The organism is Streptomyces mabaensis, assembly GCF_053763515.1.
In genome coordinates, this window is the sequence record NZ_JBSOPZ010000018.1 from 115,344 (window position 1) to 160,173 (window position 44,830).

The 44,830-nt window shown below is 70.4% G+C and carries 47 protein-coding genes, 1 tRNA gene, 2 pseudogenes and 2 riboswitches; of the genes and pseudogenes, 34 read left to right on the forward strand and 16 right to left on the reverse strand.

Features of this window, described 5'->3' with window-relative positions:
* Window positions 1–31: 31 nt before the first annotated feature.
* The 5 genes from ACWV17_RS18130 to ACWV17_RS18150 all read left to right on the forward strand — a co-directional run bounded on the left by ACWV17_RS18130 (window position 32) and on the right by ACWV17_RS18150 (window position 4,207).
* A complete protein-coding gene (locus ACWV17_RS18130; protein ID WP_455353494.1) occupies window positions 32–358 on the forward strand; it encodes a hypothetical protein in 327 nt (108 codons plus the stop codon).
* A gap of 113 nt (window positions 359–471) precedes the next feature.
* Window positions 472–1,140, forward strand: coding sequence for a hypothetical protein (locus tag ACWV17_RS18135; protein WP_455360557.1), 669 nt, complete (start codon window positions 472–474; stop codon window positions 1,138–1,140).
* Window positions 1,141–1,246: 106 nt separating this feature from the next.
* On the forward strand, window positions 1,247–1,495 hold the full coding sequence (locus ACWV17_RS18140) for a ferredoxin (RefSeq protein WP_455353496.1): 249 nt from the start codon (window positions 1,247–1,249) through the stop codon (window positions 1,493–1,495).
* Window positions 1,485–2,882, forward strand: a complete 1,398-nt coding sequence (locus tag ACWV17_RS18145) for an NAD(P)/FAD-dependent oxidoreductase (RefSeq protein ID WP_455353497.1) — start codon at window positions 1,485–1,487, stop codon at window positions 2,880–2,882. The genes ACWV17_RS18140 and ACWV17_RS18145 overlap by 11 nt, the downstream gene beginning before the upstream one ends.
* Window positions 2,883–2,923: 41 nt before the next feature.
* Window positions 2,924–4,207: a cytochrome P450 gene (locus tag ACWV17_RS18150; protein WP_455360558.1), complete on the forward strand. Its 1,284-nt coding sequence runs from the start codon at window positions 2,924–2,926 to the stop codon at window positions 4,205–4,207.
* Between the two features lie 3 nt (window positions 4,208–4,210).
* Here the strand turns inward: ACWV17_RS18150 and ACWV17_RS18155 are convergent, their stop codons facing one another.
* Window positions 4,211–4,804 (reverse strand): nicotinamidase, encoded by a 594-nt coding sequence (locus ACWV17_RS18155; protein ID WP_455353499.1) that lies wholly within the window; start codon window positions 4,802–4,804, stop codon window positions 4,211–4,213.
* 148 nt (window positions 4,805–4,952) lie between these two features.
* Entirely contained in the window at window positions 4,953–6,281 is a 1,329-nt protein-coding gene (locus tag ACWV17_RS18160) for a nicotinate phosphoribosyltransferase (protein ID WP_455353500.1), read from the reverse strand.
* An 80-nt stretch (window positions 6,282–6,361) separates the two neighbouring features.
* On the opposite strand from ACWV17_RS18160, the gene clpS reads away from it, so the two are divergent.
* The 10 genes from clpS (at window position 6,362) to ACWV17_RS18210 (ending at window position 15,457) form a co-directional block, all read left to right on the forward strand.
* The gene (gene clpS, locus ACWV17_RS18165; RefSeq protein ID WP_455353501.1) at window positions 6,362–6,676 is read left to right on the forward strand and encodes an ATP-dependent Clp protease adapter ClpS; all 315 of its coding nucleotides are present in this window, start codon (window positions 6,362–6,364) and stop codon (window positions 6,674–6,676) included.
* Window positions 6,676–7,329: a DUF2017 domain-containing protein gene (locus ACWV17_RS18170; RefSeq protein ID WP_455360559.1), complete on the forward strand. Its 654-nt coding sequence runs from the start codon at window positions 6,676–6,678 to the stop codon at window positions 7,327–7,329. The genes clpS and ACWV17_RS18170 overlap by 1 nt, the downstream gene beginning before the upstream one ends.
* Window positions 7,330–7,640: 311 nt before the next feature.
* Window positions 7,641–9,089 carry an amino acid permease gene (locus tag ACWV17_RS18175; RefSeq protein ID WP_455360560.1) on the forward strand — a complete coding sequence of 483 codons (1,449 nt, stop codon included), beginning with the start codon at window positions 7,641–7,643 and terminating at the stop codon, window positions 9,087–9,089.
* Between the two features lie 68 nt (window positions 9,090–9,157).
* Complete coding sequence (locus ACWV17_RS18180) at window positions 9,158–9,580, forward strand: Mov34/MPN/PAD-1 family protein (protein ID WP_455353504.1); 423 nt, start codon at window positions 9,158–9,160, stop codon at window positions 9,578–9,580.
* Between the two features lie 186 nt (window positions 9,581–9,766).
* A riboswitch (cobalamin riboswitch) is annotated at window positions 9,767–9,907 on the forward strand.
* Window positions 9,908–9,945: 38 nt separating this feature from the next.
* Complete coding sequence (locus tag ACWV17_RS18185; RefSeq protein WP_455360561.1) at window positions 9,946–10,935, forward strand: ABC transporter substrate-binding protein; 990 nt, start codon at window positions 9,946–9,948, stop codon at window positions 10,933–10,935.
* A 1,146-nt stretch (window positions 10,936–12,081) separates the two neighbouring features.
* A complete protein-coding gene (locus ACWV17_RS18190) occupies window positions 12,082–13,077 on the forward strand; it encodes a FecCD family ABC transporter permease (protein ID WP_455360562.1) in 996 nt (331 codons plus the stop codon).
* On the forward strand, window positions 13,074–13,850 hold the full coding sequence (locus tag ACWV17_RS18195; RefSeq protein ID WP_455353507.1) for an ABC transporter ATP-binding protein: 777 nt from the start codon (window positions 13,074–13,076) through the stop codon (window positions 13,848–13,850). The genes ACWV17_RS18190 and ACWV17_RS18195 overlap by 4 nt, the downstream gene beginning before the upstream one ends.
* A gap of 69 nt (window positions 13,851–13,919) precedes the next feature.
* Window positions 13,920–14,102 (forward strand): putative leader peptide, encoded by a 183-nt coding sequence (locus ACWV17_RS18200; RefSeq protein WP_455360563.1) that lies wholly within the window; start codon window positions 13,920–13,922, stop codon window positions 14,100–14,102.
* Window positions 14,103–14,228: 126 nt separating this feature from the next.
* Entirely contained in the window at window positions 14,229–14,507 is a 279-nt protein-coding gene (locus ACWV17_RS18205; protein WP_455353509.1) for a MoaD/ThiS family protein, read from the forward strand.
* Window positions 14,507–15,457, forward strand: coding sequence for a PLP-dependent cysteine synthase family protein (locus ACWV17_RS18210; protein WP_455360564.1), 951 nt, complete (start codon window positions 14,507–14,509; stop codon window positions 15,455–15,457). Before ACWV17_RS18205 ends, ACWV17_RS18210 begins: the two co-directional genes overlap by 1 nt.
* Window positions 15,458–15,543: 86 nt before the next feature.
* Here the strand turns inward: ACWV17_RS18210 and ACWV17_RS18215 are convergent, their stop codons facing one another.
* Window positions 15,544–15,990 (reverse strand): type II toxin-antitoxin system PemK/MazF family toxin, encoded by a 447-nt coding sequence (locus ACWV17_RS18215; protein ID WP_455360565.1) that lies wholly within the window; start codon window positions 15,988–15,990, stop codon window positions 15,544–15,546.
* 177 nt (window positions 15,991–16,167) lie between these two features.
* Here ACWV17_RS18215 and ACWV17_RS18220 point away from each other — a divergent pair, with 177 nt between their 5' ends.
* Complete coding sequence (locus ACWV17_RS18220) at window positions 16,168–16,920, forward strand: MBL fold metallo-hydrolase (RefSeq protein ID WP_455360566.1); 753 nt, start codon at window positions 16,168–16,170, stop codon at window positions 16,918–16,920.
* A 23-nt stretch (window positions 16,921–16,943) separates the two neighbouring features.
* Here ACWV17_RS18220 and ACWV17_RS18225 read toward each other — a convergent pair whose 3' ends face one another.
* A complete protein-coding gene (locus ACWV17_RS18225; RefSeq protein WP_455353513.1) occupies window positions 16,944–18,194 on the reverse strand; it encodes a PTS transporter subunit EIIC in 1,251 nt (416 codons plus the stop codon).
* A 147-nt stretch (window positions 18,195–18,341) separates the two neighbouring features.
* Window positions 18,342–19,607 carry a PTS transporter subunit EIIC gene (locus ACWV17_RS18230; protein WP_455360567.1) on the reverse strand — a complete coding sequence of 422 codons (1,266 nt, stop codon included), beginning with the start codon at window positions 19,605–19,607 and terminating at the stop codon, window positions 18,342–18,344.
* Window positions 19,608–19,790: 183 nt separating this feature from the next.
* On the opposite strand from ACWV17_RS18230, the gene ACWV17_RS18235 reads away from it, so the two are divergent.
* From ACWV17_RS18235 to rdgB, 4 genes are all read left to right on the forward strand, one after another.
* Window positions 19,791–20,066, forward strand: a complete 276-nt coding sequence (locus ACWV17_RS18235; RefSeq protein ID WP_455360589.1) for a glucose PTS transporter subunit EIIB — start codon at window positions 19,791–19,793, stop codon at window positions 20,064–20,066.
* Window positions 20,067–20,176: 110 nt separating this feature from the next.
* Entirely contained in the window at window positions 20,177–20,902 is a 726-nt protein-coding gene (gene rph / locus ACWV17_RS18240; RefSeq protein WP_455353516.1) for a ribonuclease PH, read from the forward strand.
* A gap of 142 nt (window positions 20,903–21,044) precedes the next feature.
* A complete protein-coding gene (locus tag ACWV17_RS18245; RefSeq protein ID WP_455360568.1) occupies window positions 21,045–21,434 on the forward strand; it encodes a hypothetical protein in 390 nt (129 codons plus the stop codon).
* Window positions 21,435–21,456: 22 nt separating this feature from the next.
* Entirely contained in the window at window positions 21,457–22,059 is a 603-nt protein-coding gene (gene rdgB / locus ACWV17_RS18250; protein ID WP_455353518.1) for an RdgB/HAM1 family non-canonical purine NTP pyrophosphatase, read from the forward strand.
* A 64-nt stretch (window positions 22,060–22,123) separates the two neighbouring features.
* On the opposite strand, the gene ACWV17_RS18255 is transcribed toward rdgB, so the two are convergent.
* From ACWV17_RS18255 to bcp, 3 genes are all read right to left on the reverse strand, one after another.
* Window positions 22,124–22,206, reverse strand: a tRNA-Leu gene (locus ACWV17_RS18255).
* A gap of 53 nt (window positions 22,207–22,259) precedes the next feature.
* Complete coding sequence (locus ACWV17_RS18260) at window positions 22,260–23,729, reverse strand: AAA family ATPase (RefSeq protein ID WP_455360569.1); 1,470 nt, start codon at window positions 23,727–23,729, stop codon at window positions 22,260–22,262.
* 67 nt (window positions 23,730–23,796) lie between these two features.
* Window positions 23,797–24,264 carry a thioredoxin-dependent thiol peroxidase gene (gene bcp, locus ACWV17_RS18265; RefSeq protein ID WP_455360570.1) on the reverse strand — a complete coding sequence of 156 codons (468 nt, stop codon included), beginning with the start codon at window positions 24,262–24,264 and terminating at the stop codon, window positions 23,797–23,799.
* 132 nt (window positions 24,265–24,396) lie between these two features.
* On the opposite strand from bcp, the gene ACWV17_RS18270 reads away from it, so the two are divergent.
* The 3 genes from ACWV17_RS18270 to ACWV17_RS18280 all read left to right on the forward strand — a co-directional run bounded on the left by ACWV17_RS18270 (window position 24,397) and on the right by ACWV17_RS18280 (window position 25,612).
* Window positions 24,397–24,717, forward strand: a complete 321-nt coding sequence (locus ACWV17_RS18270; RefSeq protein WP_455353521.1) for a DUF3618 domain-containing protein — start codon at window positions 24,397–24,399, stop codon at window positions 24,715–24,717.
* Between the two features lie 58 nt (window positions 24,718–24,775).
* Entirely contained in the window at window positions 24,776–25,117 is a 342-nt protein-coding gene (locus ACWV17_RS18275; protein WP_455360571.1) for a GroES family chaperonin, read from the forward strand.
* A 74-nt stretch (window positions 25,118–25,191) separates the two neighbouring features.
* Window positions 25,192–25,263, forward strand: a riboswitch (guanidine-III (ykkC-III) riboswitch).
* Between the two features lie 28 nt (window positions 25,264–25,291).
* Window positions 25,292–25,612, forward strand: a complete 321-nt coding sequence (locus tag ACWV17_RS18280) for a DMT family transporter (protein WP_455353524.1) — start codon at window positions 25,292–25,294, stop codon at window positions 25,610–25,612.
* Between the two features lie 18 nt (window positions 25,613–25,630).
* Here ACWV17_RS18280 and ACWV17_RS18285 read toward each other — a convergent pair whose 3' ends face one another.
* A complete protein-coding gene (locus ACWV17_RS18285) occupies window positions 25,631–28,135 on the reverse strand; it encodes a transglycosylase domain-containing protein (protein ID WP_455360572.1) in 2,505 nt (834 codons plus the stop codon).
* A 217-nt stretch (window positions 28,136–28,352) separates the two neighbouring features.
* Between ACWV17_RS18285 and ACWV17_RS18290 the strand changes: the two genes are divergently transcribed.
* The 4 genes and pseudogenes from ACWV17_RS18290 to ACWV17_RS18305 all read left to right on the forward strand — a co-directional run.
* A complete protein-coding gene (locus tag ACWV17_RS18290) occupies window positions 28,353–29,153 on the forward strand; it encodes an ABC transporter permease (RefSeq protein ID WP_455353526.1) in 801 nt (266 codons plus the stop codon).
* A gap of 100 nt (window positions 29,154–29,253) precedes the next feature.
* The gene (locus tag ACWV17_RS18295; protein WP_455360590.1) at window positions 29,254–30,018 is read left to right on the forward strand and encodes an ABC transporter permease; all 765 of its coding nucleotides are present in this window, start codon (window positions 29,254–29,256) and stop codon (window positions 30,016–30,018) included.
* Between the two features lie 12 nt (window positions 30,019–30,030).
* Window positions 30,031–30,999: an ABC transporter ATP-binding protein gene (locus ACWV17_RS18300; RefSeq protein ID WP_455360573.1), complete on the forward strand. Its 969-nt coding sequence runs from the start codon at window positions 30,031–30,033 to the stop codon at window positions 30,997–30,999.
* An 85-nt stretch (window positions 31,000–31,084) separates the two neighbouring features.
* Window positions 31,085–31,756, forward strand: a pseudogene (locus ACWV17_RS18305) (DUF1707 SHOCT-like domain-containing protein); the annotation flags it as partial.
* A 223-nt stretch (window positions 31,757–31,979) separates the two neighbouring features.
* On the opposite strand, the gene ACWV17_RS18310 reads toward ACWV17_RS18305, so the two are convergent.
* A complete protein-coding gene (locus tag ACWV17_RS18310) occupies window positions 31,980–33,278 on the reverse strand; it encodes an SGNH/GDSL hydrolase family protein (protein WP_455360574.1) in 1,299 nt (432 codons plus the stop codon).
* A 141-nt stretch (window positions 33,279–33,419) separates the two neighbouring features.
* Here ACWV17_RS18310 and ACWV17_RS18315 point away from each other — a divergent pair, with 141 nt between their 5' ends.
* Entirely contained in the window at window positions 33,420–34,727 is a 1,308-nt protein-coding gene (locus ACWV17_RS18315; protein WP_455353529.1) for a DUF445 domain-containing protein, read from the forward strand.
* Window positions 34,728–34,756: 29 nt separating this feature from the next.
* On the opposite strand, the gene ACWV17_RS18320 is transcribed toward ACWV17_RS18315, so the two are convergent.
* A complete protein-coding gene (locus tag ACWV17_RS18320) occupies window positions 34,757–35,452 on the reverse strand; it encodes a nucleotidyltransferase domain-containing protein (protein ID WP_455360575.1) in 696 nt (231 codons plus the stop codon).
* Between the two features lie 184 nt (window positions 35,453–35,636).
* Between ACWV17_RS18320 and ACWV17_RS18325 the strand changes: the two genes are divergently transcribed.
* Window positions 35,637–36,173, forward strand: a complete 537-nt coding sequence (locus ACWV17_RS18325) for a GNAT family N-acetyltransferase (RefSeq protein ID WP_455353531.1) — start codon at window positions 35,637–35,639, stop codon at window positions 36,171–36,173.
* Window positions 36,174–36,224: 51 nt separating this feature from the next.
* Here the strand turns inward: ACWV17_RS18325 and ACWV17_RS18330 are convergent, their stop codons facing one another.
* Window positions 36,225–36,959 carry an excalibur calcium-binding domain-containing protein gene (locus ACWV17_RS18330; RefSeq protein WP_455360576.1) on the reverse strand — a complete coding sequence of 245 codons (735 nt, stop codon included), beginning with the start codon at window positions 36,957–36,959 and terminating at the stop codon, window positions 36,225–36,227.
* Window positions 36,960–37,241: 282 nt separating this feature from the next.
* Between ACWV17_RS18330 and ACWV17_RS18335 the strand changes: the two genes are divergently transcribed.
* Together ACWV17_RS18335 and ACWV17_RS18340 are read left to right on the forward strand one after the other, a co-directional pair.
* The gene (locus ACWV17_RS18335) at window positions 37,242–38,216 is read left to right on the forward strand and encodes a hypothetical protein (protein WP_455360577.1); all 975 of its coding nucleotides are present in this window, start codon (window positions 37,242–37,244) and stop codon (window positions 38,214–38,216) included.
* Window positions 38,217–38,874: 658 nt separating this feature from the next.
* Window positions 38,875–39,258: a VOC family protein gene (locus ACWV17_RS18340; protein ID WP_455360578.1), complete on the forward strand. Its 384-nt coding sequence runs from the start codon at window positions 38,875–38,877 to the stop codon at window positions 39,256–39,258.
* Between the two features lie 289 nt (window positions 39,259–39,547).
* On the opposite strand, the gene ACWV17_RS18345 is transcribed toward ACWV17_RS18340, so the two are convergent.
* The 3 genes from ACWV17_RS18345 to ACWV17_RS18355 form a co-directional block, all read right to left on the reverse strand.
* A complete protein-coding gene (locus ACWV17_RS18345) occupies window positions 39,548–39,898 on the reverse strand; it encodes an IS5 family transposase (RefSeq protein ID WP_455360579.1) in 351 nt (116 codons plus the stop codon).
* A gap of 339 nt (window positions 39,899–40,237) precedes the next feature.
* Window positions 40,238–40,444, reverse strand: a complete 207-nt coding sequence (locus ACWV17_RS18350; protein WP_455360580.1) for a DUF397 domain-containing protein — start codon at window positions 40,442–40,444, stop codon at window positions 40,238–40,240.
* Entirely contained in the window at window positions 40,444–41,289 is an 846-nt protein-coding gene (locus tag ACWV17_RS18355; protein WP_455360591.1) for a helix-turn-helix domain-containing protein, read from the reverse strand. The genes ACWV17_RS18350 and ACWV17_RS18355 overlap by 1 nt, the downstream gene beginning before the upstream one ends.
* 221 nt (window positions 41,290–41,510) lie before the next feature.
* Here ACWV17_RS18355 and ACWV17_RS18360 point away from each other — a divergent pair, with 221 nt between their 5' ends.
* Window positions 41,511–42,146 carry an ATP-binding protein gene (locus ACWV17_RS18360; RefSeq protein WP_455360581.1) on the forward strand — a complete coding sequence of 212 codons (636 nt, stop codon included), beginning with the start codon at window positions 41,511–41,513 and terminating at the stop codon, window positions 42,144–42,146.
* A 23-nt stretch (window positions 42,147–42,169) separates the two neighbouring features.
* Here the strand turns inward: ACWV17_RS18360 and ACWV17_RS18365 are convergent, their stop codons facing one another.
* Window positions 42,170–42,814: a hypothetical protein gene (locus ACWV17_RS18365; RefSeq protein ID WP_455360582.1), complete on the reverse strand. Its 645-nt coding sequence runs from the start codon at window positions 42,812–42,814 to the stop codon at window positions 42,170–42,172.
* Between the two features lie 355 nt (window positions 42,815–43,169).
* Here ACWV17_RS18365 and ACWV17_RS18370 point away from each other — a divergent pair, with 355 nt between their 5' ends.
* Both ACWV17_RS18370 and ACWV17_RS18375 read left to right on the forward strand, forming a co-directional pair.
* Entirely contained in the window at window positions 43,170–43,853 is a 684-nt protein-coding gene (locus ACWV17_RS18370) for a hypothetical protein (protein ID WP_455360583.1), read from the forward strand.
* 85 nt (window positions 43,854–43,938) lie between these two features.
* Window positions 43,939–44,830, forward strand: a pseudogene (locus ACWV17_RS18375) (transcriptional regulator); the annotation flags it as partial.

Sequence of the window (44,830 nt, forward strand, 5' to 3'; positions counted from 1 at the left end):
CAGTGACGTCTCACGGGGGAGCTGGACGGGCATGGCCGGTGGAGGTTTCAGCAAGCTGCCGAACGGCAGTGTGGTGGTCGCGCTCACGCTTCCGCGGCCGAAGTACGAAGGAGGCGCGGCCGCCCCGGACGCCAACGGCCCGGTACGCGTCCTCGTCCACGCGGCCAACCGCGCCCGCGCCCTGACCCGGCTGCGGAACCTGGGCCTGCGCGCGGTCTACCTCCGCGGCAACGCGGAACCGCCCACTCCGGACGAGGTCACGGCCGTCCTGCACCACCCGGACGGCCTCCTCTGGCGGGGCGCCCCCCAGGACGCGGAAGAACTCTGGCACCCGATACGAGCGCTGCTCCGCAGCTGACGCGGCTCCCGCGTGGCTGACGCGGCTCCCGCGTGCTCACTCTCCCGGGTGGTCCCGGTGGCGCGTCCGCGGACGACACCGCTTGCTGGTACGGGGGAGAAAGCGAGCGGTCCATGGCGTCGCACGAGCAGCGGCTGCAGACCCCCCGGGCGGCAGGAGTGGCGGGGATCTTCTTCGCGCTGCTGATCGCGGCCGCGATCGTGCTGGTCCGGGTGGCACTGCCGGAAGGAGGGGAGGAGGCCGATGTGTCGGCCGACCCCGCGCAAAGGCAGGCGGTGCGTACGGCGCTCGCGCTCGTACCGTTCGCCGGGATCTTCTTCCTGTGGTTCATGGGCGCGCTGCGCTCGCAGGCCGGAGAGCGGGAGGACAGATTCGTCGCCACCGTCTTCCTGGGCAGCGGCCTGCTCTTCGTGGCCACCCTCTTCGGGGCCGCGGCGGCGGCCGGCGGCGTGCTGGACGCCGCCGGGCCGGACGCGGGCGGGCCGGACCCGGACGGGTCGGCCGGGAACTTCGGCAAGCACTTCGCGTACACCCTGATGACGACCTACGCGATGCGGATGGCCGCCGTGTTCACCTTCACGACCTCGGCCATCGGTCACCGCCTCGGCTTCTTCCCGCGCCCGCTCACCCTCCTGGGCTACCTCACCGGCCTGACCCTGCTGTTCCTGGGGCCGGGCATCCCTTGGTCCGAACTGATCTTCCCGTTCTGGTCCCTGATCGTGAGCGTCCACATCCTCCGGACCGGCCTGCGGTCCCGTCCGCGCCGCCCCGGCGCCGCCTGACCGCCACTCGTTCGGCTCACCACGACGGGCGGAACCGCGCCCGCCCTCTCATGCTGGCGATGCACGGCATCGAGGAGGGACCAGTCCACGGAAGGGACGGATCCGGGTGAGGCTTGTCGTCGATCTCAACCGCTGCCAGGGGTACGCGCAGTGCGCGTTCCTCGCCCCCGACGTCTTCGCCATGCGGGGTGACGAGGCACTGTCGTACAGCCCGCACGCCGACGAGGCACAGCGGGACAACGTGGCACAGGCCGTCGCCGCGTGCCCGGTCCAGGCCATCCTCGTCGAGGATCTCGACGGACATGGCGAGCCCGAAGCGGCCGGGCCGGCGGAGGGGGCGTCCCGTGCACAGTGACGGCGAGTACCTCGGCCGGCTCAAACGCGAAGGGCGCATCGTGATCGTGGGCGCCTCCCTCGCCGGCCTCAGGGCCGCGGAAACCCTGCGGGACGAGGGCTTCGCCGGCTCGCTCACCCTGATCGGCGACGAACCCTATGAGCCGTACGACCGGCCCCCGCTGTCCAAGCAGGTTCTCCTGGGCAAGGCGACCGCCGACCATACCGCCCTGCCCCGGCGCCGGAAGCTGGACGCGCGGTGGCGGCTCGGTGTCGCGGCCACCGGGCTGGACATGGCGGCCCGGCGGGTGCGGCTGGCCGACGGGGACGAGGTGGAGTACGACCGGCTGCTGATCGCGACGGGCGTCCGGGCGCGGCCCTGGCCGAACGAGAGCGAGGCGGAGCTCGACGGGGTCTTCGTGCTGCGCACTCGCGACGACGCGGCCGCCCTGCAGCGGCGGCTGGCGGACGGGCCCCGCCGGGTGCTGGTGATCGGCGCCGGCTTCACCGGCTCGGAGATCGCCTCCGCCTGCCGTGAGCGCGAGCTTCCGGTCACCGTCGCGGAACGGGCGGCCGCGCCGCTGGTCGGCGCGCTCGGCGGTGTCGTGGGCGAGGTGGCCGCCGAGCTGCAGCGCGAGAACGGAGTTGACCTGCGGTGCGGCGTCATGGTCACCGGGCTGGAGGGCGACTCGGCGCGGCGGGTCCGCGCGGCGCACCTGTCCGACGGGGCCACTATCGAGACGGACGTGGTGGTCGTTTCGCTCGGTGCCACCCGCAACACCGAATGGCTCGCGGGATCCGGCCTCGGCGCCGGCCCCCGGGGCATCGCCTGCGACGCCGGCTGCCGGGCCTTCGACATCCGGGGCATCGTCACCGACGACATCTTCGTGGCCGGCGACGTGGCACGTTCACCGCACGCGCTGTTCGGCTATCAGTTCCTGTCCCTGGAGCACTGGGGCAACGCCGTCGCACAGGCCGAGACCGCCGCGCACAACATGCTGAGCGAGAGCGTGGACCGCCGCCCGCACCTGTGGGTGCCGGCTTTCTGGTCCTCCCAGTTCGGGGTGAACATCAAGTCCGTGGGCGTCCCGTCCATGGGCGAGGAGCTCCTCGTCGCCCAGGGCTCGCTCGCCGAGCGGCGGTTCACCGGTGTGTACGGATACCAGGGACGCGTCATCGGCGCCGTCACCTTCGACCAGTCGCGGTGGCTGCAGTTCTACCAGCAGCTCATCGAGACGACGGCGCCGTTCCCGCCGCCGTTCCCCACCGTGGACCGCCGCCCCGAGGGCCGGCACCCGGTCCCGGCCGGCTTCCCGGACCCGTCGGTCCCCACCCACGGTCCGACCGTCACCCTCAGCGGCTATTCGCCGGCCGACCGGCGGATCACCTTCACCCCCGCCCGGCCCTGACCTCCACGCCCACGCCCACCCCACGCCCGCGAGGACCCCTCATGACGCACGCCACGCTCCTGCGGCAGATCCTGGACCACGCCAACCGCGCGGACCCGTACCCCCTGTACGCCGAGCTCCGCAAGACGCCGGTGGCCCATGAGGGAGACGGCCCGTACGTCGTCAGCACCTACTACGAGATCCAGAGCCTCCTGCACGACCCGCGGATCAGCTCCGACGCCCGCAATCTCACGGCGCGGGCAGGCGAGGAGCTGTCCCAGGGGGAGGAGGAGACGACGCTGCCGCCCAGCTTCCTGAAACTCGACCCGCCGGAGCACGACCGGCTGCGCCGGATGACGAACCGTCCCTTCGGCCCGCCCCACAGTCCCCGTCGTGTCGACGCCATGCGCGGTGAACTCACCACGATCGTCTCCGACCTCGTCGACGGCCTCATGGACGGCTCCACGGACGGCCCCACGGACGGAGCGGGGGGCGGGGGCGCGAGCGGGGGCCGGATCGATCTCGTCGACCAGTTCGCCTACCCCTTTCCGGTGACCGTGATCTGCCGGCTGCTCGGGGTGCCGCGCGAGGACGAGCCCCGCTTCCACGTCTGGGCCGACACCCTGGCCGCGGGCCTGGACCCGGACCCGGACGCGGATCCCGCCGAGCGGAACCGCGTCCTGAACCAGACGCGGACCGAGCTCGGCATGTACCTGGCCGGGCTGATCGAGGAGCGCCGCAAGGCGCCCGTCGACGACATGCTCTCCGAGTTGGCGACCAGTCATGGACCGGACGGGCCGATGACCACCATGGAGCTGCTCAGCACCGCGGCCCTCCTGCTGATCGCCGGCCACGAGACGACGGTCAACCTCATCACCAACGGCATGCTCACCCTGCTGCGCCACCCGGACGTGCTCCAGCGGCTGCGCGACGAACCGCGCCTGTCCGTCCCGCTCGTGGAGGAGCTGCTGCGCTACGAGCCCCCGGTGCAGCTGGTGCCGCAGCGCACCACGCTCGCGGACATCGAGATCGGCGGCGTCACGATCCCCAAAGGGGCGTCGGTCTGGCTCGTCCTGGCCTCCGGCAACCGGGACCCGAAGCGCTTCACCGACCCCGACCGGTTCGACCCGGACCGCAAGGACATCCAGCACCTCGGCTTCGGCAGCGGCATCCACAGCTGCTTCGGCGCGCCGCTCGCCCGGCTGGAGGCGCAGCTCGCCCTGACCGAGCTGGCACGAAGGCTCGACAACCCGCGTCTGGTCGAGGACCCGCCCCCGTACCGGCAGAACGCGGTGCTGCGCGGCCCCCGCCACCTGACCATCACCTGCGACGGCGTCCGCCCCTGAGGCCTACACCACCGGCTTTCCGGAGAGCTTTACTCCGGCCTCGCGCATCTCCTCCAGGGCGCGGTCCGTGGTGTGCTCCGCGACGCCCGCGGTCAGGTCCAGGAGTACGTGCGTGACGAAGCCCTCGCGGACCGCGTCCAGGGCGGTGGCGCGGACGCAGTGGTCGGTGGCGATGCCGACCACGTCCACCTCGGTGACCTCGCGGGCGCGCAGCCAGTCCGCGAGGGAGGTGCCGTTCTCGTCGAGGCCCTCGAAGCCGCTGTACGCCGCCGCGTACGCGCCCTTGTCGAAGACCGCGGCGATCGCGCCGGAGGCGACGGCCGGGGCGAAGTTCGGGTGGAACCCGACGCCCTCCGTGCCCGCCACGCAGTGCACCGGCCAGGAGCGCTCGTAGTCGGGTGCCGCCGGCGGTACGGCGAAGTGGTCGCCCGGGTCGATGTGGTGGTCGCGGGTGGCGACGACATGGCGGTAGCCGGCGGGCGCCTGGCCGATCAGGTCGGTGATGGCCGCGGCGACATCCGCACCCCCTGTGACCGCGAGGCTGCCGCCCTCGCAGAAGTCGTTCTGAACGTCGACGACGATCAAGGCGCGGTGCATGGCGTGCTTCCTTCGGCTGGAGAATGCGGCGGATGCGGATGCGGATGCGGTGCGGGCGGGGGGCGCGGGGAGCCGCTTACCGAGCGTAGAGGCTCCAGGCCCCCACCGGCAGAGGGCGCCCCCGCGCTGCCGGGGCACCGGCCGGGGCTCACGCGTACTCCGTGGGGATGACCGCCTCCCCCCGGGACAGCTGCATCGCCGACAGCGGCAGGTTCGCCCGGGCCGCCGTGTGGCGGGCGCGGGCCGTGTCCAGGGGCTCCCGGGCCACCACCTCGCCCCCCTTGACCAGCTCCACCAGCAGCTGCCGCTCGGCCAGTTCGGCCGGTACCGGGCCGGTGCCGAGCACCTCCGCCTCCGCGACCCCGTCCGCGTCCGTCCGCCGGGCGGCCCACTTCCGGCCGCCCACCGAGAGCTTCCCGCCCAGCGACTTCTTCGCCACCGGCACCAGCGGCGCCCTGGGGTCGGCCGATCCGGCGCGCGCGACCAGCTTGTAGACCATCGAGCAGGTGGGGTGACCGCTGCCGGTCACCAGTTGCGTTCCCACGCCGTACGCGTCCACCGGCGCCGCGGCCAGCGAGGCGATCGCATACTCGTCCAGGTCCGAGGTCACCACGATCCTCGTCCCGGTCGCGCCCAGCTCGTCGAGCTGGTGCCGCACCCGGTGCGCGACCAGCAGCAGGTCGCCCGAATCGATGCGTACCGCGCCGAGGTCCGTCCCGGCGACGTCCACGGCCGTACGGACCGCCTCGGCCACGTCGTACGTGTCCACCAGCAGCGTCGTACCGCCGCCGAGCGAGGCGACCTGCGCGGTGAAGGCGTCCCGCTCGGTGTCGTGCAGCAGGGTGAAGGCGTGCGCGCTGGTGCCGACGGTTGGAATCCCGTACCGGAAGCCCGCCGCGAGGTCCGAGGTGGAGCTGAACCCGCCGACGTACGCGGCGCGCGCGGCGGCGACGGCCGCCAGCTCGTGCGTGCGCCGGGCGCCCATCTCGATGAGCGGCCGGCCCCCCGCGGCCACCGCCATCCGGGAGGCCGCCGCCGCGATCGCCGAATCGTGGTTGAGGATGGACAGGATCACGGTCTCCAGCAGCACGCACTCGCCGAAGGTGCCCTCGACCCGCAGGACCGGCGAGCCGGGGAAGTACACCTCGCCCTCCGGATAGCCCCAGATGTCCCCGCTGAACCGGTAGTCCGCCAGCCAGTCCAGCGTGGGCGCGTCCACGACGGCGTGCTCCCGCAGGAACTCCAGGACCCCGTTGTCGAAGCGGAAGTTCTCCACGGCGTCCAGGACCCGGCCGATGCCTGCGACGACTCCGTAGCGACGCCCCTCGGGCAGCCGGCGGGTGAAGACCTCGAAGACGGAGCGGCGGTCGGCGGTGCCCGCCTTCAGTGCCGCCCGCAACATCGTGAGCTCGTACTGGTCGGTGAAGAGCGCGGTCGACGGAACGTCCACCGGCAGGCCCAGGTCCGCAGTGTTCATGACGAGAATGCTACTCCACATCTCGTCAGAGTGACGAGATGTGCGAGCCGTTTGTGCGATGGACCCCTCCCAGTGGCAGCATGGGACAAGTGAGTGTTGCTCCCGTAGAGATCGAACGCACCGAATCGGCCGAGGAAACCTTCGCGGTACCCGAGCCCGACGTCCCGTGGGTCACACTCGTCCACAACGACCCGGTCAACCTCATGAGCTACGTGACCTACGTCTTCCAGGCCTACTTCGGCTATCCCAAGGACAAGGCGCACAAGCTCATGCTGGACGTCCACCACAAGGGCCGGGCGGTCGTCTCGAGCGGCTCCCGCGAGGAGATGGAGCGCGACGTGCAGGCGATGCACGGGTACGGCCTCTGGGCGACCCTCTCGCAGGACCGCGGCTGATGGCGGCACACCCCGGCACCTTCGTGCCACTGAAGGGCGGCGGCGCGGCCGTGGCCCTCGACGAGGTCGAGATCTCGATCCTGCGCTCCCTGGCCGTCCAGCTGCTCGAACTGATCGGCCCCGGCGACGCGCCCGCGGAGGGCGAGGACCCGCTGGCCGCGCTCTTCGCCGAGGGCCCGAGCGAGCCGCCGTCCGACCCGGCGCTGGCCCGCCTCTTCCCCGACGCGTACGCGGGCCCGGACGCGTACGCCGGCCCCGACGCGGCCGGATCGGCCGACTCGCCAGGCTCGCCCGGCTCGTGGGCCGACGAGGAGCTGCGCGCCCGCTCCGCCGAGTTCCGCCGCTTCACGGAGAACGACCTGCGCGCCCGCAAGCGCGACGACGCCCTCGCGATGGTCCGCACCCTGGACGCGCTCAGCGCGGGCGGCGACGGCGGGGCGGTACTGGAACTGACCGAGGGTGAATCGCGGCAGTGGCTCGGCGCCCTGAACGACCTGCGGCTGGCCATCGGCGCCCGGCTGGAGGTCACCGACGAGGACGAGAGCGGCGAGCTGTACCGGCTGCCGGACGACGATCCGCGCAAGCCGATGGTGATGGCGTACCTCTGGCTCGGCGGCCTCCAGGAAACCCTCGTCGAAACCCTGATGTCCTGATTTCGCAGGCTTCTGTTCGCTCAACGGACGCTCAAATCCGGATAACGATCACGTTACCGTGATCACTTCTTTTGCTGCGCCTGAGGACTTTTGTCCGCTTCTTCCTGTGGTGTGCATCACATCCGACCCTGTGGATCACCGAGGCGAGCGTGATAGATCTTCACGACCGCTGACGGGACGCCACCCATGTCCCGCAGGGGTGCTTGGCCGGCTGATCGCCGGCGTGCAACTCCATCCACATCCGGGGGGATCGAGGACCCGATCCGTAGCCAACAACGGCACGGACCGGCATGGAGAAAGGGCGCACCACCATGACCTCAGTGCAGGTCGACAAGCATCACGACGGCAATGAGGCCGCGGGCGGCACTCCCGAAGAGGGATACGAGCGCGGACTCGGCAGCCGCCAGGTCCAGATGATCGCGATCGGCGGCGCCATCGGCGTCGGCCTGTTCATGGGCGCAGGCGCCAACATCGCCAAGGCCGGGCCCAGCATCATCCTCATGTACGCCCTCGCGGGCGTCGTGATCTTCTTCATCATGCGGGCACTCGGCGAGCTGCTCCTCTACCGGCCGGTCTCGGGCTCTTTCGCGGAGTACGCCCGCGAGTTCCTCGGCCCGTTCTTCGGCTACGTCACCGGCTGGACCTACTGGCTCATGTGGGTCGTCACCGGCATGGCCGAGCTGACCGCAGCGGCCATCTACATGCACTTCTGGTTCCCCGAAATCCCGCAATGGGTCAGCGCCCTGGTCTTCCTGGTGGTGCTCTTCGGCGTCAACCTGATCTCGGTCAAGATCTTCGGCGAGGTCGAGTTCTGGTTCTCGATGGTCAAGGTCACCGCGATCATCGGCATGATCGTGATCGGTCTCGGCGTCCTCACGCTCGGCTTCTCCGACGCGGGTGACACCGCCGCCGCCTCCAACCTCTGGGCGCACGGCGGCATCTTCCCGAACGGCATCGGCTCCAGCCTGATGACCCTCCAGGGCGTCATGTTCGCCTACCTCGCCGTCGAGCTCGTCGGTGTCACGGCGGGCGAGTCCGAGAACCCGGAGAAGACGCTCCCCAAGGCCATCAACACGCTGCCCTGGCGGATCATCGTCTTCTACGTCGGCGCGCTGCTCGTCATCCTCGCCGTGGTCAAGTGGACCGAGTTCTCGGCGGGCCAGAGCCCGTTCGTCCACGCCTTCGAGAAGATCGGCATCCCGCTCGCCGCCGGCATCGTCAACTTCGTGGTGCTGACCGCGGCGCTGTCGTCCTGCAACTCGGGCATGTACTCCACCGGCCGCATGCTGCGCGACCTCGCCGCCAACAGCGAGGCGCCCAAGGCCTTCGGCAAGCTCAACGCGCGCCGGACCCCGGCCGTCGGCATCGCCGTCTCCGTCGCCCTCATGGGCATCGGCGTCATCCTCAACTACGTCGTCCCGGAGAAGGCCTTCGTGTACGTCGTCTCGGTGGCCACCGCCGCCGGCATCTGGACCTGGATGATGATCCTGGTCAGCCACATCCGCTACCGCCGCGCGGTGGACGCCGGCCGGCTCCCGGCCTCCTCGTTCCCGGCGCCGGGCGGCGCGAAGTTCAGCTGGGTCGCGCTGGTCTTCCTGGTCTTCGTGACCGGCATGATCGCGTACGACAAGGACGCGCGCGTCTCCCTGATCGTGGCGGCCGTCTGGGCGGTCGGCCTGGCCATCGGCTGGGCGGTCCTGAAGAGCCGCAACCCGCAGATCGCGAAGCGCACGCCGGAATACGAGAGCGTCTCGAAGTAACGCCTCTGCGTCTCACCAGATGGCCTCCGGATCTCAGATCCGGGGGCCGTCTGCTTATCCTCGTGCTCATGCTCACCATCACCCAGGCCCTGTACGACGCCATCGTCGCCCACGCCCGTGAGGACCACCCCGACGAGGCGTGCGGCGTCGTCGCCGGCCCGGCGGGCACCGGGCGGCCCGAGCGGTTCATCCCGATGCTGAACGCCGCGCGCTCGCCCACGTTCTACGAGTTCGACTCGGCCGACCTGCTGAAGCTCTACCGGGAGATGGACGACCGGGACGAGGAGCCGGTGGTCGTCTACCACTCGCACACCGCGACGGAGGCGTACCCGTCCCGCACGGACATCTCGTACGCCAACGAGCCGGGCGCCCACTATGTGCTGGTGTCCACCGCCGACACGGACGAGGCCGGGCCCTTCCAGTTCCGCTCGTTCCGCATCGTGGACGGCGTGATCACGGAGGAAGACGTCAAGGTGGTGGAGACGTACTGAGGGGGTGTCCGGCCGATCAGGCCGGATCAGCGAGCGGCGCCTGGTGCGTGCAGCTGCAAGGCGGCCGGATTCGGCCATAGCGGAGCTATGGCCGGAGTCGGCCAACGCCGCAGATGTGCGTGCCAGGCGACGGGAGCCCGGCATGATCGGCTGGACACCCCCTAAGGGCCGTCTGCCACACTGAGCGCCGACAACAAGGCGGCAGGACCCAGGAAGCCGGTGTGAATCCGGCACGGTCCCGCCACTGTGACCAGGCCGCCCGCCACCTCGACCCGTTCGAACCGGCCGGCCCGGAAGCCAGGAACTGACCTGCCGCCTTCAGCACCGACCAGGGGACGCGGAAATCCCCCGGAGGAGGCACAGCCATGTCCTGGCACCGGCGCACCGCTCTCACAGCGGCCCTGCTGCTCCCGCTCCCGCTCCTGCTCACCGCCTGCGGTACGAGCCCCGGCCCCGGCGGGCAGCCCGCCGCGAAGGCCGCCGGCTTCCCGTACACGGTCACCAACTGCGGTACGACCACGACGTTCAAGGCCCCGCCGAAGCGGGCCGTCACCATGAACCAGCACGTCACCGAGGTGATGCTGGAACTGGGCCTCGCCAAGTCCCTGGCCGGGACCGCGTACCTCGACGACAAGGTGCTCCCGGAGTACGAGCGGGAGTACCGGGCCACCCCGGTGCTGGCCAAGGAGTACCCGTCGTACGAGAAGCTCCTCGCGGCCAACCCCGACTTCGTCTACGGCGGTTACGCGAGCGCCTTCGCGGCGAACGAGGGCCGCAGCCGCGAGGCCCTGGGCAAGAGCGGCATCGCCACCCGCCTGAACGTGGAGAACTGCACCCCGGGCAGCACCTCCCTGAACGACCTCTACCAGGAGGTCCGCGAGGTGGGCCGCACGTTCGGCGTCGCGGCCCGCGCGGACGAGTGGGTCCGCGAGGCGAAGACGGTGACGGCCGCGACGGCGGCGGACCTGAAGGGCATCACACCGGTCCCGGTGTTCGTCTATGACAGCGGCGACAAGACGGCGTTCACGGCGGGCGGCAAGGGCATCGGCAACGAGATCATCACCCGGGCCGGCGGCACGAACGTCTTCGCCGACCTCGACAAGCCCTTCGGTGACGCGTCGTGGGAGAACGTCGTGGCGCGCAAGCCGGAGGTCGTCGTGATCTACGACTACGGCTCGACCACGGTGGCCCAGAAGAAGCAGCGCCTCCTCAACGACCCGGTCCTGGCGGACGTCCCGGCCATCAGGAACAAGCGCTTCGCGGTCCTGCCGCTGTCGGACGCGGTCCTGGGAGTCCGAGCCCCGGCGGCGATAGCGAAACTGGCGTCCCAACTCCACCCGGAGCAGGCGAAGTAGGCCAAGGTGACACCCCCCGAAGACCCCACCCCGCGCCACGCCCCGGCGCCGAAACCCCCAAGCCCCGCCGAGCCGCAAGCCGACCCCCGGCCCGCGCCGGGGCCGCGCCGCGAAGCGGGCGCAGAGCCCGCGGGGCCGGCCCCGACCGCCGGCCGCGGAGCGGCGGCGGAAGCTGCCGCTCCGGCTGCGCCCGCAGCGGCAGCCCCGGGCCCGCGCCTTGGAGCGGCCGCGGAGCCCGTGGGGACGGCCCCGGCCGCCAGCCGCGGAGCGGTGGCGGAACCCGACATCCCGGCCGTGCCCGGAGCGGCTGCCCCGGGCCCGCGCCGCGGAGCGGGCGCCGAGCCCGCGGGGTCCGCTCCGGCCGCCGACCGGTCCTCGCGCCGCGAGGCAGGAGTGGTCCCTGCGGCACCGGCCGTGCCTGGTCCGCGGGCGGCGGCAGCGGAACCAGAGGTTCCGGCTGCACGTGACCGCGAAGCGGCGGCGGGAGCCGACATCCCGGCCGCGCCGGGCCCTCGCCGCGGAGCGGGCGCGGAGCCCGCGAGGTCGGCCGCGACCGCCGGCCGCGGAGCGGCGGCGGAAGCTTCCGCTCCGGCTGCGCCCGCAGCGGCAGCCCCGGGCCCGCGCCGCGGAGCGGGCGCGGAGCCCGCGGGGACGGCCCCGGCCGCCAGCCGCGGAGCGGTGGCGGAACCCGACATCCCGGCCGTGCCCGGAGCGGCTGCCCCGGGCCCGCGCCGCGGAGCGGGCGCCGAGCCCGCGGGGTCCGCTCCGGCCGCCGACCGGTCCTCGCGCCGCGAGGCAGGAGTGGTCCCTGCGGCACCGGCCGTGCCTGGTCCGCGGGCGGCGGCAGCGGAACCAGAGGTTCCGGCTGCACGTGACCGCGAAGCGGCGGCGGGAGCCGACATCCCGGCCGCGCCGGGCCCTCGCCGCGGAGCGGGCGCGGAGCCCGCGAGGTCGGCCGCGACCGCCGGCCGCGGAGCGGCGGCGGAAGCTTCCGCTCCGGCCGCGCCCCGCGCGGCCGTTCCGGCCTCGCGTCGCGGAGGCGGCGGCCCGGAGCCCGCTGGGGCGGCCTCGCGGCCCGGCGCGGGTGCTGGGCCCCGCGAAGCGGACCCGCGCCGCGAGGCCGGGCGGGCGCGGTTGCGGTACGGCGTGGTCGTTGGCGGGCTCGCTCTCGCCCTCGTCGCCGCCTCGCTCGGCGGGCTCCTGCTCGGTTCCGTGCGGATTCCGGCCGGCCACCTGGCCGACATCCTCACCGGCACCGCCGGCCCCGGCCCCTTCCGCACCATCGTCCTCGACGTCCGGCTGCCCCGCGTCCTCCTCGGCGCCGTCGTCGGCGCCGGGCTCGCCGTCATCGGGACCGTCCTGCAGGCGCTCGTCCGCAACCCCCTCGCCGACCCCTTCCTGCTCGGCGTCTCCTCCGGCGCCTCCGCCGGCGCCGTGGCCGTCATCGTCCTCGGCGTCGGCGCCGGGATCGCCACCACCGTGGCGATCCCCACCGCCGCCTTCGCCGGCGCCCTCGCCTCCCTCGTCCTCGTCTACACCCTGGCCCGCGGCGGCGGCACGCTCACCACCGGGCGTCTCGTCCTCGCCGGGGTCGCCGTCTCGTACATCCTCTCCGCGCTGACCAGCCTGCTCCTGGTCACCTCCGCCCGCGCCGACCGCCTCCAGGAGGTCCTGTACTGGACCCTCGGCGGACTCGGCAGCGCCCGCTGGGACAGCCTCGCGTTCCCGGCCGCCGTCCTCACCGCCGGCACCGTGCTGCTGCTCGCCCTCGCCCGCCCCCTCGACCTGCTCCTGCTCGGCGAGGAGGGCGCGACCGTCCTCGGCCTGGACACCGCCCGCTTCCGGGCCGCCGTCTTCGTCCTGGCGACCCTGCTCACCGGCGTCCTGGTCGCCTTCAGCGGAGCCATCGGTTTCGTCGGGCTGATGGTGCCGCACGCCGCCCGGATGGCCGTCGGCGCCGGGCACCGCGCCCTGCTGCCCGTCGTCGCGCTCGCAGGGGCCGCGTTCCTGGTCCTGGCCGACCTCGCCGCACGTACCGTCGCGGCCCCGCAGGACATCCCGGTCGGCGTACTGACCGCCCTCACCGGCGGGCCGTTCTTCCTGTGGATGCTGCGCCGCCGCCCCGAAGGAGCCCCCGCGTGACGATGCTCCGTACCGAGTCCCTCTCATACGACACGGCCGGCGGCCACCGCCTCCTCGACTCCGTCGACCTGACCGCCGCCCCCGGCGAGACCGTCGGCATCGTCGGCCCCAACGGCAGCGGCAAGACCACCCTGCTGCGCTGCGTGTACGGCGCGCTGCGCCCCACCCGCGGCCGGGTCCTCCTCGACGGGGACGACCTGCGCGCCCTGCCGCCGAAGGCCCGCGCGCGCAAGATCGGCTGCGTCCCCCAGGACGGGCACGCCGGCTTCGAGCTGACCGTGCGCGACATCGTCGCGATGGGCCGCTCCCCGCACAAACGTTTCTGGGAGCCGGACACCGCCTCCGACCACGGTCTCGTACACGACGCCCTGACCCGCGTCGGCATCCGCGCCCTCGCCGACCGCGCCTTCACCGCCCTCTCCGGCGGCGAACGGCAGCGCGCCCTGGTCGCCCGGGCCCTCGTCCAGCAGCCCGCCCTCGTCGTGCTCGACGAGCCGACCAACCACCTCGACATCCGCTACCAGCTCGAAGTGCTCTCCCTCGTCAGGGATTTGGGGACCACGAACCTGCTCGCCCTGCACGACCTGAACCTCGCCGCGTACTACTGCGACCGGCTGTACGTACTCGACGGCGGCCGCGTCGTGGCCTCCGGCACCCCGAAGGACGTCCTCACCGAGGACCTGCTCGCCGCCGTCTACGGGGTAACAGCCGAGGTCAGTACGCACCCCACCACCGGTGCCCCGACCGTCGTCTACCTCCCGCAGTCCGCCTGACGAACAGATCTGGTCCACCATGCGAGATCACATTCCGGGACCCGGACAGGGAATCGATACGATGACCGCATGGTTCCCCACGACGTGAGCGAGAAGACGCCGAGCACCCCGCTGCTCGCTTCGCTGCGCTCCGCCTCCACTCTCTTTTTGGGAGCCTTTGGATGTGGAGCCGCGCGGCTGCACGTCGACCTGTGCCGACTGGCCAGCGCCATCTGTCCGTGCTGTCCGTGCGTCCGCCCGCGTACGGCCTGAGCCGCCGCCCCGCGCTTTCAGAACCCAGCACGCAGCCAGAACCAGCACGCAGCACCACCGCACCACCCCGCGCGGACCGCCGCGCGCCCGCATGCCACCCTTCGCTTCCGACAGGAGCCCCACGCCATGGCCATCGAGGTCCGCATCCCGACCATCCTCCGTACCTACACCGACGGCGCCAAGGCCGTCGAGGGCAACGGCGACACCCTCGCCGACCTCCTCGCGGACCTGGAGACGCGCCACACCGGCATCCAGGAGCGCATCGTCGACGGCGAGCAGCTGCGCCGCTTCGTCAACGTCTACCTCAACGACGAGGACGTCCGCTTCCTCGACGGCATCTCCACCAAGCTCGCCGACGGCGACAACGTGACGATCCTCCCGGCCGTGGCAGGCGGAATGCGCTGATGCGGTACGACTCCCCGCTGGCGGCGGTCGGCAACACGCCACTGGTGCGCCTGCCCCGGCTCTCCCCGTCGGACGACGTCCGGATCTGGGCGAAGCTGGAGGACCGCAACCCCACCGGCTCGATCAAGGACCGTCCCGCGCTCCACATGGTCGAGCAGGCGGAGAAGGACGGCCGGCTGACCCCGGGCTGCACCATCCTGGAGCCGACCTCCGGCAACACCGGCATCTCGCTGGCCATGGCGGCCAAGCTCAAGGGCTACCGCATCGTGTGCGTGATGCCGGAGAACACCTCCCAGGAACGCCGGGACCTGCTCGCCATGTGGGGCGCGGAGATCATCTCCTCCCCGGCCGCCGGCGGCTCCAACACCGCGGTCCGGGTTGCCAAGGAACTCGCCACGGAGAACCCCAGCTGGGTGATGCTCTACCAGTACGGAAACCCGGACAACGCAGGCGCGCACTACGCCACCACCGGCCCGGAGATCCTCGCCGACCTGCCGTCCGTCACCCACTTCGTGGCGGGCCTGGGCACCACCGGCACCCTCATGGGCGTCGGCCGCTACCTGCGCGAGCACAAGCCGGACGTCAAGATCGTCGCCGCCGAGCCGCGCTACGACGACCTGGTCTACGGCCTGCGCAACCTGGACGAGGGCTTCGTGCCCGAGCTGTACGACGCGTCCGTGCTCACCACCCGTTTCTCGGTGGGCTCGGCGGACGCGGTGACCCGCACCCGGGAACTGCTCCAGCAGGAGGGCATCTTCGCGGGCGTCTCCACGGGAGCCGCCCTGCACGCGGCGATCGGCGTCGGCCGGAAGGCCCTGAAGGCGGGCGAGGCGGCGGACATCGTGTTCGTCGTCGCGGACGGCGGCTGGAAGTACCTCTCCACGGGCGTCTACACGGCGGCCACCACCGAAGAGGCCATCGAAACGCTGCATGGCCAGCTCTGGGCGTAGCCACCGTAGCCACCGCGCTGCGGGGCCGCCCGGGACGGCGGGGTGAGGCGGCGCGGCCCGTCCCTTCACCCCGCCGGGCGGCCGCCTCAGCGGGCCAAGTGGCGGACCTGATCCCACAGCGTCGGGTCCACCGGGCCGACCCGGCGCCGGAACTCCCACAACGGCACATCCCGCAGCTCGCCGGTCTCCAGGAAACTCGGACGTCCCTCCGGATCGCCCACCACCCCCGGCGGCAACGCGATCACGCCCGGCCGCTCGTCGTGGTACTTGCTGGTGATCTTCGCGACGCGGGAGGACCCGCCACGCACCGACAGCACCAGGCACGGCCGGTCCTTCGCCCCCGGCCCGTCCTCGTACGGCACCGCCGCCCACCAGATCTCGCCCGGCTGCGGCTTCCGCAACGGCGCCCGCTCCGCACCACCCGGCCGTCCGGGCGGGCGCCTGCGCCCACCGGGCCGGCGCAGACCCGCGATCACCACGGCCAGCGCCAGGGCCACCGCCGCGGCGAGCGCGGGCCACCAGGACGTATCCATGCCCCGACGGTACCGGCGCCCGCCGCGCACGGCGCGACGGCCCCCCGAACCGGTGACAGAGCAGGTGAGTTCCCCCACAACGGCTGGCTGTGGAGGAGCGACCAGACCCTTCGCGCCTTACGCTCGACGCACCGCACGACCCCTGCCGCGCGCCTCGTCCACGGAGGTTCCTGCTCCATGAAGCTCACCGTCGTCGGCTGCTCGGGTTCGTTCCCGTCCGCGGATTCGGCCTGCTCGAGCTACCTCGTCGAGGCCGACGGCTTCCGGCTGCTCCTCGACATGGGCAACGGCGCCCTCGGCGAGCTGCAGCGCCATGTCGGGCTCTACGACCTCGACGCCATCTTCCTCAGCCACCTGCACGCGGACCACTGCATCGACATGTGCGCGTACTTCGTGGCCCGCTACTACCGCCACGAGGGCGGCCGCTGCGACGCCCTGCCCGTGTACGGCCCCGAGGGCACCGAGCAGCGGCTCACTACGGCGTACGAGGACGTGCCGGACGAGAAGTCGATGAGCGAGGTCTTCGACTTCCGCACCCTCGAGCCCGGCTCGTTCACCCTCGGCCCGTTCCAGATCCGTACGGACCGGGTCAGCCACCCGGTCGAGGCGTACGGCATCCGGATCGAGCACGACGGCAAGTCCCTCACGTACTCCGGCGACACCGGGGTCACCGAATCCCTGAACGAACTCGCCGACGGCACGGACCTGTTCCTGTGCGAGGCATCCTTCACGCACGGCAAGGAAGACATCCCCGACCTGCACCTCAACGGCCGCGAGGCGGGCGAGCAGGCCCGGCGCTCGAACGTCGGCCGGCTCGTCCTCACCCACATCCCGCCGTGGACGGACGGACAGCGGAACCTCGCCGACGCGCAGGCGGTGTACGACGGCCCGGCGGAGCTGGCCCGCGCCGGGGCGGTCTATCAGGTCTGACCGACCGCTCACCGGGCCGGCGGTCACGCCTTGGTGAGGTCCTCGATCTCCTCCTCGGGCTCACGGCCCGGGGTGGGGAGGTTGAACCTGACGATCGCGAAGCGGAAGACCGCGTAGTAGACCGCCGCGAACGCGAGACCGATCGGGATGATCATCCAGGGCTTGGTGGCGAGGCCCCAGTTCAGGACGTAGTCGATCGCACCGGCCGAGAAGCTGAAGCCGTGATGGACCCCCAGCGCCCAGGTCACGGCCATCGAGACGGCGGTCAGCACCGCGTGGATCGCGTACAGGACCGGCGCGATGAACATGAACGCGAACTCGATCGGCTCGGTGATGCCGGTGACGAACGACGTCAGCGCGAGCGACATCATCATGCCGAGGACGGCCTTGCGGCGCTCGGGGCGGGCGCAGTGGGCGATCGCCAGGGCCGCGGCGGGCAGCGCGAACATCATGATCGGGAAGAAGCCCGACATGAACTGGCCGGCGGTGGGGTCACCGTGGAAGAAGCGCGGCAGGTCGCCGTGCCACATCGCGCCGGCGGAGTCCTTGAAGGAACCGATCTCCTGCCAGGCGACGGTGTTCACGAACTGGTGCATGCCGATGGGCAGCAGCGCCCGGTTGATCAGACCGAAGATGCCGGCACCCACGGAGCCCAGGCTGGTCATCCATGCGCCGAAGTCGGAGATGACGCCGCCGATGGGCTCCCAGACCAGGCCGAAGAGGACGCCCATCGCGGTGCCGACGAAGGCCATCAGGATCGGGACGAGCCGGCGGCCGTTGAAGAAGCCGAGCCAGTCGACCAGCTTGGTGCGGTGGTAGCGCTGCCAGACCACGGCGGCCAGCAGGCCCATGATGATGCCGCCGAACACCTTGGGGTCGTTGTAGGTCGCCGCCACGTCGGCGCCCTTCTGGACCTTGGCCTCGGTGACCGGGAACGCGGTCAGCACGTTCTTGTAGACGAGGAAGCCGACGAGTGCGGCCAGTGCGGTGGAGCCGTCCGCCTTCTTGGCGAAGCCGATGGCGATGCCTATGCAGAACAGCAGCGGCAGGTTCGCGAACACTGCGTCGCCGGCAGTGAGGAAGACGGCGGCGACCTTGTTCCAGCCGAGGCCGTCCTTGCCGATGACATCGTCCTGGCCGAGGCGGAGCAGAATGCCGGCGGCCGGCAGGACCGCGATGGGCAGCTGAAGGCTGCGGCCGATCTTCTGCAGATTCTGGAACAGCCCGGAGCCCCGCTTTTTCGCGGGCGCCGGCGCAGCGGTAGCCGTGCTCATGTCTTCCTCCATGGACCAGTGTGGTCTACACCACTGAGTGGTGTAGACCAGTTGTAGCATGGTGAAGGAGGGGTGAGGAACCCCGGATTCCAGTGGTCCAAACCACAGCGGGCGGCCGGGGCTGGGGCGGGCTACGGGCCACGGCGGCTACGGCTTGGTGACGTCCTGCTCGACCTCCGCCTCCACTTCCCTGGGCTCGCGGCCCGGAGTGGGGATGTCGAACCTGGTGATCGCGAAACGGAAGACCGCGTAGTACACGGCGGCGAACGCCAGGCCGATCGGGATGATCAGCCACGGCTTCGTATCGAGACGCCACAGGACCGCCAGGTCGATGAGCCCGGCCGAGAAATTGAAGCCCGCATGCACCCCGAGCGCCCATGTGATCGCCATCGAAGCGCCGGTCAGCAGTGCGTGCACGCCGTACAGCAGCGGCGCCGCGAACATGAAGGAGAACTCCAGCGGTTCGGTCACGCCCGTGACGAACGAGGTGAGGGCGGCGGAGATCATGAGCCCTGTCACCTCCTTGCGGCGCTCCGGGCGCGCGCAGTGCGCGATGGCGAGTCCGGCCGCCGGCAGCCCGAACATCATGATCGGGAAGAAGCCCGACATGAACTGGCCCGCCGTGGGGTCCTCGGCGAGGAAGCGGCCGTAGTCGCCCTGGATGACCGTGCCGTCCGGCGCCGTGAACTCGCCCGCCTGGTACCAGAAGAAGATGTTCACGAACTGGTGCATGCCGATCGGGATGAGCAGCCGGTTGGCCAGACCGAAGATGCCCGCACCCCAGGCGCCCAGGCCGATCAGCTGCTGGGAGAACCAGTTCAGTGCGTCGCCCACCGGCCACCACAGCAGTCCGAAGAGCACGCCGAGGATGACGCCGGCGAAGGCCATGAGGATCGGCACCAGCCGGCGGCCGTTGAAGAAGCCCAGCCAGTCGACGAGCTTCGTACGGTGGTAGCGCTGCCAGACCACGGCGGTCAGCAGGCCGATCAGGATGCCGCCGAGTACGCCGGGATTCTGCGGCACCCCCTCCGGGACCTGCTCCGTGACCGTGCCCGCGATGGGGAAGGCCTCCAGTACGTTGCGGTAGACGAGGAAGCCGACCACCGCGGCAAGGGCCGTCGAGCCGTCGGCTTTCTTGGCGAAACCGATCGCGACACCGATGCAGAACAGCAGCGGCAGCCCGAATGTGCCGTCCAGGATGGCGGTGCCGCCGTTGCTCAGGACCTCCGACGTCCTGTCCCAGAACGGGCCGTGCAGATACGCGTCGAACAGATTGCCCAGACTCACGAGCAGGCCCGCGGCCGGCAGCACAGCCACCGGGAGCTGGAGGCTCCGCCCGACCTTCTGCAGACCCTGGAGAAGTCCGTTCCGCCAGTTCCGCTGGGGCGCTGCCGCCTTGCTGATCGCGCTCATCGGCGTCCTCCCGGAGGACCGGTTTGGCTGGCACCGCACACTGGTGTAGACCAGTTGCGGTACGGTTCCGGAATCCGGCCGGTGGGCGGGCAACCGGTGATCGTCATCATTCGACAGAAGCCCGACGCCCGCCCGTGAAGATGGGCCAACCGTGCGTTACCGTGACAAAGCGGACCGCGCTCGCTGAGAACGCGGACCGCGCTCGCCGAGAACAGGGAGAAGAACATGGCCAGCAAGGCTGAGAAGATCGTCGCCGGGCTCGGCGGGCTCGACAACATCGAGGAAATCGAGGGCTGCATCACCCGCCTCCGCACCGAAGTCGTCGACCCCTCCCTCGTCGACGAAGCCGCGCTCAAGGCCGCCGGCGCCCACGGAGTCGTCAAGATGGGCACCGCGATCCAGGTCGTCATCGGCACCGACGCCGACCCCATCGCCGCCGACATCGAAGACATGATGTGAACTGACACCGCTCACCCACAGCCGCACACGACGAAGGCCCCGCACCGGCAGCGCCACCAGGCCCCGCACCGGCACGGGGCCCTCGCGCGCCAGCCGATAGGCTCGGCACCATGTCTCGCATCGACGGCCGCACCCCCGACCAGCTCCGCCCCGTCACCATCGAACGCGGATGGAGCAAGCACGCCGAGGGCTCCGTCCTCATCTCCTTCGGCGACACCAAAGTCTTCTGCACCGCCTCCTTCACCGAAGGCGTCCCGCGCTGGCGCAAGGGCAGCGGCGAAGGCTGGGTCACCTCCGAGTACTCGATGCTGCCCCGCTCCACCAACACCCGCGGCGACCGCGAATCCGTACGCGGCAAGATCGGCGGCCGCACCCACGAGATCTCCCGCCTCATCGGCCGCTCGCTCCGCGCCGTCATCGACTACAAGGCCCTCGGCGAGAACACCGTCGTCCTCGACTGCGACGTCCTCCAGGCCGACGGCGGCACCCGCACCGCCGCCATCACCGGCGCCTACGTCGCCCTCGCCGACGCCATCAGCTGGGCCCAGGGCAAGAAGGTCATCAAGGCCGGCCGCAAGCCCCTCACCGGAACCGTCGCCGCCGTCAGCGTCGGCATCGTCGACGGCGTGCCCCTCCTCGACCTCTGCTACGAGGAAGACGTCCGCGCCGAAACCGACATGAACGTCGTCTGCACCGGCGACGGCCGCTTCGTCGAAGTCCAGGGCACGGCCGAGGCCGAGCCCTTCGACCGCAAGGAGCTCAACGCGCTCCTCGACCTCGCCGCCGGCGGCTGCGCCGACCTCCAGGCGCTCCAGGCCACCGCGCTCGGCGAGTAACCAGGCAACCGGACACGCCGCCACCGGCGTCCTCACACACACGGGCGCACGGGCCGAACCGTGCGCCCGTCCGCACAGCGCAACCAGCACAGCCGCGCAACCAGCACAGCCCGCGCCACCCGCACCCTGGAGGGACCGCCCCATGGCCTCGCGCCGCCGACGTAACGCCGTACTCGCAGCAGCCGCCGCACTCATCGCGATACCCACCGCCGTCGGCTGCGGCGCCATCGACAAGGCATTCGACTGCGCCCAGACCGCCGTCGCCATCACCGACAGCGTCAACGACCTCCAGCAGGCCGTCTCCAACGCCGGCAACAGCCCGCAGGAGGCCAAGGAAGCCCTCGACCAGATCGAGAAGAACCTCGGTGAGCTCGGCGACAAGACCGACAACGCGGACGTCGGCAAGGCGGTCGACGACCTCACCAGCGGCGTGCAGAACGTCCGCGCCGCCATCGAGCACGGCGACGCCACCCCGGACATCACCCCGGTCACCGACGCCGCCTCCGAACTGAGCAAGGTCTGCTCGCCCTGACGCGCCCCCGATAATCGATGGCATGACCCGCCTGATTCTCGCCACCCGCAACGCGGGCAAAGTCGGCGAACTCCACGCCATCCTGTCCGCCGCCGGCCTGCCGCACGAGCTGGTCGGCGCGGACGCGTACCCCGAGATCCCCGACGTCAAGGAAACCGGCGTCACCTTCGCCGAGAACGCCCTCCTCAAGGCCCACACCCTCGCCCGCGCCACCGGACTCCCGGCCGTCGCGGACGACTCGGGCCTCTGCGTCGACGTACTGAACGGCGCCCCCGGCATCTTCTCCGCCCGCTGGGCAGGCCGGCACGGCGACGACGACGCGAACCTGCGGCTCCTGCTGGCCCAGCTCTCGGACATCGACGACGCCCACCGGAGCGCGCACTTCGCGTGCGCGGCGGCGCTCGCCCTCCCGGACGGCACGGAAAGGGTGGTGGAGGGCCACCTCCCGGGCACCCTCCGCCACACCCCGTCGGGAACGGGAGGCTTCGGCTACGACCCGATCCTGCAACCGGAGGGCGAGACCCGCACATGCGCGGAGCTGACCCCGGAGGAGAAGAACGCGATCAGCCACCGAGGCAAGGCATTCCGGGCCCTGGTCCCGGCGGTACGGGAGCTCTTGGGCTGACCGCCACCTGCCGACTACGCCGAAGGGCCGCCCCGCTGACGCGCGGGGCGGCCCTTCGTCTGTGTGCGGCCGGTGGGATTCGAACCCACACGAGCAAAGCTCACCCGGACCTAAACCGGCGCGCGTCTTCCCTTCCGCCACGGCCGCGTGCTCCCGGTCATCGTAGCGGGCGGACGACCGAGGCACCGCCTGGATGTTGGTCAATCTCCCGCGTACAACCTGTGCAGGTCGACCAGTTCGACGTCCGAGCGACCAGCCGCGGTCTGCCTGAGCGCATCGCTGAAACCGGAGCGGGCAAAGAGCAATAGTTTGGGCAGTGCGCCGACCTTGGCGCTCGGCAGTAGCCCTCGGAGGTGCTCCAGACGCTCCAACTGCGGCAGGTCCATGGCTGCGGCTGTGCCCTTGGCTTCGCCGATGGCCGTGACGCGGCTTGCGCTGAATGGGAGCGATTCGGTGACCACCACGTCGATCTCGTGGCCGCGTCTGTGTTCCCGGCAGGGCATCTCCGTGGGGCGCACCACGGTGGCCTTACCGCCCAAGGTGGCTTCGGCAGCGTGCTCGGCGCACCATTGGCGGGCGAGGTCCTCGAAGTGGGGACCGTAGATCCTTGCAGCGATCGTGTCGGCGTTGTCGGCCCACACCTGCTGGGCCCGGCCGATCACGAGTTCGGGTTCGTGTCTCTGGATAAGGAGCTGGTGCAGGCGGACCACGGGTTCAGCGACCCGGAAGACGCTGCGCCTCTCACGAAGTGCGTCATCTGTCTGTTCCAGTAGTCCGATGTCCTGCAGCCCCGCGAGTAGATGGGCGAGCGCGCCGCTTGGGCGGCCAAGAGTTGCGGCGATTTCGGATCGCCTGTGCTGCCCACTGCTCACCGCGGTAAGTACGGACGCGTATGAAGTGGGATCGGCGATGGAGGGCTCTTCACGTAGCAGCAGACTCCCCTCACGGAACATGGCGGAGGCCGGATTGAGCAGTCGGCGTTGCACCCAGCTGTCGAAGTCGTCGACAGAAGCAGGGGCCGCCCCTCCGCACATCTCTTTGTACGCGGGGGTGCCGCCGACCAGCGCATTGAGCCGGAACGCGAGTTCGGGGTCCGTGTCAACACCCCAGAAGGCGGCAGCCTCCCGGTAACGGAAGGGACGTACGACCAGCTCCAGACTGGCGCGCCCTCGCAATGGTGCGCCGCCGCCGAGGAGCTGGGCCATTGTGGTCAGGGCGCTGCCGCACAGGATGAGCCGGGTGCGGGTGTGTTCCTTGGCGTGACTGAGCGGGCTCAAGGCTTGCTGCAGGTAAGAGGGGAGCGCTGGGGTCGCGGCGACGAGGTACGGGAACTCGTCGATGACGACTGGGAGTTCACTTTCCTCTCCGATGCGGAGGATCTCGTCCAGCGCTTCGCGCCAGTCGGCAAACAGCACCGGCCGACGAATGCCGCGGTAATCCGCGTAGGCGCGTCCCAGGTCAGCGAGATTCTGCGCCTCGCTCTGCTGAGTCGCAGCGAAGAGGAAACCACCGGTCTCGCGTGCGAGCAGCTCCAGCATCAGAGTCTTGCCCTGTCGCCGCCGCCCGTAGACCAGTCCTAGCGTCGCCCCGGGCTGGGCGGAATCGGTGAACTCACTGAGAGCGCCCCACTCGGTGTCCCGGGCGAAGAGCCGCTGCGGTTTCGGGCCCATACGCAGCCTCCAGGAATGATAGGTGCAACTATCATAGCTGCACCTATCATTCCTGGGGCCATCTATCTCAGATGCCGAGGTCCTTGATGATCTTGGCTACGTGGCCCGTCGCCTTCACGTTGTACAGCGCCCGTTCCACCCTGCCCTCCTCGTCCACCACCACCGTCGAGCGGATCACGCCCGTCACGGTCTTGCCGTACAGCTTCTTCTCGCCGAAGGCTCCGTACGCCTCCAGCGTGGCCTTCGACGGGTCGCCCACCAGCGTCACCTTCAGGTCCTCCTGCTCGCGGAACTTCGCGAGCTTCTCCGGCTTGTCCGGGGACACGCCGATCACGTCGTAGCCCGCGCCCGCCAGCACCTCCAGGTTGTCCGTGAAGTCGCAGGCCTGCTTGGTGCAGCCCGGGGTCAGGGCCGCCGGGTAGAAGTAGACGATGACCTTGCGGCCCTTGCGGTCCGCGAGCGAGACGTCGTTGCCGTCCGCGTCGGGCAGGGTGAAGGCGGGGGCGGTGTCGCCGGGCTGGAGTCGCTCGCTCATCAAGGTCTCCTCGGTAGGGGGTAGGGACGTACGGCATCGAGCGTAATAGGGGTGCCGTGGGGTGCGATGCGTCCGAAGCTGACAGACTGTCGAGCAAGGACCCACGAAACATACGACGACGGAGGCAGCGCGGTGTCGGATGCCAGGACCCCTGCGCAGATCGAGGCGGACATCATCCGCAGGCGCGACCAGCTTGCCGGGACGCTCGACGAGATCGGGATGCGCGTGCACCCCAGGACGATCATCGGGGACGCCAAGGCGAGAGTCGCTTCGACAGTGGACCAGACCGCGGGCCGTGCGTACGTCGCCGTGAACCGGTCCGTGACCGACGTGCGCGGAAAGCTCGTGTCGGCCGACGGCGTCCCGCGGCTGGAGCGGATCGTGCCGGTGGCGCTGGTGGTCGTGGGTGTCGTGGGGCTGCTCGCCTTCTCGGCCCGGCGCAGGCGGGGATGACCCCGGCCCTGAAGACCCTCCGGATTACGCCGGGCCTCCGGGCAGGTAGGTTCGTGGGGTGAGCGAGAACACCACCCACGACAAGCTGCCCATCCGGATGCTGCACGACCGAGTGCTGGTCCGGTCCGACACCCCCGAGGGCGAGCGGCGGTCGGGCGGCGGCATTCTGATCCCGGCGACGGCGGCGGTGGGCCGGCGGCTGGCCTGGGCCGGGGTGGTCGCGGTCGGCCAGAATGTACGGACCGTGGAGCCCGGGGACCGGGTGCTGTACGACCCGGAGGACCGCGCCGAGGTCGAGGTGCGGGGCGTGGCGTACGTACTGATGCGGGAGCGCGATCTGCACGCGGTGGCGGCGGAGCGGCTGGAGGGGTCGGAGGACTCGACCGGGTTGTACCTGTAGGCCGTACCTGGCGCTGGGCCGTACGTGGGTCCAGGCCGTACCTGGGGCTGGTGACCATCGTCACCGGCCCCTTTTGCTGCCCCTTTGCTACGGTTGGGGCAACCCGACGAGACGCGCCGTACCGGGATTCGCAAAGACGACGCACCCGTGTTTTCCCGTCTCGGAGGTGCCGTCATGGCCTGGGTTCTTCTCGTTGTCGCCGGTCTGCTCGAGGTCGGCTGGTCGATCGGTATGAAGTACACCGACGGGTTCACCCGTCTCTGGCCGAGTGTGTTCACCGGCCTCGGCATAGTCGCGAGCATGGTGCTGCTGTCCCACGCCGCGAAGACGCTGCCGATCGGTACGGCCTACGGCGTCTGGGTCGGTATCGGCGCGGCCGGTGCGGCCGTCCTCGGCATGGTGGTGCTGGGTGAGCCGGCCACCGCCGCGCGGATCTTCTTCGTCTGTCTGCTGCTGGTCGCCGTCGTGGGGCTGAAGGCGACCTCCGGGCACTGAGGGGTCAGGGGGCCGGGGTCACGGCCTCCGGGGGCGGGTGCCCTGGGCTCCGGTGGTGTCCGTGGCCGGCTCCTCGCCGGTCGTGCCCTCGCCGGTCGTGCCCTCGCCGGTGGCGCCATCGCCGGTCGTGCCACCGTCGGTCGTGCCGCCGGTGTCGGTGGTGCCGCCGTCCGTGGGGTCCCCGGTGGTGCCGCCGCCGTCCGTGCCTCCGCCGTCCGTCGTGCCCCCGGTCGCACCGCCGCCACCGTCGGTCGTACCGCCGCCGTCCGTCGTACCGCCGCCGTCGGCCGCGCCCCCGTCGGTCGTGCCGCCCTGCGACTGGCCGCCCTGCGTGGGGCCGCCCTGTGACTGCCCGCCCTGTGTCGCGCCGCCCTGGGTCCAGCCGCCCCCGTCTCCGCCCGGGGTCTCCGAGTCGCGTGGATCCTCGGTGTTCGGGTCCCGGTCGTCCCGGTCCCAGGCGTCCCTGTCCCAGTCACCCGGGATGCGGCTCTCGTCCCGGCCCCCGCCTCTTTGCAGGTCCAGGTCGAAGCTGACCGGATCGCTGCCCTCCAGCGCGGCCTTCGTGTACTCGGCCCAGATCCGCGCCGGGAAGCCGCCGCCGTTGATACGGGCCTCGCCCAGCGTTCCGTACAGCGGTAGGAGTTTGCCGGTGTCCGGGTCCTGGCCCATCACCGCGACGACCGTCGCGAGGTCGGGGGTGTAGCCGGCGAACCAGGCGGCGCGGTCCTCCTCCGCGGTGCCGGTCTTGCCCGCGACCGGGCGGCCGGCCGCGAGGGCGGCGGTGCCGGTGCCGTTCCGGACGACGGTCCGCAGGATGGAGGTGGTGGTGTCGGCGGCTTCCCGCGTCACCACGCGCACGCTGTCCTGCGGGGGGAGTTCGAGGGCGGTGCCGTCCTTGGTGATCTTCTCGACCATGGTGTAGCTGACGCGTTCGCCGTGGTTGGCCAGGGTGGCGTACGCCTGGGTCATGTCGAGGACGCTGGCCTGTGCCGTACCGAGCGCGATGGAGGGGACGGCGTCCATGGCCGGGGTGTCCTCGGGGATGCCGAGGTCGACGGCGGTCTGCTCGACCCTGCCGGGGCCGACGTCGACAGCCATCTGCGCGTAGACGGAGTTGACGGATTTGTCGGTGGCGGTGCGGACGGTGATCGGCCCGTACGAGACGTCGTCCTCGTTCGCCGGGGCGTAGCCGACGCGGCCGTCCGGGCCCTGTACGGGACGCTTGTTGGTGCCGTCGTAGACGGTGCTGGGGGTGATCCGCCGGCCGTCCTGGGTCGAGGAGCGGTTCTCGACGGCGGAGGTGAAGACGAACGGCTTGAAGGTGGAGCCGACCTGATAGTCGCGGCGGGTGGCGTTGTTGACGTACTGCCGGGTGTAGTCGAAGCCGCCGTACATGGCGACGACCTTGCCGGTCTCCGGGTCGATGGAGGTGCCGCCGGCCCGGACGATGCGGTCCTTCTTGCGGTCCTTGTCGATGGAACTGACGAGTTCCTCGTCGACGGCTTCGACGAGGGCGTTCTGCCGCTCCTTGTCGATGGTGGTGGTGATGCGGTAGCCGCCGGCGGCGAGTGTCTTCTCGTCGATAATGCCGTGGGTGGTCAGGTAGTCCTCGACGGCCTCGACGAGGTAGCCGCGCTGTCCCGACATGCCGGAGGCGGCCTTGGCCGTGCGGGGGGTGGGGAACTTCATCGCGGCGCGGTCGGCGGGGGTGAGCCACTTCTCCTTGACCATGCCGTCGAGCACGTAGTTCCAGCGGCTGACGGCCTTGGCCTTGTTCTGGGGGTGGGTGACGACGTCGTACGCGCTGGGGGCGTTGAGGAGCGCCGCGAGGTAGGCACCCTCGGCGGTGGTGAGCTTGCCGGCGTCCTTGCCGTAGTACGCCTGGGCAGCGGCCTGGATGCCGTAGGCGTTGCGGCCGAAGTAACTGGTGTTCAGGTACCCCTCGAGGATGGAGTCCTTGCTCTCCTCGCGGCCGAGTTTGACCGCGATGAAGAACTCCTTGGTCTTGCGGGTGACGGTCTGTTCCTGGCCGAGGTAGTAGTTCTTGACGTACTGCTGGGTGATGGTGGAGCCGGACTGCTTGCCCTTGCCGGTGACGGTGTTCCAGGCGGCGCGGATCATCGCCTGGGGGTCGACGGCCCGTTCGGAGTAGAAGTCGCGGTCCTCCGCGGAGAGCACGGCCTGCTGGACGGTCCTGGGCACCTGGGCGAGTTCGATGTTCTGCCGGTTGACCTCGCCGTCGCGGGCGAGTGGGGAGCCGTCGGAGTAGAGGTAGACGTTGTTCTGGGCGGTGGCGGCGGCGTTGGCGGGCGGGATGGTGACGAGCAGGTAGCCGAGGACGAGACCGCCGCTGAGGAGGAGCGCGAGCATCAGGAAGGTGCCGAGGATCGTCCGCCAGGTGGGGAGGAGGCGGCGGAGGCCGGTGCGCCTGGGGCGCGGCTGCTTTCCCGCGGGGGACTCGGCCGGCGCGGGCGCGCCAGGGTCCCGGGCGGTCCAGCCTTCCTGGTGCTGCTCGTCGCTCATGTCTGTAGTGACTCCTCGGTCGCGGCCGGAGGTTCACTCTCCGGAGGCAACGGTGTCGTAACGGGCGATTCGCCGCGGTGCGCTCGTTACACACTGTCGCATGTGGATCAGCGGTTATTCGGTCGCGGCGTTCCGGTCCGCTGGGCTAGGGTCGTGCGCTTTGGTGCCGGGCGGCGCCGGGGCGGTGCCGGGCGGTTCTGTGGCGGAGGGGGGCGGCATGCGCGTGTACGCGGTCGTCGCCGCGGGCGGTTTCCGGCGTTACGCGACCTACGGGACGGCGACGGCGGCCGGGGTGTTCACGAACACCGTGTTCGGCTTCATCCTGGCGTACACGTTCATCGCCCTCTGGGACGAGCGGCCGGGGCTGGGCGGCTACGACCAGGCGCAGGCGCTGACGTTCGTCTGGGTGAGCCAGGGGCTGCTGTCGGCGGCGGCGCTGATCGGCGGCGGTTTCCACGAGGAGTTGCAGGAGCGGATCCGTACCGGCGACATCGCGGTGGACCTGTACCGGCCGGCGGACCTGCAGTTGTGGTGGCTGGCGAGCGATCTGGGGCGGGCGGCGTTCCAGCTGCTGGGGCGCGGTGTGGTGCCGCTCGCCGCGGGGGCGGTGTGCTTCCACCTCGCGCTTCCTTCCGACCCGGTGGTGTGGCTGCTGTTCCTGGTGTCCGTGTGGCTGGGGATCGTGGTCAGTTTCGCGGTCCGCTTTCTGGTGGGGCTGTGCGCGTTCTGGTTGCTGGACGGAGCCGGCGTGAACATGATCGCTCTTCTCTTGTCCATCTTCTTCTCCGGCATGCTTCTGCCGCTGACGGTCTTCCCGGGCGCGTTCGGCGAGCTGGCCCGGGCCCTGCCGTGGGCGGCGATGCTCCAGGTGCCGATGGATGTGCTGCTGGGCAGGCACACCGGCTGGGCGGTGGCGGGCGCGCTGGGCTTCCAACTGGCCTGGGGGCTCGCGCTGCTGGGCGCCGGTCGGCTGCTCCAGGCCGTGGCGACGCGGAAGGTGGTGGTCCAGGGTGGCTGACGGGCTCGGTGGGGGCCAGGGCAGGGGTGACGGGCTCAGGCCTGACCGCCTCCGGGAGACGGCGGCCACGGCCGTACGCGGCTACTGCCTGATCGTCGCGATGTGGGTGCGCTCGACCATGGCGTACCGGGCGTCCTTCGCGCTCAACGCCTTCGGCAACTTCGCCGCGAGCGGCCTGGACTTCGTCGCGATCCTCATCATGTTCCGGCACACCGAGGTGCTGGGCGGGTTCTCGCTGGCCGAGGTCGCCCTGCTGTACGGGGCCTGCTCGACCTCGCTGGGCCTGGCGGATCTCGTACTCGGCAACACCGACCGGGTCGGCGCCCGCATCCGCGACGGCTCGCTCGACACCCTGCTGGTGCGGCCCGTCCCGGTGTTCGCGCAGGTCGCCGCCGACCGGTTCGCGCTGCGCCGGATGGGGCGGGTCAGCCAGGGCCTGTTCGTGCTGGGGTGGGGGCTTGCGTCGGTGGACGTGGCGTGGTCACCGCTGAAGGTGGTGCTGGTTCCGGTGATGGTGCTGGGCGGGGCCGTGATCTTCTCCGCGGTGTTCGTCGCCGGTGCGGCGTTCCAGTTCGCGGCGAGTGACGCGGCGGAGGTGACGAACTCCTTCACGTACGGCGGCAACACGATGCTCCAGTATCCGCCGACCATCTTCGCCAAGGAGCTGGTGCGCGGGGTGGTCTTCGTCGTCCCGCTGGCCTTCGTCAACTGGCTGCCCGCGCTCTACATCCTGGGCCGTCCCGACGTGCTGGGCCTGCCGTCCTGGTCGGCGTTCCTGAGCCCGCTGGTCGCGCTTGCGGCTGTCCTGCTGGCCTCCCTCGCGTGGCGGGCGGGCCTGCGTTCGTATCGGAGTACGGGAAGCTGAGGGCGGTCCGGGATGACGGGTTTGACGGGTTTCATCGAGCTGGAGGGCGTCGAGAAGGTCTTCGACGTACGGCGCAGGACCGGTTTCCTGCGCCGCGAGAAGCAGCAGGTGCGGGCGGTGGACGGGATCTCCTTCGAGAGCGGCGAGATGGTGGGGTACATCGGGCCGAACGGCGCGGGCAAGTCCACCACGATCAAGATGCTGACGGGCATTCTGACGCCGAGCGGCGGCCGGCTGCGGGTGGCGGGCATCGACCCTTCCCGGGAGCGTACGAGGCTGGCGCACCGTATCGGGGTGGTCTTCGGGCAGCGCACCACCCTGTGGTGGGACCTGCCGCTGATCGACTCGTACAAGCTGATGCACCGGATGTACCGGATTCCGCGCGTCCGCTACCGGGAGAACCTCGACCGCTGTGTCGAACTCCTCGACCTGGCCGAGCTGCTGGAGGTCCCGGTACGGCAGCTCTCGCTGGGCCAGCGCATGCGCGGCGACATCGCGGCGGCCCTGCTGCACGATCCGGAGGTGCTGTACCTCGACGAGCCGACCATCGGGCTGGATGTGATCAGCAAGGCGAAAGTGCGGGGCTTCCTGCGGCAGCTGAACACGGAGCGCGCCACGACCGTGCTGCTGACGACCCATGACCTGACCGACATCGAGCAGCTCTGCAAGCGGGTGATGGTCATCGACCACGGGCGGCTGATGTACGACGGGGCGCTGGCGGGGCTGCACGAGGTGGGGGAGAGCGAGCGGACGCTCGTCGTCGACCTGGAGCGCGAGCTGCCGGCGATCGAGGTGGACGGGGCCCGCACGGTCCGGGTGGAGGGGCCGCGGCAGTGGCTGGCGTTCCCGGCCTCGGCGTCGGCGGCGCCGCTGGTGGCGGCGGTCGCGGCGGAGTATCCGCTGCTGGATCTGTCGGTGCGGGAGCCGGACATCGAGGACGTGATCGCGAAGATGTACGCGGAGCGGTCGGGCGGCGGGTGACGCGGCCTGCGGGACTCTGGCTGCCGGAGTGGGGCTGGGGGACTCGGGCTGCAGGCGAACACGCTTTCTTAATAGGCTGTTGGCCATGACTGACGAGCAGCTTCCCGAACTGCGGGCATCGGACGCCGACCGGGAACGGGTCGCGGAGCGGCTCAGGGACGCCCTCGCCGAGGGGCGGCTCGACATGGCGGAGTTCGAGGAGCGGCTGGAGGCGACGTACACGTCCCGTACGTACGCCGAGCTGGAGCCGATCACCCGCGATCTGCCGGCCGCCGGGAGCGTGGGGGCGGTCGCCCCCGGGGTCGCCACGGGCGGCTGGGGCGAACGCATCGGCGGGCAGGGCACCTCGAAGGGCGCCGTCGCGATCATGGGCGGCTTCCAGCGCAAGGGGCACTGGACCGTGCCGCGCCGCTTCACCTCCTTCGCGCTGTGGGGCGGCGGGGTGATCGATCTGCGGGAGGCGCGGTTCTCCGAGCGCGAGGTGGTGATCAACTGCATCGCGATCATGGGCGGTATGCAGGTGATCGTCCCGCCGGGGGTCGAGGTGAACACCCGCGGCTTCGGCCTGATGGGCGGCTTCGACCAGCGCGAGGCGGGGGAGCCGGGCGAACCCGGCGCGCCGCGCGTGGTGGTCACCGGCTTCGCGCTGTGGGGCGGGGTCGGGGTGGAGCGGAAGCTGACCAGGGCGGAGAAGCAGCGGATCAAGGAGGAGCGCCGCCAGCAGAAGCTGGACAGGCGCAACGGCCGCAAAGAGCTGGGCTGACGGAGGGGCGGGCGAGGAGCCGGCCCGACCGAGGGAACCCCGCTGACGGTCGTGGGCCGAAGGAACCCGGCTGTCGGGCCGACCGGCCGGGGGAACTCGGCTGACGGCCGGGCGGCCGGAAGGCACGCGCCCTGCCCCGCGCACGCCCTACCCCGCGCCCGCCCGGCGCCCCACGCCCACCCCACCCCACCCCGCGCCCGCCCCAGGGCGCCCCGCGTCAGCCCAGCAGCGTGAGGTCGAACGCCCGGGCCATCGCCCGGTAGCCGGCGTCGCTCGGGTGCAGGTGGTCGCCCGAGTCGTACCCGGGACGCAGCCGGTCCGGCGCGTACGGGTCGCGCAGCGCGCGGTCGAAGTCGACGACCGCGTCGAAGACACCGCCGGCCCGGATCGTGGCGTTGACGCTGCGGCGGACGGCGTCCCGTTCGGCCGTGTGACCGCGGTGCCCGCCGAACGGCATCACCGTCGCGCCGATCACCGGCAGCCCCCGCGCGTGCGCCCGCCGGGTCAGCTCGCGCAGGCCGTCCGTGATCTGGGCGGCATCGGTCTGCTGCGGGGTCCCGAGGATGTCGTTCACGCCGATCGCGACGACGACGGCCCGTACCCCCGCGCGCGACAGCACGTCGCGGTCGAAGCGGGACAGGGCGCTGGGGTTGGCGGCGTCGGTGAGCAGCCGGTTCCGGCTGATGCCCTGGTTGAGGACGCCGAGGTGCGGGGCGCCGCGTGAGGTGCGCAGCCGGCCGGCGAGGACGTCGGGCCACCGGCGGTTGGTGTCGAGGGTGGATGACGAGCCGTCGGTGATGGAGTCGCCGAGGACGACGACCGCGCCCCGGGCCTGGTCGCTCAGTACGTCGACGGCGGTCAGGTGCCGCCAGCTGAGGGTCCGTTCGGTGTACGCCCGGCCGCCGGTGTCCCGCGTATGGTCGCCGGCCGCCGCGTACGAGGTCTGGCGGGCCCGCGGGTGGTACGTGACGGGGCCGGCCGGGGCCGCCGACGGGGGCGCGTAGGTGCTGACCAGTACGTCGGCGTCGGCCGGCACCGGCAGTTCGGCGGCGTCGCTGGTGATCTCGCCGCCCGCCGGGATGGTGACGGCGGGGGAGCCGCCGAAGGTCAGCGCGCGCAGGGTGCTGGGCGCGGCGGCGGGTCTCTTGCGGTGGACGGCGGGGTGCTGGGCGGCGGCCAGGGCGACCGAGGCGTGGGAGATGTGCAGCGGCCCGACGCCGAAGAGGTTCGAGAGGGTGACGCGGACCTGGCTGCCGCCGATGCTCGTGTGGACGACGTTGCGGAACGTACGCCCGGCGTGGCCCGTCCCGCGCGTCCCCGGCTCGGCGGCGGCCGGGGACGCGGACCAGGTGCCGATCCAGAGAGCGCGCGGCTGGCCGGCGGTGCCGGTCCGGCTGCCCGACGCGTCGGAGACGCTGGCGACGCCCAGGAACACCCCGGCCGAGACGAGTGCGGCCACGGTCAGCATCGTGGCGAGCACGACATGACCTCGGCGTCTGCTGCGTCGCTTCCTCATCCGCGGGGTACCTCCTCATACCGGGCTGTTCGGCGGGGAAGACGTCGGGAACTCGTGGCGCGTTCCAGGAGTCGGTCAGGTAAGGACAATGCGTACGAGGCGTACGAGGGGCGACGGGGACGGGTGGAGCGGATGGAGCGTATGAAATCGGTAGAAGCGGACATCGGGCAGTCTCCCCCGCTCGGCGCTTTCTCATACAGCCCCGCCGACGAGGAGAAGTTCCGCGGCGTGCGCCGGATGAAGACGACGGCGACCGGGCTCCTGCTCCTGGTCGCGCTGGTGTACGTACTGGCCAAGTGGGCGCAGAGCCAGGGCGCCGGCGGCTGGACGGGCTATGTGGCCGCGGCGGCGGAGGCGGGCATGGTCGGCGCGATGGCCGACTGGTTCGCGGTCACCGCGCTGTTCCGGCACCCGCTGGGCGTGCCCATCCCGCACACCGCGATCATCCCGACCAAGAAGGACCAGCTGGGCGTCACGCTGGGCGGCTTCGTCGGGGAGAACTTCCTCTCCTCCGACGTCGTACGGGCCCGGCTGCGCACCATCGGCATCGGCGGCCGGCTCGGCGCCTGGCTGGCGGAGCCGGCGCACGCCGACCGGGTGACGGCGGAGCTGTCGACGGCGCTGCGCGGCGCGCTGACCGTGCTGCGCGACGCGGACGTCCAGGCGGTGGTCGGCGAGGCCATCAACCGGCGGGCGGACGCCGTCGAGATCGCGCCGGGCATCGGAAAGACGCTGGAGGGGATCGTCGCGGACGGCGGCCACCGCAGGGTGGTGGACCTGGTGTGCGTACGGGCGTACGACTGGCTGATCCTGCACGGCGACTCCGTGATGGACGCGGTGCAGGGCGGGGCGCCCGGCTGGACGCCGCGCTTCGTCGACCGGAAGGTCGGTGAGCGTGTCTACAAGGAGCTGCTGCGCTTCCTCGGCGAGATGCGGGACATGCCGGAGCATCCGGCGCGCGCGGCGGTGGACCGTTTTCTGGCGGACTTCGCCGTGGACCTCCAGTCGGACACGGACACCCGGCAGCGGGTGGAGCGGCTCAAGTCCGAGATTCTGGGCCGCGGCGAGGTGCAGGACGTGATCGCGTCCGCCTGGTCGTCCGTACGGGCGATGATCATCTCGGCGGCGGAGGACGAGCAGAGCGAGCTGCGGATGCGGGTGCGGGCGTCGCTGCTCTCCCTGGGGGCGCGGCTGGCGACGGACGGCCGGCTCCAGTCGAAGGTCGACGGGTGGGTGGAGGGCGCCGCGGTGTACGTGGTGACGACGTACCGGGACGAGATCACGTCCCTGATCACGGACACGGTGGCGGGCTGGGACGCGGAGCACACCTCGCGCAAGATCGAGGCGCACATCGGGCGGGACCTGCAGTTCATCCGGATCAACGGCACGGTGGTGGGCGCGCTGGTCGGGCTGCTGATCTACACGGTGTCGCGGGCGCTGGGCGGGTAGGGGGCGCGGTCGGAGTGGTAGGTGCCGTCTCAGGGGGTGTAGTGCGCGGCCCGCACCCGGCGCAGCCACGCCTCCGCGGGCGCCTCGTCCGGCTGCTCGGGCAGCACGCTCTTCGTCTCTTCGAAGAGCCGCTCGAACCGTTTCAGCATCGGCAGCGCGACCATCGCGTCGGCCGCGACGTCCTCACCGAACTGGTGGTACGCCTCCGGGTCGTCGACACGGATGTTCAGCTCGCCGGTGGCGTACAGCTCGAACCCCTGATGGCACAGCCGACGCAGATGCCTGGCATGCTTCGCGGTCCGCTTCCGGGTGTCCGCGGAGAACGATCCGTCGCCGCGGTCGTAGAGCCGTTTGAACTGTTGGGTGGCGTAGCCGAGGTAGGCGTCCCGGACGCGCGCCGCGGACAGCAGGCTGTCCCGGATGCCGATGAGTTCGTCGCCGAGCGGTGTGCGGACCTCGTAGAGCTCGGTGGGCAGCCAGACGAGTTCCATGACGGTGGGGTTGCCGCCGAGGGCGAGCCGGCACCACTTCGCTGCCTCGTGGAGGGTGCGGTCGGGGCCGGTGGTGACGTGGGAGGCGGCCGGCTGGTGCAGTCCGTGGAACGCCTCGGTGGGTGCGGCGAACAGACCGAGCCGGTCGATGTCGGACCCGGGCCTGGCCAGCCCGTAGGCGGTGGAGCCGACGATTCCCGAGAGCAGCACGTGCTGTTGAGCGGTCGCGGACATCGGCTCCTCCTTCTGCGGGTGCTGGCCCGGCTGAACGTACGACAGGAGGCCGTCGGTTCGAACCGCGGGCCGCACGAAAGTCGGATTTGCCTCACAACCTCCGTATCGGTAGACCATCCACCCAGAAGGCCAACTCCGCGTAGATTCTGGGGCAGAGGGAGACTGGAACCGAGGAGCCACCCACGTGATCTGCTACGGACCGACCGTCCTGGATCTGGCCGACGAGCTGGTCGAGGCGTACACCGAAGTCTTCTCCGCGCCGCCGTGGAACGAGGACGAAGAAACCATTCGCCACTTCGCCGCCCGCCTCCAGACGGACGCCCGGCGCCCCGGCTTCCGTACCGCCCTCGCGCAGTCCAGGTCCGGCATCGACGGGTTCGCGACGGCCTGGCTGACGAAGGACCCCTTCCCCGACGATCGGGCGTACGGCAAGGTCGCGGCCCAACTCGGCCCGCAGCGCACCAAGGAGCTCCTGCTCGGAGCCCTGGAGGTCGACGAACTGGCCGTCCGCCGGCACGCCCGCGCCCAGGGCACGGGCCGCGGCCTCCTCGCGGAACTGACGGCGGACGCCCCGGACGCCCGCGCCTGGCTCCTGACGGCCCGCAAGGCGAGAGCGACGGTGGCGACGTACCGCCGCCTGGGCTGGCACGAGGTGCCCCCGCTCCCGGGCACGGAGAACGAGGTCATCGTCTTCCTGGCACCGAACCACCCGTCGGCGTAGGGACGTGGCGGCGGGTGGTTCGGGCACCCCTACGGAGGGCGTCACCCGTCATCACTCGCAGGCGACACCGTCCCCGTCGCGGTCGAGGTGACGACCGTAGCCGGGGTCTCCGGAGCGGATGGGAGCGGCTCCGGCGGCGCGTACGGCGGTGCAGTTCTTGTAGTACGTACTGCCGCCCCCGCCGCCACTCCCGCTGCCCCCACTGCTCGACCCGCTGGACGTGGCCTTGGGTTTGGCCGGCGTGGGCTTGGGTGTGGGCTTGGGCTTCGGCGTGGGGGTGGGCTTCGGCGTTGGGGTTGGCTCGGCGACAGTGATCCGTACGACGGCGGTCCCCGCCAGCCCCGCCTGTCCCTTCACTGCCACCTTGTACGTGAACTCGTCCTCGCCGCCGTAGTCGGCGGTGGAGGTGTACGCGAGCGAGGTCCCGTCGACCACGGCCGTCCCGTTCACGGGCGGGGTGTCGACGGAGAGGGTCAGCCGGGCCGCGTCGTACTCGGCGAGCAGCCTGCCTGCCGAGCCGTCCTCGCGGTCCACCGAGTCGTTGTCCAGCGCGGCCACGAGGATCTTCTTCCCCGCGTCGGCGCTCTCCTCGTCGTCGACGAGCGCGAGCGCCCGCTCGGCGGTGGGCGCGGAGGACGTCGCCGCGGCCGTACTCGGCGTGACCGTGGCGCCCTTCGCATCCCTGGCCCCACTGCCGTCGCCGCCACCGCACCCGGCGAGCACCATCGCCAACACCGTGACTCCGGCCGATATCCCGGCCGGACCGCGCACCACTCTCGAAGACATGTGCCCCCCAAGGCATTTCCGTACAGCTGAGGGGGCGATGCTCGCAGCCCGGCGGGCGGCCCGGAGGGGGCATGACGGAAGGTATCGAAATTGTGATGAATGTGTGCGCGAAATGCAAAGAGCCGGATGCGCGCGGAGCGTCACCGGGCGGAGCGCAGGGCGCGACAGGATGGCGACGTACCGGCGGCCGGCCGGTCCGGGCGGCGTCGGCCGCAATCCGGCCGACTGTCACGGATCTTCGACAAGAGGGAGATTTCACCCACCGGCGGGCATGACCCACGCATGATCGACAGACTCGCACGCAGGCAGCTGAACCTCGCCACGTACCACCAGTTGAAGGGCACCGGCCTCGCGTCCGGCACGATCTCAGGCCGGATCAGACACGGCGGCCCCTGGCAACGCCTGCTGCCACGCGTCTACTTACTCCAGACCGGCCCTCCCAACCGCCGCCAACTGGTCCTGTCGGCGGTCCTCTACGCCGCAAGTCCCTCCGCGGACCCGCTCTCCGGCACGACGGCGGCACTGACGGGCGGCGCCGCCCTGGCGCTCTTCGGTGTACGGGGAGCGCCGGCCGCCCCCGTCGACGTACTGGTCCAGTCCCCGCGACGCGTGACGAGTACGTCGTACGTACGCGCCATCCCCACCAGCCGGTGGCCTCCGACCATCAGCCTGGACGGCATCCCGAGCACCCGCCCGATCCGCGCGGCGGCGGACTTCGCGGCGCGGGCGGTGGATGCGGACACAGCCCGCTCGGTACTGGCGAACGTCGTCCAGTCGGGCTGGTGCCACCCCGTCGACCTGCACGCCGAACTACGGTCGGCCCGCGCCCTCGGCAACCCGGTCGTGCGGGGCGCGGCTGCGGAACTGATCGCCGGCGTCCGCTCGATCGCGGAAGGCCAGGCGCGCGACGCGCTGAGCGACGCGAACGTCCCGGACCCGCTGTGGAACCCCCAACTCCTGACGCCCGAGGGACTCTTCCTCGCGACACCAGACGGTTACTGGCCGGAGGCGGGCGTGGTACTGGAGATCGACTCGGCGGAGTACCACTACAGCCGCGCCGACTGGCAGTCGACGGTACGCCGCCGCCTGCGCCTGGAGGCCCACGGCCTGCTGGTGGTGAGCGCGACCCCGGCAATGATCCGGGACATCCCGCAGGAGGTGATCGCGGCGATCAGGTCGATGCTGACCCTGGGCACCGCAAGGCGAGAGCCCCCACGGGTGACGGTCCGAGCCCAGTCGCAGGGACGACTGTGGTAACGGGGGCCGGGGGTGACGGCCGCCAGGAGCGAGATATGGACCGAAACCCGGGGCCGCCCGGTTTGTGAGTATGGCGGGCCGGGGCGGACCGTCAAGGGCGCTCCTTCGTCGCGTCGCTGCGCGATGGCCTCCGGCCACCCCTGACCGTCCGCCCCGTCCCGCTGGTGCAGATGAGTGTCGGGCGGCCCCGGGGAGCGGGGCCCCACCAGAGCCGGGACGCTGGCTGCGCTCTCGTCGGTGACCTCAGCCCGCCAGATGGGGCAAGACACGCGACCACTTCGGGGGCTGCGCGGCTCGGCTAAGCGACCGACGGCCGTCTGTTGGCCAACGACAACGCCCAATCCGAGGTGGATTGACACCAAGCGGCCGAGGGGGGCCGCAGGCGGGCCATAAACCCCGGCAAACCGGACAGGATTGAGGTGCGGCGGACCCCGCATGCCGCCTGATGTCGCCACACCTCGGCCAGACCGGCCTGACGGCCGCCCAGAGCCCCGTCCGGGCACTTCCGGACCTGCCACACTCACCAACGCCCAACGCCCCACCGGCCTGCGGCCGCTAAGGAGTGTATCGAAAGTGCTGCCAGGGGCCTGAGTTGTGTGCGCGAACGATGAGAGCCGCTCGGTGGCGTCTGGAGTGGAAGTCAGGAAGGCTGGGGCGCATGGTTTCGGTATTGCAGAACGTGGCAATTGATTGTGCGGATGCCTACGAGCTGGCCCGGTTCTGGAGCAGTGTGACGGGCCGTCCGATGCATCCGGATGTCAGACCGGGTGACCGGGAGACTCAGGTGCTGCTGACGGAGGGCCCAGTGCTGTACTTCAACCAGGTGCCCGAGGCTAAGACGATCAAGAATCGGATCCATCTGTGTTTGCGCCCTGAGACCTCGCGCGATCAGGAGGTGGATCGGCTGCTGGGGCTCGGTGCCACCTTTGTCGCTGATCACCGGAATCCTGATGGTTCAGGCTGGGCAATCCTTGCTGATCCCGAAGGCAACGAATTCTGCGTTCTGCGCAGTGAGTCCGACCGAGCCGCCATGAATTCCTGACGCTGACGCGCCGTCCTGGCCGGTTTCGTACGACAGCTGGTCGCAGCCACTCGTTGATACCCGCGACGAGAATGGTCGCTTCGTAGCGGACGTCGAGCTTGTCGTACCGGGTGGCCACCGCCCGGTGCCTCTTGAGGCGATTGATGCCGTATTCGATTGCGTGGCGAGGGACATGGGCTTTTGCCCCTGTTCGGCGGCCAGGTGCAGCTTGGTGGTCAGCCCTCCGCGAAGCGCCGAGCCCGTGGGCGGCCGACTCCGCCTGGACGCCGCCGGGCGGCTCCTTTTGCAGCTACCCCCTTCTCCGCGCCCCGGCGGCGGGCTGGTGCGCCCGGCACACCGTGGAGTCCACGCTGATGTCCCAGGTGATCAGGTGGTTGGCATCTGCTCGCGTCTGCAGCGCGGTGAAGATCCGCTGCCAGGTGCCGTCCCGCTGCCAGCGGCGGAACAGGTCGTACACCCGCCCCCACGGGCCGTACTCGGCGGGCAGGTCCCGCCAGGGGATGCCGGTACGCACCCGGAACCGGATCCCGTCGATCAACTGCCGCCGCGTCCATATCGGCGGCCGCCCCGGCTTCTTCCCCGCGGACAACAGCAGTTCCAGCACCACCCATTGCCCATCCGTCAGATCTCCACGCGACACGAATCAGAATCGTTGCAAACCAAGATGCACTTTCGATACACGCCTTAGGCCGGAGCCGGCCCATCCCGGGCCTGCCGCGCCCCGGAACCACCCACCGGCCTGCGGCCGGGGGCCGACCGGGACCAGCAGCCGGTGGATCCCCGGGGCCCCGCTCCGGGGGCCGCCCCCTCAACAAGCAGTAGCGGTGGAGGGACGGGAGTCCAGGGTGGCCGAAGGCCATCGCGCAGCGACGCGACCGCAGGGAGCGCCCTTGACGCCCGGCCCGGAGCCGCCATCATCACCAACCGGGCGGCCCCCCACCCGCACTTCTCGCCCCGGGGCACGCACGCCCCCGGCCCGCTACAACCTGCCGTCTCGAAGCGCCTCGACGAATCCGCCCCAAGAGGCCTCGCCAAAACGAAGGCGAGGGCCGCCCGGCCGCTTGGAGTCCCGTACCGCTGCCACGCCGGGCGTGAAGCGGGTCTCAACGCACTCGCTGTGCTCAGCCCCGCTGTACGACGACTTGAACCAAGCAGCACCTGCTATGGCCGATGAACCGGCGTGCATCACAGCTCCTCACGGACGCGTTCGATGATGGCTGAGGATGCAGCCATGTCCAACGCTTGTGCGCGAAGGTAGTCGAAGGCAAGCCTGTATCTGTCCAGCTCCTCGTCCTTCTCCATGAAGAGCGATCCAACGTGCGTGTCCACGTAGACGACATCTAGTGTCGGCTCGGCACCGCCAATGATCACAAAGCTGCCCATGGCGGCCGAATGCGCCCCCTTAGAGAAGGGCAGTACCTGCAGCGTGATGTGCGGTGAACCGTTCACTTCGAGGAGTCTGCTCAGCTGGTCGCGCATCACGTCTTGAGAGCCAACAACGCGGCGGATGACCGATTCATCCAAAATCGCCCACAGGTGTGGCGGCTTGTGCCGGGAAAGGATCTCCTGGCGCTTCATGCGGATGTCCACGAGGCGCTCGATCTCCTGCGGTGGCAGGCGCATCTCCGAGGCGTTCTGCACAGCCTCCGTGTAACCGCGGGTCTGCAGAAGGCCCGGCACATAGAGACAGTTGAAGTGATCTTCGCGAACAGCGTCGTCCTCAAGGGTGAGCAGGAGGTTCATGCTCTCGGGGAGTGAGTCGGCGATGGAGTTCCACCAGCCCTGCTCCTTCGCTCCCTTGGCCAGCGAGACGACAGCCTTTCGCTCCGCCTCGCTCGCTCCGTACTCGCGGCAGAGCGCATCCACGATGGGCCACTTCACGGGTCCTTCCTGCGTCTCGTACCGGCTGACGGTCGCCTTCGACACGCCGACGAGCCGACCGGCCTCCTCCAGCGTCATCCCCTTGCGGGCCCGCAGCTTGCGCATAGTCGCGCCGAGTTGGCGTCGGCGCGTTGTAGCCCTGGCTGACAGTGAAGGCCACCTCCCCTGGTTGCTTGACCGCGTGTCGCGTTAGCGCCAATGAGGCTAGCTCTGACGGGACTTGAGGTACCAGCAGATTCACTCGGTCGAGTTTGGTGAGAAGTTACACGAAGAGACTTCTCGCTGCCATACTCGCAGGCGAAACCTCACGCAGTGCAGCCGTACGGACACGGCGGGCGCAGCGCTGTCGTGGAGCAGGAGGGAGGCTGGTCATGTCCAGCTATGAAGACACCGTTCCTCAACTCCGATGTGTTCTGCCCTTCGAAGCAGTGCCAAGCGAGCTATGCGCCATACGGCGGGCGGTCAGCGCGCAGCTTGTGCGCTGGGGCCTGCCGGCCCTCGCGCATGAGGCCGAGCTGGTGGTCACCGAGCTCGCCACCAACGTGATCAAGCACGTCGGAGAGGGTGTGACTGCAACGCTCGTTATGGAGCCCTCCGGTAGCCGGCTACGGATCGAGCTCCACGACAAGAGCCATCGGCTGCCGGCACCCGGACTGCGGGGATGCCACGAGGAAGAGTGCGGCCGCGGGCTCCATCTCGTGTCAGAGATGGCTACGGACTGGGGGACTCTCCTCACGGCGACCGGCAAAGCCGTCTGGTGCGAGCTGGCCTCGGACCAGGGGCAGGAGTGCCTTCGAGTGCAGCGCGCGGAAACAGCCTTGGAGCGGTACCGCCGCGACACTGGGACCCCGGTACTGCGGGAGGCCCGAGCTTCAATGGTCTTGGAGGACTCGGCCACCGACCTCATCGCGGATCTTCTTCACTGGGTCGCCGCCCAGGGCGGCGACCCAGATGGTCTGCTCGACCGGGCGCAGATGCACTACGAGGCCGAATCGGAAGCGGCTTGATGCAGAGCCGGCTACTACGGAAGTCAGTCCGCGATCTGAGTAGCGGCGGCAAGGATGAGGCTGACGTCCTCATGCCTTCCGGCTCGCTGCAGAGCTGCAGTGATGTTCAGGACTGCTTGCTTGTCCGCGCGCTCGCCGGCGTTGGTAAGTACCGTCTCGGCGGCCTCATCAAGCCCTGCTGAGCGGCAAGAGGTGACGACGTTCAGGACTTCACTCGCGGAGAGTGACATTCCTGCACGCCACAGGAGGACGTTCGCGTCGCGCTTCCTGCCTGTGGAGAGGTAGTGAGTGACGACGCCGAGCTCAGTCCACGTCACATCCGCCTGGGCTTTGGGGTGCCGGTCCCCCTCCTTCTGGGGGACCGGCACCTTCGTCTGTGACGACAGCGTCCCATTCGCACGAACACGGAGCTTCGGAGAGGCCGGCGATTCAGGATCTGCCGGTGGATCCGCTTCAGGCTGTGCGGGCGGCTGGCCGCCGTGGCGACAGCATGGGCAGTGCCTTACGAGTGCGTGTCTGCGCAAGTCCTGCAAGTTGTCGAGCAGGTGCGGCAGGCCAAGGCCCCTGGAGGCTGCATCTTCCTCGACAACCTTGTAGAAGCTTTGGAGGAGCTGCTCTTCGGGGATGCGGCCGCCGTTGAGGTGGTTCGAGAGGGTGGTGGATGCCACGTGCGCGTCACGGGCTATCGCGGCCTGGGTGCGTGGACTGCACTCCCGGATCTCACGCAGTGCCGCAACCAGCGCCCGGTGGGCCGTGGAGATGCTGGTCGGCAGTTCTTTCCACGACCTCGTTCTAGGCGGCACCGCAGCTCCGAATCATCTCTAGGAAGGCGCGTTCCCTTGAGTGTGCGGCAAGGACAGATACCGCAGAAGACAGGCAAGTTTTCATCTGGCCTCGAAACCCGGCTGAGACTGGTGCTTTGGCAGTCACCGGGCAAAGCTGGAGCATCCGCTGGAGCCGCTTGTCGGGGGATCCTCAGGCTTCGCGGCGGACTCCTGTCGACCTGGCTGAGGGGAACGCGTGATGACTCTGCCGTCTTGGACGGATGAGAAGTTCGGCACCATGAAGCGCGCCGCACTGTGGCTCGTAACGGTGGTCGGGGAGGGAAACGTCTTCACCAAGGAAGACGTCAAGTCAGCGTTTCCTGGGATCAGCCAGGCCGACCGCCGGGTGCGTGACCTGCGTGATCACGGCTGGCGTATCGATACTCACCGCGAAGACCTGACCCTGGGGCAGCACGAGCAGCGGTTCGTCACGCAGGGCATGCCGGTCTGGGAGCCGGGCAAGGCCAGCAAGACGGGGACGGCCATTTCTCAGACTCAGCGCCGCGAGGTACTGGCCAAGGATGGCCATCACTGCCGGTCGTGCGGCATCGCGCCTGGTGAGGCGTATGCCGGCTCGTACGAATCCGCTCAGCTCGACATTGCCCGGCGCACCGTCAAGCAGTCGGATGGCAGCAGCACGGTGGAGCTTGTGGCGGAGTGCAATCGCTGTCGTGTGGGAGGCCGTGGTCAGGATGCTGACTTGGGTGCTGTGCTTGCCGGCATTGCCAAACTCGGTGGCCTTGAGCGGAAAATGCTGACGGAGTGGGTTGCCGACGACCGGCGAGAGTTCGGGGCAGTGGAACGCCTCTGGGCCGACTACCGCACGCTGCCGGCGGAGTCGAGGGCCAAGGTCCGCGCCGCCCTCTCGTTGCCCGATGCCTGATCAAGCCATGCTGGACGGCCGGCTGCTTGATGGCGGCCCCGGCCATGCACGCCGAGAAGCAAATGTATCCGGAGGAGAACGCAGTATGAGCAAGGACTTTGGCCGGCCACCGCTCGCCGCCGAGAATCAGGATCTGGTCGATCAGCGCCTCAAGGACGCCCTCACAGGAACTGGGCTACAGGAGACTCTGACTGTCGAGTGGCGCACAAGTCCCTTGGTTGTCCAAGTCATCGACATGCCGGTGGAGTCGCTCTACTACAACCCTGGCACGCACCGTATCCGTGCTCAGCGCAGTTTCGATCCCGAGCGTGATCAGCTGCTCGATGAAGACCCGTGGAGTGAGAAGAGTCAGGACTACCTGCAGTACTTGCTTCAGGCCGAGCCTTCCGACCCGGCTAAGCGGGACAAGGAGTTTGAGAAACTCAAGGAGAGTCTCAAGGATTTTCGTCAGAACGAGCCCGGCCTCATCACCCGCGAGGGCATTCTCGTCAACGGCAACACACGGGCGGCGGCACTCAGGGAACTCGGCGTCCCGTACATCCGGGTAGCCGTGCTTCCGGAGTCCTGCACGTGGGCGGATATCAATACGGTTGAGCTGTCCCTGCAGCTGAGGCACGACACCCGCCGCGAGTACTCGTACATCAACCGTCTGCTGACCATCGATGAACAAGTGTCCATGGGTCGACAACTATCGGATGTCGCACGGGAGTTCCGGATCCGCACGTCGACGGCCGAGCAGGATCTCTGGGTCCTGTCCTGCCTTCGTGATCTGGCCGAGCGGTCCAGGACAGGGCAGGCAGAGCTCCGCCTGCTGGACTTCGAGGACGCCCAGGAGAAGCTGCGCGAAGTGCACCGCGCCTACGGCAAAGAGTCCAGGGTCAACAGGGAGAAGGCGGATCTGTGTCGGCGTACGGCCTTAGCTCCCCAGTTGTGTACAGACGAACGTCCCCAGACGTCAGGCCACTTCGGTCTCTCGC

Bases quoted from the DNA above. Each gene is read 5' to 3' on its own strand.
- ACWV17_RS18285 (WP_455360572.1), bottom strand. From the start codon at position 28,135: ATGAGCGACGAGCAGCACCAGGAAGGCTGGACCGCCCGGGACCCTGGC.
- ACWV17_RS18370 (WP_455360583.1), top strand. From the start codon at position 43,170: ATGACTCTGCCGTCTTGGACGGATGAGAAGTTCGGCACCATGAAGCGC.
- ACWV17_RS18130 (WP_455353494.1), top strand. From the start codon at position 32: ATGGCCGGTGGAGGTTTCAGCAAGCTGCCGAACGGCAGTGTGGTGGTC.
- ACWV17_RS18290 (WP_455353526.1), top strand. From the start codon at position 28,353: ATGCGCGTGTACGCGGTCGTCGCCGCGGGCGGTTTCCGGCGTTACGCG.
- clpS (WP_455353501.1), top strand. From the start codon at position 6,362: ATGGGACAAGTGAGTGTTGCTCCCGTAGAGATCGAACGCACCGAATCG.
- ACWV17_RS18245 (WP_455360568.1), top strand. From the start codon at position 21,045: ATGGCCTCGCGCCGCCGACGTAACGCCGTACTCGCAGCAGCCGCCGCA.
- ACWV17_RS18315 (WP_455353529.1), top strand. From the start codon at position 33,420: ATGAAATCGGTAGAAGCGGACATCGGGCAGTCTCCCCCGCTCGGCGCT.
- ACWV17_RS18155 (WP_455353499.1), bottom strand. From the start codon at position 4,804: ATGCACCGCGCCTTGATCGTCGTCGACGTTCAGAACGACTTCTGCGAG.
- ACWV17_RS18225 (WP_455353513.1), bottom strand. From the start codon at position 18,194: ATGAGCACGGCTACCGCTGCGCCGGCGCCCGCGAAAAAGCGGGGCTCC.
- ACWV17_RS18170 (WP_455360559.1), top strand. From the start codon at position 6,676: ATGGCGGCACACCCCGGCACCTTCGTGCCACTGAAGGGCGGCGGCGCG.
- ACWV17_RS18180 (WP_455353504.1), top strand. From the start codon at position 9,158: ATGCTCACCATCACCCAGGCCCTGTACGACGCCATCGTCGCCCACGCC.
- ACWV17_RS18220 (WP_455360566.1), top strand. From the start codon at position 16,168: ATGAAGCTCACCGTCGTCGGCTGCTCGGGTTCGTTCCCGTCCGCGGAT.
- ACWV17_RS18215 (WP_455360565.1), bottom strand. From the start codon at position 15,990: ATGGATACGTCCTGGTGGCCCGCGCTCGCCGCGGCGGTGGCCCTGGCG.
- ACWV17_RS18350 (WP_455360580.1), bottom strand. From the start codon at position 40,444: ATGCACGCCGGTTCATCGGCCATAGCAGGTGCTGCTTGGTTCAAGTCG.
- ACWV17_RS18160 (WP_455353500.1), bottom strand. From the start codon at position 6,281: ATGAACACTGCGGACCTGGGCCTGCCGGTGGACGTTCCGTCGACCGCG.
- ACWV17_RS18230 (WP_455360567.1), bottom strand. From the start codon at position 19,607: ATGAGCGCGATCAGCAAGGCGGCAGCGCCCCAGCGGAACTGGCGGAAC.
- ACWV17_RS18150 (WP_455360558.1), top strand. From the start codon at position 2,924: ATGACGCACGCCACGCTCCTGCGGCAGATCCTGGACCACGCCAACCGC.
- ACWV17_RS18310 (WP_455360574.1), bottom strand. From the start codon at position 33,278: ATGAGGAAGCGACGCAGCAGACGCCGAGGTCATGTCGTGCTCGCCACG.
- rph (WP_455353516.1), top strand. From the start codon at position 20,177: ATGTCTCGCATCGACGGCCGCACCCCCGACCAGCTCCGCCCCGTCACC.
- ACWV17_RS18175 (WP_455360560.1), top strand. From the start codon at position 7,641: ATGACCTCAGTGCAGGTCGACAAGCATCACGACGGCAATGAGGCCGCG.
- ACWV17_RS18200 (WP_455360563.1), top strand. From the start codon at position 13,920: ATGGTTCCCCACGACGTGAGCGAGAAGACGCCGAGCACCCCGCTGCTC.
- ACWV17_RS18210 (WP_455360564.1), top strand. From the start codon at position 14,507: ATGCGGTACGACTCCCCGCTGGCGGCGGTCGGCAACACGCCACTGGTG.
- ACWV17_RS18205 (WP_455353509.1), top strand. From the start codon at position 14,229: ATGGCCATCGAGGTCCGCATCCCGACCATCCTCCGTACCTACACCGAC.
- ACWV17_RS18295 (WP_455360590.1), top strand. From the start codon at position 29,254: ATGTGGGTGCGCTCGACCATGGCGTACCGGGCGTCCTTCGCGCTCAAC.
- ACWV17_RS18260 (WP_455360569.1), bottom strand. From the start codon at position 23,729: ATGGGCCCGAAACCGCAGCGGCTCTTCGCCCGGGACACCGAGTGGGGC.
- ACWV17_RS18360 (WP_455360581.1), top strand. From the start codon at position 41,511: ATGTCCAGCTATGAAGACACCGTTCCTCAACTCCGATGTGTTCTGCCC.
- ACWV17_RS18320 (WP_455360575.1), bottom strand. From the start codon at position 35,452: ATGTCCGCGACCGCTCAACAGCACGTGCTGCTCTCGGGAATCGTCGGC.
- ACWV17_RS18185 (WP_455360561.1), top strand. From the start codon at position 9,946: ATGTCCTGGCACCGGCGCACCGCTCTCACAGCGGCCCTGCTGCTCCCG.
- ACWV17_RS18330 (WP_455360576.1), bottom strand. From the start codon at position 36,959: ATGTCTTCGAGAGTGGTGCGCGGTCCGGCCGGGATATCGGCCGGAGTC.
- rdgB (WP_455353518.1), top strand. From the start codon at position 21,457: ATGACCCGCCTGATTCTCGCCACCCGCAACGCGGGCAAAGTCGGCGAA.
- ACWV17_RS18335 (WP_455360577.1), top strand. From the start codon at position 37,242: ATGATCGACAGACTCGCACGCAGGCAGCTGAACCTCGCCACGTACCAC.
- bcp (WP_455360570.1), bottom strand. From the start codon at position 24,264: ATGAGCGAGCGACTCCAGCCCGGCGACACCGCCCCCGCCTTCACCCTG.
- ACWV17_RS18135 (WP_455360557.1), top strand. From the start codon at position 472: ATGGCGTCGCACGAGCAGCGGCTGCAGACCCCCCGGGCGGCAGGAGTG.
- ACWV17_RS18280 (WP_455353524.1), top strand. From the start codon at position 25,292: ATGGCCTGGGTTCTTCTCGTTGTCGCCGGTCTGCTCGAGGTCGGCTGG.
- ACWV17_RS18340 (WP_455360578.1), top strand. From the start codon at position 38,875: ATGGTTTCGGTATTGCAGAACGTGGCAATTGATTGTGCGGATGCCTAC.
- ACWV17_RS18300 (WP_455360573.1), top strand. From the start codon at position 30,031: ATGACGGGTTTGACGGGTTTCATCGAGCTGGAGGGCGTCGAGAAGGTC.